Consider the following 56,866-nt stretch of genomic DNA (forward strand, 5'->3'; position numbering starts at 1 on the left):
CCACCTCCCCTTGCAGGGGAGGAAAAATTCCTCAGTGGACGAACCGCGCCACGACGTCGCGATAGCTCCGCGACACCTTCACCTGCGCCCCCGACTCGAGCAGCAGGAAGCATTCGCCATTGGTGTGCGGCTTGACCTGCTTGACCAGGTCCAGGTTGACGATGGTCGAGCGATGCACCCGCTGGAAACGCCGCGGATCGAGCCGCTTCTCCAGGTCCTTCATCGTCTCGCGCAGGACCAGCGAATTGTCGCCGGTGTTGATGACCATGTAATCGCCCGCCGCCTCGATCATCTCGATCGTGTCGACATCGACGCGGAAGATCTGGCCGCGATCCTTGATGTTGATGAGCTTCTCGAACCGGCTCGACGCCACTTCGCCGCCCTCGTTCAGGTCCGCGACGGCCTCCGGAGCATGCTCGGCCAGCACTTCCTTCAGCTTTTCGACCTCGCCCGCGCCGCGCTTCTCGTTCAGCCGCTGGCGCACCCGGTCGAGCGTATCGGCCAGCCGCGCTTCTTCGACCGGCTTCATCAGATAATCGACCGCCTGCGCCTCGAACGCGCGCAGGGCATGGTCAGAATAGGCGGTGACGAAGACGAACAGCGGCGGCTCGACCTCCATCAGCCCCTGGATCACCGAAAAACCGTCGAAACCGGGCATCTGGATGTCGAGGAAAACCAGGTCGGGCTTGTGCGTCTTGATCGCGCGGATCGCTTCGCGCCCGTTCGAGCAGCGCTCGATGATCTCGACGTCGTCGTGCGCCTGGAGCCTGATCTCCAGTCCCTGGATCGCCAGGGGCTCGTCGTCGACGAGGATGGTACGGATGGTCATGCGGCCTCTCTATTCACATTCTCAAGCTGGAACGGGATCTCGATCTCGACCGAGTACCCACCAGCTGGCGCGGAGCGGGATTCGAAGCGGTGGTCTGGGCCATAAGCCTGGGCCAGCCGTTCGCGGATATTGGACAGTCCGACGCCGGTCGAAACGCTTGAGGAATGACGGGTCTCGTGCAAGCCGGGGCCGGTATCCGATACGGCGATCCGCACCCGTTGCCCGACCAGTCGCACATCGACGCGGATTTCCGCGCCCTCTTCCTGCGGCGTGACGGCGTATTTGATGGCATTCTCGACCAGCGGCTGGAGCAGCAGCGAAGGTAGACGAGCGCGTTCGGCGCGCGGGTCGATCTCGAAACTCGGGCGCAGGCGGTCCTCGAAGCGCATCTTCTCAATTTCGAGATAGAGTTTCAGGGTTTCAACCTCTTGCGCCACGGTCACATGCGCCGTGGGCTCGTTCGCCAGCGTGTAGCGCAGAAAGGCTGACAGCCGGCTTAACATCGCGTTGGCCCGCTCGGTCTGCTTGAGCAGCACCAGCGTCGAGATGGAATTGAGCGTGTTGAACAGGAAATGCGGGTTGAGCTGATAGCGCAGCATCGCCAACTGCGCCGAGGAGGCCTGCAATTCCAGCGCGCGCATTTCGTCGATCTGGCTCTCGACGATCAGATAATAGTTGATCGCGAAATAGAGGGCCGACCAGCCGGCCAGCACGACGAAGGTGATGAACAAATTGCCGATCAGCAGGGTGACGGTGACGCCCGGCTGGGTCGTGGTGATGAACGAGAAGGAAAAGGCGTTGAGCGCGGCATAGAGAAAGGTCGCCGCCGCCAGCGTCGCCAGGGTCAGGAACACCCCCATGATGCGCGGGATGCGTCGGTAATAGCCGTACAGCGTCGAGAGCAGCAGGGTGATGCAATAGCCCAGGATCGCCTCGATGATCACGGGTATGATCTTCTCCAGCGAGAAGCCGTTGGAGATGCCGACCACCGAGCGCAGCACCAGATAGCCCGACCAGCCGGCCGCCTGCAGCGTCCAGAAGGCGCGCGCCTTGTTCTCGAAAAACGGCCGCACCGACAAGGGGTCGGAAGCGGGGGGCGAAGCGGTGGAGGACGCGACGGGCGAATGCATGGCCATGGCCGGGCGACATCTACACGGCCCATGCGCGAAGGGCAAAGATTGGGGCGAAGGCAAAAAAAGGCCGCCCTTCCCGAAGGAGGGGCGGCCCCGAATGTCCGTCGCCGGACGCGTCAGCTTAGAAGCTGAAGCGCGCGCCGATGCGGATCTGGTACAGCGATTCCTGCGACGAGATCGTGTCGGTCGGCGTCGAGTTCGGCGCCAGGTAGCGATACTGAGCGCAACCCTGCGACGTGTTGGTGGCCACGGCCGAACCCGCCGCAGTGCCGGTCGCGACCGGCGCGGTCAGGCACTGCGCACGGACGGCTGCGATCGTATAGGGGAAGCTGTACTGACGCAGCTGACCCCACTTCTTGTTCAGCAGGTTCGCGAAGTTCTCGACATCCAGGAACACCTGGATGCGCGACGCACCCAGACCCGTCGGGATTTCCTGCGCCAAGTGCAGGTCGATCTTGGTGAACCACTTCGAATTGAACGCGTTGCGCGGCGCGATCTGGCCACGATATTTGTTCAGGCCGGTCGCGTTGATCAGCGCGTTGAGCGTGTCGCGGGTCTGCACCGTATCATAGGACACGCGCGCGTCGTCGATGCCGGTCGGGACGTACAGCAGATAGCGGCTGGTGCCACCGGTGGTCCCGAAGATCGGGCTGCGCTGGTTCGACGCGTCCTGCATCGTCCAGCTATACGGCCGGCCGATACGGGTTTCACCGAACAGGGCGAAGGTGGTCTTGTAGTCGCCGAAGAACGCGCGTTCGAAGGTCAGGTTGTACTTGATGTTGTACTTCACCTGCTCGTTCGAGATGCCATAGGCGGCACCGTTCGGATCGAGGAACGCGCCGTTGCTGTAGTTGGAGTTGGCGGTCGACGAGGTGGCCGGAGCCTGGTCCTTGATGTCCTGATAGGTGAAGCTGGCGCCCAGGTTCAGGCCCAGGTCGAACGTCTTGTCGATCCGCGCCACCGCGATGTAGCTGCGGCCGCGCGTCGTGTTCGTCAGGATGATGTCCGAATTGGTGTCGGCAAACGAGGTCAGCGACGCATAGCGGACACGGCCATCGGGCGTACGAAGCGCAGTGGGCACGACGCGCGCGTCGGTGAAGAACACCTGATTGCGCACCTTCGAGTAGAAGAAGTCCGCACCGAAGTTGAAGCCCGGCAGCGCGTCCGGCGCATAGTCGAACGACAGGGTCGAACGCCACTGCGACGGCAGCTTGAACTTGGGATCGAGCGCGTTGGTCGGCGAAGTCGACGCGATGGTGCCCGCGTTCAGATAGTTGTTCACGACGCCCGGGATCTGGGTCCCGTTGACATTGGTCAGGGCCGCCGCGCCGACGCCGGCAGGCAGGTTGGTGCCGGTGTAGCTGCCGTCGTTGTTCTGGCGGATGTCGATCGCGTTCGACAGGAAGCCGGTGTTCGAGAAGCTGTTCGAGACATAGACGTCCGGCGAGCCGCCCGAGAAGATGCCGACGCCGCCACGGATCGACAGGTCCTTGGTCGGACGCAGATCGAAGCCGATACGCGGCTGGGCGATGCCACGGCCGCTGATATAGGCGGTGTTGGCATAGCCGAGGCGATTGAAGAACGCCTGGTTGAACGCAGGCCGGCTGTGACCGCCATAGACGTCATAGCGGATGCCATAGTCCAGGCTGAACCAGTCGGTGATCCGCCAATTGTCCTGAATACCGAAGGCATAGGACTGGTAGCGGAAGCGTGCCGCCGCATTGATCGGATCGAGGCTCGGCACCGCGTTCGCATAGCGCAGGCGCTGCGCATTGCCCGCCTGGAAGTCGGCGATCGAGTCGAAATAATAATCGCCCGCCGTACGCTGCAGGAACAGGTTCTCGATCTTCGTATCCTGGAAGTCGACGAAGATGCGCAGGTCATGATTGTCGCGGTTCAGACGGCCCTGGAGCAAACCGCCATAGGTGCGGCTGGTCAGTGCGTTCGACTGGCGCGAAATGTCCGGACCGAAATAGACCGAGGCATAACCCGGCGCGCAGGTCGTCGCCGCATTGGCACCCGCCGAGCCCGGATTGGAGCGGTCCGAGGTCGGGGCCGCGCAAACCTGGAACTGGGCGAAACCACGACCCAGGATCGGGTCCTGACCGCGCTTATAATCCTTGTAGAAGGCGCGGAATTCGGTCGAAAACTCATCCGACCAGTCGCTGTTCAGCTGGAACACGCCGGTATGCAGGCGGTTGCTGCTGACATAGCCGTTGGACTCCAGGCCCAGGCTGGGGGCGGTGACCGAGGCGTTCTGACCGAGACGGATCGAGTCCTTGGTGTACAGATACGTCAACGACGCACGCTGCGTATCCGACAAGTTGGCGTCGAGGCGTGCGGCCAGACGATCGTCGCTATCCTGCGAATTGTTCAGGATGCCGCCGGCATTGTAATTGTAGCGCGATTGCGCGATCGACGTGATCTGGTTGACCGTGGCATTGGTCAGCAGGCCGCCGGAATCACCGACGTTCGGGATGACGGTGCCGGCATTGTTCTCGACCGTGCCTTCCACGATCGGAGTGCCCGCGCGGATCCGCTCGCCCGCGACCATGAAGAACAGCTTGTCCTTGATGATCGGACCGGCCAGTTCGGCGCCGAAATTCTGGAACTTGAACGGGGGCAGGGTGACGCGACCCGTGGGGACGCCCGGTCCTGCGGCGGTTTCCTTGCCCCACAGCTTGTCGGACGAATAGGAATAGAAGCCGGTGCCGTGGAAGCTGTTGGTACCCGACTTCAGAATGGCGTTGATCGCGCCGCCCTGGAAATTGCCTTCGCGCACGTCATAGGGCGCGACCTTGGTCTGGAACTGGCCGATGGCGTCGAGCGGAATGGGGCTGCGACGGGTGGGCAGGCCGTCGGGGTTCAGGCCGAAATTGTCGGTGATCGGCACGCCGTCGACCGAGAAGCGGTTGAAGCGCGCATTCTGGCCCGCGAACGAGACGGCACGACCCGAACCGGAAGCATAGTCGAGGCGGGCGAACGGATCGCGGCGCATCAGGTCGCGGATGTCGCGGTTGACGCTGGCTACCTTCGCGATATCCGCTGCGGTCAGAACGGTCACAGGGCCCAGGCTCTTCGAACCGGCGCCAGCGATCGACGAAGCGGTAACGACGATCTCTCCGCCGCTGCCCTGACCATCTGCGGTCAGCTCGACCGGCAGTTCATAAGGAAGGCTCGTCACGGTGAAGATATCCGTGACGCGGGTTTCCTGATAGCCGGGAGCCGAGACGGTGACGGTGAAAGGACCGCCCACGCGCAGACCGGTGGACGAGAAGGAGCCGTCAGGGCCCGAAACCGCCGAGGTCGTGGTACCCGAGGGAACGTTGACGATCGTGATCGTCGCGCCCGCAACAGGCGCGCCGTTGGCGGTGACGGTACCGCGGATTGAAGACGTCGTTTCCTGAGCGGACGCCGCCGCAGGAATCGCGAGCGCGACGACGGCCGCACCCAGGAAGAGAGAATTGCGCATATATGGTCCCCTTTTCGCGCAGGCGCGCGGTCCGACCGTTATTCGGTTCGGTTGAGCGGGCCCCTGCGGTACGAACATTGCCGTTATGTGACAAAATTCATCGGCGCGACAGGGGGTGTTCACTCCGTTTGCGGGCGTTGCAGATTGGCAACGGTGCGCGCGGCCGACCACGCTCTTATCCCGCTCTAATCTCGATTAATTTGATCGTCCGGGGGAAGGCGATTCACTCGCCCTAGCTCGCGGCGACCAGCGCGTTCCAGGCGGCTTCGTCGATGACAGGGATGCCCAGATCCTGCGCCTTCTTCAGCTTCGATCCGGCGCCCGGCCCGGCGATGACCAGGTCGGTCTTGGCGGAGACCGACCCCGATACGCGCGCACCCAGCGCCTCGGCCTGCGCCTTGGCTTCGTCGCGCGACAGGGTTTCGAGCGTGCCGGTGAAGACCAGCGTCTTGCCGCTCACGTCCGATTCGCGGGTCTGGTGGACGACGTCCGCCGGCGTCACCTCGGACAGGAGATCGTCGACGACGTCGCGGTTATGCTCCTCGGCGAAGAAGTCGAGCAGGGCATCGGCGACCTCGGGGCCGATCTGGGGCGTGTCGATCGCAGCGACGATCGCACGCTGGCGGCGGAGTTCGAACTTGCGCTCGGGTTCGCCCAGCGCGGGGACCGTCTCGGCACGGACCTGAAGCGCGGCGTCGATCATCGCGCGGAAGCCCGCCATCGAGACGAATCGGCGAGCGAGGTCGCGCGCGGTGATCTCGCCGACATGGCGGATGCCGAGTGCGAACAGGAAGCGGTCGAGCGAAATGTCGCGCCGTGCGTCGATGGCCGCCAGCAGCTTGTCGACGACCAGTTCCGACATGCGTTCGCGTTGGATCAGCGCCTCGCGATGCTGAGCCAAGCGGAAGATGTCGGCGGGCGAGGCGATCAGACCATCACGGAAGAATTCTTCGACACGAACAAGGCCCAGGCCGGTGATGTCGAAGGCATGGCGCGAGACGAAGTGGATCAGCCGCTCGACCCGCTGGGCCGGGCAGATCAGGCCGCCGGTGCAGCGGATGACGACCTCGCCCTCGCCGCGCGTCGCGAGGCTGCCGCATTCGGGGCAATGGTCGGGGAAGACGAAGGGTTCGCGGGCCACATGGCGGGTCAGATTCTCTACGATCTGCGGGATCACGTCGCCGGCGCGTTGCAGGACGACTCGGTCGCCAGGACGGACGCCGAGCCGTTCGATCTCATCGGCATTGTGGAGCGTGGCGTTGGTCACGACCACGCCGCCGACCGTCACCGCCTCCAGCCGCGCGACCGGAGTCAGCGCGCCGGTGCGGCCGACCTGGATGTCGATCCGCTCCAGCGTCGTCTGCGCGCGTTCGGCCGGGAATTTGTGGGCGATCGCCCAACGCGGCGTGCGCCCGACAATGCCCAGTCGCGCCTGCCAGTCGAGCCGGTCGACCTTGTAGACGACGCCGTCGATATCGAAGGGCAGGTCGGCCCGCTGCGCCTCGATGGTGCGATAGACGGCCAGCGCGGCGGCGGCGTCGGGCACGCGGGCGAAGGCTTCGGCGATGGGGAAGCCCCAGCGGCGCCATGTCTCGACCATGTCGAACTGGGTTTCGGCTGGTACCTCGCTTGCCTCGCCCCAGCCATGCGCCAGGAAGCGCAAGGGGCGGCCGGCGGTGATCGCCGGATTCTTCTGGCGCAGCGATCCGGCGGCGGCGTTGCGTGGATTGGCGAACTGCCGCGCTTCCTTGCCCGTCTCGGCCGCCTCCTGTGCGAGGCGGGCGTTGAGCGCGGTGAAGTCGACCTTGCTCATATAGACTTCGCCGCGCACCTCGAACACGGTCGGGGCGGGCGCGGGCAGGGACTGGGGTATGTCGGCTATGGTGCGGACATTCTCGGTCACGTCCTCACCGATCGTCCCGTCGCCCCGCGTCAGCGCCTGGACCAGTCGCCCGTCGACATAGCGCAGCGAGCAGGACAGGCCATCGATCTTAGGCTCGGCGGTCAGGGTGACAGGCTCGTCGTCGGGCAGCTTCAGGTAACGGCGGACGCGGCCGATAAACTCCTCGACCTCCTCATCGCTAAACGCGTTGTCCAGGCTGGTCATCGGCCGGGCATGGGCGACCTTGGCCAGATGCGCGGCGGGGGCGGCGCCGACCTGTCGGTTGGGCGAATCGCTGCGGATCAGATGAGGAAAGGCCGCCTCGATCGCCATGTTGCGGCGGATCAGCGCGTCATAATCGGCGTCCGAAATCTCGGGCGCATCCTCGGTGTGGTAGAGGCGGTTATGATGCGCGATCTCGCGGGCGAGCGCCTCCAGATCGGCGGCGGCTTCGAGATCGGTTTGCGGCAGGGCAGGGAGGGCAGTCACGCCGCCCGTGCTAGTCCACCCCTTGGCAAAGGATCAAGCGGCAGGCGGCGCAAAGGCGGTCGGATCAACCGATATGCGAGGGGGGCACCGCGCGGCTGGCGGCAACCGCCGGCGAATCCTGTCCATGGGCGATCAGCCAGCCGCAGGCCTGCTCGATATGGATGCCGACCATCGCCAGGTTCATCTTGTCGGCCAGCAACAGGCAAGACTGAAGTCCCGTCATCAGGACGGTCATATCGTTTGTATCGTCAATCGCAGCAGGTTTGAGCGGAGACACGGGCATTCGACGCATCCAGCATGGAAGTCAGGACGATCTGACCCGCACAGCATATCATTTTCGTCTCAGCTATAAAACAGCATTCGGACCTGCAACTCAGGCGGTCTCGATCAGGCGATCGGCCTGGGCGCGCGCCTCGTCGGTGATGGTCGCGCCCGAGAGCATCCGGGCGATCTCCTCCCGCCGCTCGTCCGCGCCCAGCGCGCGGACGCCGGTGCGGGTGACCGTGCCGTCATGGCTTTTCGCGATCAGCAAATGCGCGGCGCCGCGCGCGGCGACCTGCGGACTATGGGTCACCACCAGCAATTGCGTCCGCTGTGCCAAGCGATGCAGCCGGTCGCCGATCGCCGAGGCCACCGCGCCGCCGACACCGCGATCGATCTCGTCGAAGATCATCGTCGTCGCGCCACCCTCTTCGGCGAGCGCGACCTTCAGCGCCAGGATGAAGCGCGACAATTCGCCGCCACTGGCGATCTTCATGAGCGGAGCGAAGGGCGCACCGGGGTTGGTCGAGATTTCGAACTCGATCCGGTCCTTGCCCGCCGCCGACCAGCCCGAGGGCTCGGCCGGCACGACCATGGTGCGGAAGCGCGCGGCATCGAGCTTGAGCGGCGCGAGTTCGCTCTTCACCGCGCGGTCGAGCCGTTCGGCGGCCTCGGTACGCGCGCGGGAGACGGCGGCGGCGGCCTTGTCATAGGCGGTGCGCGCGGTGGAGACGGCGGCTTCCAACCGGCCAATGCCTTCCTCGCCCGCGTCGAGGCGTTCGAGGCGACCGCGAAGCTGCTCGGTCAGATCGGCCAGTTCGTCCGGCTGCACGCGGTGCTTGCGCGCCATGCCGCGCAATTCGAACAGCCGCGCCTCATCCTCCTCCAGTGCGCGCGGATCATAGGCGAGCTCGCGATGCGCCTCGACCAGCCGGTCTTCGGCCAGCGACGCTTCGATCACCGCGCGATCGATCGCGGCGAGCGCCTCGGCCAATATGGGGTGATCCTCGGATATGCGCTCCAGCACGCGTGCGGCCTGGCGCAGGCCGGCCAGCGCACCGTCCGAGCCTTGCAGATGCTCCTCGATCGCGCCCAGTTCGCCGGCGATCTTCTCCGATCGCTGCATCGTCCGGCGGCGATCGGCCAGCGCCTCTTCCTCGCCGGGTTCGGGGGCCAGCTTGGTCAGCTCGGCAACCGCATGCTCCAACCATTCGCGGTCTCGCGCTGCAGCCTCGATCTCCTCGTGGGCGCTGGTCAGCGCAGCCTCAGCCTCGCGCAGCCGGGCCCAGGCGGCGGCGACCGCCGATGTGTCGATCCGACCGAAACTGTCGAGCATCGCGCGGTGGCCGCGCGGGTTTAGCAGGCCGCGATCGTCATGCTGGCCATGGATCTCGACCAGAAAAGGCGCGATCTCACGGAGCAGTGCGGCGGAGGCCGGCTGGCTGTTGACGAAGCCCCGGCTGCCGCCATCGGCCTTGACCTGGCGTCGCACGATCAGCGGCTCGCCCGGCTCCACCGCGATACCCGCCTCGTCCAGAATGGCGGCCAAGCGGCTATCGGGGGCGGGGGGCTCGAAACTGGCGGTGACGATCGCTTGACCCGCGCCATGACGGACCAGTCCGCTGTCGCCGCGCCCGCCCAGCGCCAGCCCCAGCGCGTCGAGCAGGATCGATTTGCCCGCCCCGGTCTCGCCCGTCAGGACACCCAGGCCCCGGCCGAAATCAAGATCCAGCGCCTCGATCAGCACGACATCGCGAATGGACAATGCGGTCAGCATGGCGGGCGATATAAAGCCAAATGCCGCGCGATGTTATCCCCCCGATGCGAAAATGATCCCGATTTGTTCGGGGTGTCCGTCATGGCGAGCGTATCGACGCCATCCAGAGCATCCGACGCGGGACCCTGGATGGCTTCGCTATGCTCGCCCCATGACAAAAAAGGGGATCAGCCGGTGGGCGAGCTGTTGTTGCCGGTCGGCGTCGGGCGGCCGGGGGCGGCGGCGCTGGGGGTGACGGTACCGCCGCTGCCCGGCAGGCCGATATTGACCGAACCCGGCGTGCCGGTCGGCACCACGGGCTGGCCTGGCTGGATCGCGGGGATCGGCTGCACCGGATATTCGCGCATCAGCTTATAGGCGCGGTTATACCAGTCGCTGCCCGGATAATTGGCGCCCAGCACGGCGGCGGCGCGCTCGGCCTCGGGGCGCACGCCCAGCGCCAGATAGGTCTCGGTCAGCCGCATCAGCGCCTCGGGCGTGTGGCTGGTCGTCTGGTACTTGTCGACCACGGTGCGGAACCGCATCGACGCCGCCAGCCACTGGTGGCGATCCTCGTAGAAGCGGCCGATCTCCATTTCCTTGCCGGCCAGGTGATCGTTGACCAGGTCGACCTTCAACCGCGCATCGGCGGCATAGCGGGTGTTGGGATAGCGGCGCATCAGCTCGCCCAGCGCGTCGAGCGCCTGGCGGGTGATCTTCTGGTCGCGGGTGACGTCCTGAATCTGCTCATAATAGCCGAGCGCGATCAGATAATAGGCATAGGGCGCGTCGCGATTGCCCGGATGGACCGCCAGGAAGCGCTGCGCCGACTGGATCGACTGGGTATAGTCGCGACCCAGATAATAGCTGAACGCGCTCATCAACTGCGCACGGCGGGCCCAGATCGAATAGGGGTGCTGACGCTCCACCTCGTCGAAGAGCAGCGCGGCCTCCTTGTAACGGTGCTGGTCCAGCCGCTGCTTGGCGGCCGTATACAGCGTGCCGACGTCGCGTGCGACATAGGGCAGGTCGGTGCGGGTACGGTTGCGGGCGCAACCCGCGATCGGAAGGGCCAGAGCGGCGATCAGCGCCAGCGACAGCGCACGGGAACGGGGGTTACGCATCGCGCATGTCCTTAGCGCAGCCGAAGGGCGGGGAACAGTCCCCGCGCGCATGCCATGTGCCAAGGCTTCCGACAGAGCGCTTGAACGCCGTGGGGCCACGCGGCATGGACAGGCGAACGGGCGGAACGGCCCATCGCCCGGACGGTTGAACCGTCACCTGATCGGAAGGATTGTCGACCCATGCCCGCCACGCTGCTCCACACCCACCGCGTCGAAAAGCCCTGGGGCCGTCACACGCTATATCCGGGGTTCGAGGATGCCGCGCCGGACGGCGCGCCGATCGGCGAGGTGTGGTTCCAGGAGCCGGGCGACACCTCGCCCGACTTGCTGATCAAATATCTGTTCACCAGCGAGAAGCTGTCGGTGCAGGTCCATCCCGATGACGAACAGGCCCAGGCCCGCGGCCTGCCGCGCGGCAAGGACGAATGCTGGACGATCCTGACCGCCGAGCCCGATTCGACCATCGCGCTGGGCCCCAAGGCGCCGATGACGAAGGAACAGCTCCGCGCCGATGCGCGTGACGGCTCGATCGAGGCCGATCTCGACTGGGTGCCGGTTAAGGAAGGCGATTTCTATTATGCGCCTTCGGGCACGATCCATGCCATCGGCGCGGGTCTGACCGTGATTGAGGTGCAGCAGAATAGCGAGACGACCTACCGCCTCTATGATTATGGCAGCGACCGCGAGCTGCATCTGGAAGACGGCGTCGATGTCGCGCATCTGACCCCTTATCAGCCGATCGTCTCGCCCGGCCCGGCGAGCGAGGGGCGCGACATCCTGGTCGAGGGGCCGAAATTCGTGCTCGAGCGCTGGGCGGCGGGCGATCATGCGGTGGACCTGCCCGAGGGGCGGACGGCGTGGCTGATCCCCATCACGGGAAGCGGTTCGGTCGCGGGTGTCGATTTCAAGGCCGGGCAGTGCCTGACGGTCACCGGTGCCGAGACGATCCACCTGTCGTCGGACGGCGATGCCCTGTTCGCCTATGCCGGAACGCAGCGGCTTTAAGGCCTTCAAATTCCTCCCCTGCAAGGGGGCAGTTCGAGGGCCTGACGGAGGGTATCCCGCCCTGTGAGGGAATACTTCATCGCCACCGGCGATACCCCTCCATCATGCTACGCATGGTCCCCTCCCCTATGGAGGAGGGGAATTTGATGCCGGTTCGTCTTAGAAATACCCCGGCACTTCGCGCTGTGCCGGGGAGGGCGCCATCGGCTGGACCAGCTTGCGCGGGCCGTCATCGGCCGACTGGGCGGTGGCGGAGGCGCTGATCGGCGTGCAGCTCTTGCCCTGGAGGAAGTCCAGCGCGGCGCGGGTCGAGGCTTCCTGCGGGTCGCCCATCCGCCGGGTCAGGTCGTCGCCCGCGCGGCAGCTTGCCGGGACCACGCTGGCCAGGCCGTTATAATAATCGCCCTGGCGATTGGAGTTCTGAATTGCGATCGCGATCACGCGCAGGCGGTCGTCGCATTCGGCCTTGTCCAGCCCGATCTGGCCCACCGGCTTGCCATAGGTATTGGCACCGATCAGCCCCGAGCGCGCGCCCATATAGGGCAGGGTCCGGTTGAGCACGAGTTCGCTGGCCGAGGCGGTACCGCCGGTGCCGATAAAGGCGATGCGCGTCGGCACGATCGATTCGGGCTGCGGCGCGAAGAAGGTGGTCGAATTGTTGGACGCCTTGCTAGCGCGGAAGGCGGTATAGCCCATCACGTCCGATGTCTGGCGATCGCCGCCCAGCAGATTGTTGAACAGATCCGCGATGCTCAGGCGGCCGCCGCCATTATAGCGGAAATCGACGATGACCTGATTGATACCCTGCTGTTTGAAGGTGGAGAAGGCGGCGCGCAGCTGCGGATCGGCGGCGTCGATGAAGGTGCGCAGGTTGATATAGCCATAGCGCTGGCCATGCTCGACGATCACCTGTGTGCCGTAATTGGGCGAGACGGGCTGCAGATTGAACTGCGCCTTGGTCAGCGTGACGGTGCGGACATTGCCCGAGGTGTCGGCGACGCGCAGCGTGCGCGAGGTGCCGACCGTATCCGGACCAAAAGCATTGGAGATGCCGTTATTGGGGTCGGCGCGGACGATATCCGAGATGGACCGGATATCGCTGGTCGAGGTGCCGATGCCCTGGATCTCGGTGCCCCGGTCGATCCCGGCGGCCAGCGCCGCGCCGCCTTCGAACGCTTCGGCGATCATCAGCTTGGTCTGGCTGGCATCCGCGGTCAGGCGGAAGCCGAAACCGGCATCGGCGCCGGTGGAATTGAACGCTTCCTCTTCCTTGATCGAGGTGATGTAGGTGAAATAGCGATCCTTGCGCTGCGCCCGCGCGGTCGCGGTCAGATAGTCGATATAGTCGCTGACCGTCGAATAGCCGGAGGGATCGCGATTGGCGGGCAGCGTCTCGGGGAAGAGATACCATTCGTCCAACTGCGCCGCGACCCAGTTCTGCCGGCTGCGCAGCGAACAACCATTGGTCGATCCGCTGATCGTCCCGGTGCCGTTGCCGTTGCTGGTCGACGCGACCTGACCGCTATCGCCACCACCGCATCCCGCCAGTGTCGCCGCCAACGCCAGCGTCGTACCCAGACGTCCGAATCGCGCCATTCCATCCCCCTGCCTCAAGTTCAGGGCTGGATAGCCCATCGTCATGACTGTGTCAGCGGCGATGTTTCGCCAGGATGAACGATCAACAACTTGCGTTCCGCCGCCATCATCTTTGTTAAGGAAGAGTAGGTGATGGTAAGATAATATTGAGAGTGGAGGGGCAAAAGCGGTGCAAATGGACCGCGCGTTGCGGGCCCAAGGCAGGTATAAGATGTCATGCTGCACGTCCTGACCCTGTCCAGCCTGTTCCCCGATGCGACGCGGCCCAATTTCGGCGTGTTCGTCGAACGGCAGACGGCGGCGCTGATGGCCCGGCCGGGGGTGGCGGTGCGCGTGGTCGCCCCGATCGGCCTGCCGGTCTGGCCGCTGGCGCGGGCCAGTCGGTTTCGGGCGCAGGCGGCGCTTCCTCTGCGCGAGACATGGCACGGGCTGGACGTGTCGCGGCCGCGCTTCGTGACCGTGCCGGGGACGGGCGGGCGATTCCATGTCGCCACGCTCGTCCGCGCGCTTGGCCCGGTGCTCGACGCGCTATGGGCCGAACAGCGATTCGACGTGATCGATGCTTCCTTCTTCTTTCCCGATGGACCGGCGGCGGTGGCGATGGGGCGGCGATATGGCGTGCCGGTGTCGATCAAGGCACGCGGGGCCGATATCCATCATTGGGGCCATGCCCCCGCGACGCGCGCGCAGGTGGCACAGGCGGCACGGAATGCGGACGGGCTGCTCGCGGTCAGCGACGCGATGGCCGACGATGTCGCCACGCTGGGCGTGCCGCGCCAGCATATCCGCGTCCATCACACCGGCGTCGATCAGGCCCGGTTTCAGCCGATCGACCGTGGCGAGGCCAAGCGGACACTGGGTGTCACCGGCCCGCTGGTCCTGTCGCTGGGCGCGCTGATCCCGCGTAAGGGGCATGGCGTCGTCATCGATGCGGTGGCGCGGCTGCCCGGCGTGACGCTGATGATCGTGGGCGAGGGGGGCGACCGCGAGGCGCTGGCGGCGCGGGCGCGGCGGCTGGGCATCGCCGATCGCGTTCGGCTGGTCGGCGGCATCCCGCATGACGAACTGCCGGCGCTGCTCGGCGCGGCGGATGTCATGGCGCTGGCGTCGGTTTCGGAAGGACTGGCCAATGCCTGGGTCGAGGCGCTCGCGTGCGGTACGCCGATCGTCATCACCCCGGCGGGTGGTGCCCGCGATGTGGTGACCAGCCGCGCGGCTGGGCGAATCGCCACTGCGGATGCCGGGGCCTTCGCCACCGCGATCGGCGAGGTGCTGGCTCAGGCGCCCGATCCCTGGACGGTGCGGGCGGCGGTGCGGGATTTCACCTGGCCGGCCAATGCGGCGGCGCTCCACTCGCATCTGGCGGAACTGGTCGGACGCCGGAGCGAGGCCGTCGACCGATAGGTCTTCGCGCCGTCAGGCGTCGAGCGGGTAGAGCGCGGCGACGATCTTGCGTCCCTCGCTGCGCAGCACGCCCCAGGCGCGCGCGGCGGCGCGGCTGTCCATCGCCTCGACGCCGAGGCCCGCCGCGTCCATCGCCGCACGGAAGGCGGCCGGCGGCCGGCGCAATTCCGCGCCGGTGCCGAGCAGCAGGAATTCGGGCGCTTCGTCGATCAGCGCCTGTACCGATCGCACATCCAGCGCGTCGAAGGCCGGGGGCCTCCACGGCTCATGCCAGTCGGGCGAGAGCAGCAGCGCGGGATAGGCGATCTCCCCGACCCGGTAACCATTGGCGGCAAAGCCACGGACGATCGGGCCGGGGGCGGTGGGATCGCGGGTGATGCGGATCGAGTCGCTCATGCCCGATCCATCATCCTTCACGCGGTGTGATTCGCTCGGCCTCGGCGATGGTGCGCTTGTCGGTCGTGCCCGGCTTCTCCCGGTTCGGCTCGGCGCGCAGGCCCAGAGAGATCAGCAGCGAGGACGAGACGTAGATCGACGAATAGGTGCCGACCACGATGCCCAGGATCATCGCCGCCGTGAAGCCGCGCAGCACATGGCCGCCGAGCAGCAGCAGGGCGGTCAGCGCCAGCAGGATGGTGACCGAGGTCATCACCGTGCGCGGCAGCGTCTCGTTGACCGACAGGTTGATGATCTCGCGCATGTCCATCTTGCGATAGCGGCGCATATTCTCGCGGATACGGTCGTCGATGACGATCTTGTCGTTGATCGAATAGCCGATGATGGTCAGGAACGCCGCGATGATCGTCAGGTCGAGTTCGAACTGGGTGATCGCGAAGAAGCCGAGCGTCACCAAAAGATCGTGGACGATCGCGACGATGGTCGACACGCCGAACTGCCATTCGAAACGGAAGATGGCGAACAGGCCGATGCCCAGGATCGCCAGGACGACCGCGAGCACGCCGTGCTTGATCAACTCGCCCGACACCTTGCCCGACACCGTGTCGTAACGGCTGAAGGTCGCGCCGGGGAATTGCTGGCCCAGCGCGGCCTCGACCTTGCGGACCACGGCGTTGGTCGCGCCTTCGTCCTTGGACTCGGGCACGGGCAGGCGGATGCTGATGGTGCGGCCATCGCCGACCGTCTGGATATTGGCTTCGCCCACGCCCAGGCCATCGACGACCGAACGGACCCGATCGGCCGAGGGCGGGGTGGGGAATTTCTCTTCGATCATCAGGCCGCCGACAAAGTCGACGCCCAGATTGAGGCCCCGTGCGAAGGTGACGCCGACCGCCAGCAGGGTGAGCGCGAGCGTCAGCCCGAACGCCCAGCCGCGCAGGCGGACAAAGTCGATATTCGTATTGTCGGGGACGAGTTTCAGGAGGCGCATGATCTGTTCTCCTGCCTCAAATATTGATGGTCTTGGGCTTTTCGCGGCGCAACCACAGCGCCACGAGCATCCGCGTGAAGGTAACGGCGGTGAACACGCTGGTCGCGATGCCGATCAGCAGCACGACCGCGAAACCCTTCACCGGCCCCGAGCCGAGCACGAGCATGATGACACCCGAGATGGCGTGGGTCACATTCGCCTCGAAGATCGTCCGGCTGGCTTCCTTGTAACCCAGCTCGACCGACTGGACGACGCTTCGTCCGCGCCGTCGTTCTTCGCGAATGCGCTCGTTGATCAGCACGTTCGCGTCGACCGCCGTGCCGATGGTCAGCACGAAGCCCGCGATACCCGGCAGGGTCAGCGTCGCGTTGAGCATCGCCATCACGGCCAGGATGACCAGCACGTTGATGACGACCGCGATGTTCGCATAGATGCCGAAGCGACCATAGGTGAGGGTCATGAACACGATCACCGCGACCGCCGCGATCGCGGAGGCGAGGATGCCCGCGTGGATCGAGTCGGCGCCCAGGTCCGGGCCGACGGTGCGCTCTTCGACGACCTTCAGATCGATCGGCAGCTTGCCCGAACGCAGCGAGATCGCCAGCTGATTGGCGGTATCGACGGTGAAGTTGCCGCTGATCGAGGCGCGTCCGCCCAGGATCGGTTCGTTGATATTGGGGGCGGAAAGCACTTGGCCATCGAGGATGATGGCAAAGGGCTTGCCGGTATTTTCCTGAGTGATCCGCGCAAACTTGCGGCCGCCCTGCGCGTCGAAGGTGATCGCCACCTGCGGCGCATTGGTCTGCTGGTCGAAGGTCTGCTGCGCGTCGATCAGCTGGTCGCCCGAGATGATGACCGGCCGCTTGACCGCAATCACCGGCGCGCCCAGCGGATTGCCGGGATAGGGCAGGACCTGGCTGCCGGCCGGGGCATTGCCCTTGGCCACGTCGACCGGGTTCGCGGTCGTGTCGACCAGCTTGAATTCCAGCTTGGCGGTCTTGCCGATCAGATCCTTGAGCTGCTGCGGATCCTGAAGGCCCGGCACCTGCACCACGATGCGGTTGCTGCCCTGTTGCAGGATCGTCGGTTCCTTGGTGCCCAGCGCGTCGATGCGCCGCCGGACGACCTCGGTCGCGGTCTTCATCGCGGTGTCGATCGCCTGGTTCAGGCCCGCCTGGGTCGGCTTCAACACGAAGCGCGAGGTGTCGACGACCTGGATATCCCATTCGCGCTGGCCGGTCATGCCCGCCCCGCCGCCGGTGATCGACAGCAGCCGCTCACGCGCCGCATCGACCTGGGTCGGATCGCGCAGCATGAAGCTGAGCTGGCCATTGCGCACCGAGATGTCCCCGATGTCGATACGTGGATTGCCGCGCCGCATTTCGGCCGCGACCTGGTCGCGCATCGTCTCCAGCCGCGAATTGGCAAGATCGGCAGTGTCCGCCTCCAGCAGCAGATAGCTACCGCCCGCCAGATCGAGCCCGAGATTCACGCGCGGGTGCGGGATGGCCCCCCATTTGTTCGTGACGCTTTCGGGCAGAAAGCTGGGGATCGCCAACAGGCACAGGGCCGCCAGCAGCGCGATGATGGAAGCGACCTTCCAGCGGGGGAAATCCAGCATCGAAGGCTCAGTCGTTCGCGGGCTTGGCGTTGGGGCCGACCACGTCGGTCAACGTCGCCTTGACCACGCGGACGCGGACATTGGGTGCGATCTCGACCTCGACCAGCTGGTCCTCGACGCGGGTCACCTTGCCGACGATGCCGCCTGCCGTGGTGACCTGATCGCCCTTCTTGACCCCCTCGATCGACGCCTGCAGCGTCTTCATCCGGCGCTGTTGCGGGCGGATCATCAGGAAATAGAAGACCACGAATACGAGGAGGAGCGGCGCAAGGCTGAGGAACGAGGCGGCGCCGCTCGATGCGGCGGCCCCGCTGGCGGCGGCCGCCGCGGCGACTGGGGCGGTGAAGGGAATGAACATTCGGACCCGTCTATGCTGAATGGGCACGGGCACCCGCCGACCGCGAACGATCGACCAGCCCCCATGTCGGATAGCCTGCCCGCTACCATCGCAGGCGGACAGGCGCAATGGAGAGCCGGATGTGGGGTGGGGCCCCGTGCAACATCAAGGCTTGCATCCGCCGCGAAACCCGCCTAGAGGCCGCCGCTCGGTCGGGGCGTAGCGCAGCCTGGTAGCGCATCACACTGGGGGTGTGGGGGTCGCAGGTTCGAATCCTGTCGCCCCGACCAATCTTCTTCGAAACATCGGCGGATGATGACGAAGCGGGCGAAAGCCCGCTTTTTCGTTTTGGTGTGTTCCTTCCGTTTGCTCGGCGCGGAGTGGGGACCGGGCGGCCTGGCGTGATGGCGGACCAAGTGGCCGAAGCTGAATGGCGGCTATGGGTGGAAAGCGGACGTTTCCCGCTTACTATCCGGCGAGCTTATGGCGGGCTGCTGCGCGGAGGATTGTGCGGCCCAGTAGCGCGAATAGAAGACCAACGCCCGCGAAGAAAGCGAGCAATAGGCCAATTTTCATATCAGACGAAGGCTCGCCGGTATTCCTGTCGTAGATAGGGACATCGAAGCCATAGTGCGCAACGCCCACAACTAATGAGAAAATAACGAATATGGACCGATCAGGATCATTGCCTGCGGAATGCGACGTGCGGTATAGAGACGGCTCATCGAGGTACCATGTCGCCATAGGCGAACGTCCGCAACTGGGCGGAAACCGCCGGTTCTAACGCACCGTCATTCCTGCTGTCGCCATCTGCGACAAGAGGTTGGCCCGCACCGCATCCGATACCGGCGGGAGGGGCCGCGCCGCCTTGCCGTGGCGTAGGCGTTCGCGGTCCTTCTCGTCCGGCTCCACCCGGCGCACCCGCACCGCCGCTTTCCCGACCGCGCGCAGGCCCAGTTGCTCGGCGGCGCCGCGCGACAGGTCGATGATCCGCGACGATCCCGCGAATGGTCCGCGATCGTTGATCCGCACGATGATCCGTCGTCCCGTATCCAGCGCCGTAACCTCGACATAGCTGGGCAAAGGCAAGGTGGTGTGCGCCGCCGTCGCCCAGCCGGGGCGGAAGCGCTCGCCATTGGCGGTGCGCTTGCCCGATTCGTTGCCATACCAGCTGGCATAGCCCAGCATGTCATAGGTCGTGTCCTCGGCGGGGACATAGGTGACGCCGCGCACCGTATAGGGTTTGCCGATCCGCACCGGATAGTCGCTGACCGGCCGGTAGTTCCCGCCCGAACAGGCGGCGAGCAGGGCCGCCGCCGCCGGGGTGCATCGGCGCATCGCTTTCCAAACCATGGCCCCCGATTAGGCCGCAAGGCGCCGACGATAAAGCGGTTTGCGCCTCGCTTGGCCGCATAGTATCCGTGAGCGGGGCGGCTTTCAGCCGTCCGACCAATCGCGCCGGTGCCCTTTGGGGCTTGAAACGGGAATGTGGTGCAAAACCACGGCTGTCCCTGCAACTGTAAGCGGTGAGCGAGCGATGCTTGTCTCCATCGAGAGACCGCCACTGGAGACGATCCGGGAAGGCCGCATCCTTTCGCTTCGACCCGCGAGCCAGGAGACCTGCCGGTGCGAGTCGCTCTTGCCGCGATCCAGGGGATGGTCATCGGCGGGATATATTGTATCATGCGAGCGACGCCCATCGGGCCGATCGAATCGGTATCTGCCCCGGCGTGCGTCCGTCCGGGTAAGGTGCCGACTGCACGAGCAGAGATCCGGCCCTTGTCGCAACGGCGCCGGGGGAGGGCCCATCCGCCCATGTCCGATCTTTTTCAACGCAGCGGCAAGCCGCTGAAACACCGCGTCGCGCTGCTGATGGGCGCGCTGATCGTCGTCAATCTGGTCGTCTGGGGCTGGGCGCTGAGCGTGTTCGCGGGCAACAGCCTGATGCTCGGCACCGCGCTCCTCGCTTATAGCCTGGGCCTTCGCCATGCGGTCGATGCCGACCACATCGCCGCCATCGACAATGTCACCCGCAAGCTGATGCAGGACGGCCAGCGTCCGATCGCAGTCGGGCTGTGGTTCGCGATCGGCCATTCGGCGATCGTCCTGATCGCGGCGACGACGGTCGCGCTCGCCGCCAGCACGCTGTCCGATTTCGAGGCGTTCGGGCAGAGTGGTGGCACCATCGCCACCATCGTCTCGGCGAGCTTCCTGTTCGCCATCGCGATCATGAACCTCATCATCCTGCGCGATGTCTGGACCCGTTTCCGCCGCGTCGCGCGGGGCGAGCCGATGGCGGAGGCCGATGCCGATATGCTGTTTTCGGGGCAGGGGCCCTTGTCGCGGCTGTTCCGTCCGCTCTTCCGGCTGATCCGGCGGAGCTGGCATATGGCGCCCTTGGGCTTCCTGTTCGGGCTGGGCTTCGACACCGCGACCGAGGTGGCGATCCTGGGGCTGTCGGGCGCGCATGCGGCCGACGGGATTTCGCTTGGCACCATCCTCGTCTTCCCGGTGCTGTTCGCGGTCGGCATGGCGTTGATCGACACCGCCGACGGGCTGGTGATGCTGGGCGCCTATGAGTGGGCGTTCGTCCATCCCTTGCGCAAACTCTATTACAACATGACGATCACCTTGGTGTCGGCGCTGGTCGCGCTGGTGATCGGCGGGATTCAGGCGACCGCGCTGCTCGCCGAGCGGTTCGGTTGGACCGCGGGGCCGTTTCGCTATGCGGGCGCGCTGTCGGAGCATTTCAACGTGCTGGGCTTTGCGATCGTCGGACTGTTCGTCGTCTGCTGGGGCGCGAGCTTCCTCCTCTATCGCTGGCGTGGGTTCGCGGCGATGGAGGCGCGAATTGCCAAGCCCGGCGCGGCGGGATAAATGCCGCCCATCGGGACTGAAAAGTCTCGAAGATCGCGCCGGTGCCCCTTGGGGCTTTGAAACGGGAATGGGGTGCAAATCCCCGGCTGTCCCTGCAACTGTAAGCGGTGAGCGAGCGATGCTGGTGCTGTTGGAGGCACGGCCACTGGAGTGATCCGGGAAGGCGCATCCTTTCGCTTCGACCCGCGAGCCAGGAGACCTGCCGGCGTCATGGTCGCTCTTGCCTGGACCCAGGGGGTGGTCGGGGCACGGTTCTCCGTCGGGGAGCGACGAAGCCATGCGGCCGGGGCCGCATCGGTCGCCGGGCTAAGAGGTGGACGCAATCGACCGCGCCCGTCCGCTTTCCCATACCGGCGATTGGCTCCCGTGCCGCTCTCGCTCGTCCGGCGCGTCGGAGAAACATCATGCGTGACCTGTCCAAGGTCCCCGTCACCATCGTCACCGGCTTTCTGGGCGCGGGCAAGACGACGCTCATCAGCCATCTGATCCGCAATGCGGGCGGCCGTCGCCTGGCGGTGGTGGTCAACGAGTTCGGTACGCTGGGGGTCGATGGCGACATCCTCCAGTCCTGCGCCATACCGGATTGCCCGGCGGAGAATATCGTCGAGCTGGCCAATGGCTGCATCTGCTGCACCGTCGCCGACGACTTCATTCCGACGGTCGAAAAGCTGCTCGCGATGGAGCCGCGCCCCGACCACATCCTGATCGAAACCTCGGGGCTGGCGCTGCCCAAGCCGCTGCTCAAGGCATTTGATTGGCCCGCGATCCGTTCGCGGATCACCGTCGACGGTGTCGTCGCGCTGGCCGATGCAGAGGCCGTTGCGGCGGGCCGTTTCGCCCCCGATCTCGACGCGGTCGAGGCGCAGCGCGCCGCCGATCCCAGTCTCGACCATGAAACCCCGCTGTCGGAAGTGTTCGAGGACCAGCTCGCCTGCGCCGACCTCGTCCTGCTGACCAAGGCCGATCTCGCCGGGCCGGAGGGTGTCGCCAAGGCGCGCGAGATCATCGCCGCCGAAGCCCCGCGCCCGCTGCCGATGGTCGAGGCGGTGGACGGCATCGTCTCCGCCGAGATCGTGCTGGGTCTGGAAGCCGCCGCCGAGGACGACATCGCCGCGCGCCCCTCGCACCATGACGGCGCGGACGATCACGAGCATGACGATTTCGACAGCATCTCGGTGATGCTGGGCGAGGTGGAAAGCCCGGAGGCGATCGCCGCGCGGATCGTCACGCTCGCCGAGCAGCAGGATATCCTGCGCGTGAAGGGCTATGCCGCCGTGGCGGGCAAGCCGATGCGGCTGCTGGTCCAGGCGGTCGGCCGCCGGGTGCGCACCCATTACGACCGGCCTTGGGGCGCGGGCGAACCGCGCGGCACCCGGCTGGTCGTCATCGCCGAGCATGACCGGATCGACCCGCCCGCGATCGAGGCCGTGCTGAAGGGCTGAGCGCCGTGCATCTCGTCTTCCGCGAGAGCCATGGGCTGGAGGAACAGGCGGTTCCGCAGGATCTGGGGCAGCGCCCCGGTGACGTGGTGGTGTTGTCCTTTTCCGACAGCGATCTGAGCGCCTTTGCGGCGGGTTGGCGGGCGGGCGGTTTCGACTGGTCGCTGCGGCTCGCCAATCTGGCGGCTTTGGTCCATCCGCTGTCGGTCGACACCTATGTCGAGCAGACGCTGGTTCACGCGAAGGCGATCCTGATCCGGCTGATCGGCGGCGCGCCCTATTGGGACTATGGCCTGCGCGAGGTCGAGCGGCTGGCGCGCGAACGCGGCATCGCGCTCGCCGTGCTGGCGGCGGACGGGCGGGAGGATCGCAGGCTGGCGGTGGCATCGACCGTGGACGAGGCGATGCTGCGGCGGCTGACCGCGCTGTGCGATGCGGGTGGGGCACAGGCCGCCGCTTCGGCCTTGGCCGCATTGATGGCCGTGCCGCGCGATCACGCCGGGCCCGTCGCGGTGGCGCCGGTCGGCGGCTGGAACCCCGAAGGCGTCGTCTGTCCGGCAGCGGTGTCGCTGGAGGCGAAGCGACCGCGCGTGCTGATCGTCTTCTACCGCGCCTATCTGGTCGCCGCCGACCTCGAACCGATCGCCGCGCTTCATGCCGCTCTGACCGCACGCGGCTTCGACCCGGTGGCGCTGTTCGTCCCCTCGCTGAAAGCCGAGGGCGCGGGGCCATGGATCGCGCGCTGGGTCGGGGCGCTGGCCCCGGTCGCGATCGTCAACGCCACCGCCTTCTCCGCGCGAGGAGAGGACGACACCACGCCGCTCGACGGCGCGGGCGTGCCGGTGTTCCAGGTCGCACTGGCCACGAGCGACCGCCAGGGGTGGGACGAGGCCGCGCGCGGCCTGTCCCCCGCCGACCTCGCCATGCATGTCGTCCTGCCCGAGATCGACGGACGGTTGTTCGCGGGCGTGGTCAGCTTCAAGCAACCGGGCGAGCGCGACCCCGATTTCGATCTGGCGCTGCGCCTCCACCGCGCCGAGCCAGGCCGAATCGAAGCGGTGGCCGACCGTGTGAAGGGCTGGGCGAAACTCGCGGCGACCCCGGCGGCGGAGCGGCGGCTGGCGATCCTGCTGTCGACCTATCCGGGCAAGGACTGGCAGGCGGCCCATGCCGTCGGGCTGGACGGGTTCGCGTCGGCGGAAGCGATTCTCGAGGATTTGCGCGACGCCGGTTACGATGTGGCGACGCGGGCGGATTTGCCCGTGGCGCTGTCGGAGAATCGGATCACCTGGCCGGTTGCGGCCTATCACGAAGCCTTGGCCACGCTCCCCCAAGCCTTGCGGGCCGATCTTGCGGCAAGCTGGGACAGGGTCGAGGATGATCCGCTGGTCGAGGATGGGCATTTCCACTTCCTCGCGCTGCAACTCGGCAAGGCCCTTGTCGCGCTCCAGCCCGAACGCGGCCGACCGAGCGCGCGCGCCGAGGATTATCACGATCTCTCGCGCTGCCCCCGCCACTCCTATGTCGCCTTCTATCTCTGGCTGCGCGCGCAAGGGATCGACGCGTTGGTCCATGTCGGCGCGCATGGCACGCTGGAATGGCTGCCCGGCAAAGCGGTGGCGCTGTCCGACGCCTGCTGGCCCGAGGCGCTGACCCGCGACTGGCCGGTTCTCTATCCCTTCATCGTCAACGATCCCGGCGAGGCGGCACAGGCGAAGCGGCGCTTGGGCGCGGTCACGATCGGCCATATCCCCCCGGCACTGGTGCAGGCCGAGACGGGCGCAGGGCTGGGGCGGCTGGAGGCGTTGCTCGACGAATATGCCAATGCCGATGGGCTCGACCCGGCACGTCGCGACAGGCTTCGTACCAGCATCGCCGAGGAGGCGGAGAGCGTCGGTCTCGGCGAGACGCTGGGGCTGACGGGGGCAGACGACCCGCTCGCTCGGATCGACGCGTTCGTCTGCGATGTGAAGGACAGCCAGTTCGGCGAAGGGCTCCACGTCTTCGGTCGGGGTGAGCAGGGGGCGGCGGAACGCACCGGGTTGCTGGCGGGGTTGGACGGCAGGCGCGTGGCGGCGGGGCCGTCCGGCTCGCCTTACCGGGGCCGTGCCGATGTGCTGCCGACCGGACGTAACCTCTATGCCATCGACCCCCGCGCGGTGCCGAGCCGCGCCGCGCAGACGCAAGGGATCAAGCTCGCCGAGGAACTGATCCGGCGGCATATGCAGGAGGAGGGCGATCACCTCCGCACGCTGATCGTCGATCTCTGGGGTTCGGCGACGATGCGCACCGCGGGCGAGGAGTTCGCCATGGCGCTGCACCTGATCGGGGTCGAGCCGGTCTGGGATCATCGTTCCGAACGGGTGACGGGGTTCGAGGTGATGCCGCTGATGCGCTTCGACCGGCCGCGCGTCGATGTGACGCTGCGCGTGTCGGGGCTGTTCCGCGATGCCTTTCCGCATCTGGTCGCGCTGTTCGGACAGGCGGTGCGCGCACTGGCGGGGCGGGACGAAGAGCCGGAATGGAACCCCTATGTCGGGCAGGCCGCGCCCCGCGTCTATGGCCCCGCGCCGGGCCGCTACGGCATCGGGCTCGACCCCGAGGCGGGGTATGACGAGGCCGCGCGGATCGAGGCGGGGCGGAGCTGGCTCGCCGCGTCCGCGACCGCGCTCGATGATGGTGACCGGCGCGATACGGATGGGATCGCCGCGCGGGTGGCCGGAGCGCAGGCCTTCGTTCACCTCCACGACCTGCCCGAAAGCGATTTGCTGCTTGCTGCCGATTATGCCGCGCACCAGGCGGGGTTCGCGGCGGCGCGCGCGGCGCTGGGCGAGGGGGCGGCGTCGCTTTATCATCTCGACACGCGCGATCCGGCCCATCCCAAGGCGCGCACGCTGGCCGAGGAGATCGCCCGTACCGTCCATGCCCGCGCCGCCAACCCACGCTGGGTCGATGGGATGATGGCGCATGGCTTCCGGGGCGCGGCCGAGATTGCCGCGACGCTCGACCATCTGGGCAGCTTCGCGCATCTGGCGGACGTGGTGCCCGCCGCGTTGATCGACCTCTATTGGGACGCGACCTTGGCGCGCGAGGACGTGCGTGACTTCATGGCGCAAGCGAACCCGAAGGCGTTGGCGGCGATGGAGGCGCGCTTTGCCGCGCTTCATACGGCGGGGCTGTGGCGGACGCGGCGCAATTCGGTCCTTGCTATGCTGGACGGCGCGGCATGAGCGGCTTCGTGGTCAAGGGCTGGTGCCCCGATGCGTGGCGACCGATGATGGCGGGGGACGGCCTGCTGGTCCGTGTCCGTCCGCCGCTGGCCCGCCTGACGGCGCGCCAGGTCGAGGGGCTGTGCGAGGCGGCGACTCGATATGGCAACGGCCAGATCGACTTGACCAGCAGAGCCAATCTGCAACTGCGCGGGGCCACCGACACGAGCTGGCCCGCGCTGCTCGCCGAATTGCAGGCGCTGGGGCTGGTCGATCCCGATCCGGTGCGCGAGGGGCGGGGGGCGATCCTCATCAACCCCGATTGGCAGGAAGGCGATGAGTCCCATTCCATCGCGACCGAATTGCGCGAGCGCTTGGCGGAACTGCCCGACCTGCCCGGCAAGGTTGGGTTCGCGATCGATGCAGGCGATGCTCAGATGCTGGACCGGGCGTCTGCCGACTTCCGCGTCGAGCGCGCCGCGACGGGGGGCTTGTTGCTCCGCGCCGATGGGCGAGCGACCGGCGTCGCGGTGACGCGGAACGACGCGACCGAGGCGCTGATCCGGCTGGCGCATTGGTTCGTCGCCAGCGGCGGCGCGAAGGCGGGTCGGATGGCGCGCCTCCGCGTCCCGCTCCCGGCATGGGCATCGGGTGATGTCCCGCCCGCCTCCGCCGCCCCGCCGCTGCGACCGGGCGCGCATCCGATGGGGGCGGTCTATGGCCTGCCCTTCGGCCGGATCGCGGCGGGCGCGCTCGGTGCATTTGCGACAGAGTATCGTGCCCCGATCCGCCTGACCCCATGGCGCATGTTGCTGGCCGAAGGCGTCGTCCCACGGCCTGCCTCGGATATGCTGCTGGAGGACGCCTCGATCCTGCATGTCGACGCCTGTGTCGGTGCGCCCGCCTGTCCGCAGGCCAGCGTCGAGACCCGCGATCTGGCCGCCCGGCTCGCCCCGCTGGTCGAGGGCTGCCTGCACATATCGGGTTGCGCAAAGGGCTGCGCGCGGGCACGGGCGGCGGATTGGGTGCTGACCGGGCGCGACGGGGCTTTCGATCTGGCCAGACACGCCCGCGCCGGGGCCGCGCCCCTTCACACCGCATTGTCGCCCGAGCGGGCGGTCGCGCTTCTCGGAGCTTCTTGATGCCGTACGTTTACGAAACCGATGGCGCGGCGATCTATCGCCAGTCCTTCGCCATCATCCGTGCGGAGGCGGACCTGGGCCGCTTCGACAAGGAGGAGGAGCCGGTCGCGGTGCGCATGATCCATGCCGCAGGGCTGGTCGAACTGGCGCCATCGATCCATTTCTCAGCCGGTTTTGCCGTAGCAGGACGGCGGGCGCTGGCGAACGGCGCAGCGATCCTGTGCGATGCGCATATGGTCAGCGAAGGGGTCACGCGCGCCCGGCTTCCGACCGACAATCCGGTGATTTGTACCTTGCGCGATCCCTCTGTGCCCGACCTTGCCAAGCAGATGGGCACGACCCGCTCGGCGGCGGCACTGGAACTGTGGCGGCCGCATCTGGCGGGCGCGCTGGTCGCGATCGGCAATGCGCCGACCGCGCTCTTCCACCTGCTGACCATGCTGGAAGACCCCGACTGCCCGCGTCCGGCGGCGATCATCGGTTGCCCCGTCGGTTTCGTCGGCGCCATGGAGTCGAAGGACGCGCTGTGGGAGGTGATGCCGGTCCCTTGCGCCATCGTGAAGGGCAGGCCGGGCGGCAGCGCGATCACCGTGGCGGCGATCAACGCTTTGGCGAGCCGCGCCGAATGAGCATCGGCACCATCCACGGCGTCGGCCTCGGCCCCGGCGCGGCGGACCTGATGAGCGTCCGCGCCGACCGGCTGGTGCGGGCCGCGCGCCACGTCGCCTATTTTCGCAAGGCCGGGCGGCGGGGCCACGCCCGCACCATCGTCGACGGGATGCTCCGCGACGATGTGGTCGAGTTCCCCATGGACTATCCGGTCACGACGGAGATCGACTTCACCGACCCGCGCTATAACGAATGCCTGTCGGCCTTCTATGCGACATGCACCGCACATATCCTGTCGCTGGTGCAGGGCGGCGAGGATGTGGTGGTGCTGTGCGAGGGCGATCCGTTCTTCTACGGCTCGTTCATGCATCTGCACAGCCGGTTGAAGGATCACGCCCCCGTCGCGGTCGTGCCCGGCATCACCGGCATGTCGGGGGCCTGGACCGCGAGCGGCGCGCCGATCACCTGGGGCGACGATGTGCTGACCGTGGCGATGGCGACCTTGCCCGAAGACGAACTGACCCGCCGCATCGCCGAGACCGATGCGCTGGTCGTCATGAAGATCGGCCGCCACCTCCCCAAACTGCGCCGTGCCATCGCAGCGGCGGGGCGCGAGGGGCAGGCCTGGCTGATCGAACATGCCGCACAGGCCGCCGAGCGGGTCCGCCCGCTGGCCGAGGTCGAGGACGCGCCCGCCCCCTATTTCTCGATCGCGCTGATCCATGGACAGGGGCGGCGACCATGAGCGGCTGGCTGATCGTCGCGGGGCTGGGGCCGGGGGCGGAGGACATGGTCACGCCCGAGGTGTCGGCGGCGCTGGCGGACGCGACCGATGTGGTCGGTTACATCCCCTATGTCGCGCGCGTCCCCGAGCGGCCGGGCCTGACCCGCCATGCCAGCGACAACCGGGTCGAGCGTGACCGGGCGCTCCATGCGCTGGAGATGGCCGAGGCGGGGGGGCGCGTGGTCGTCGTGTCCTCGGGCGATCCGGGGGTGTTCGCGATGGCGGCGGCGATCTTCGAGCGGGTGGAGGAAGACCCTGCCCGCTGGTACGATCTGGACATTCGCGTCCTGCCCGGCATCACCGCGATGCTGGCGGCGAGCGCACGGGCGGGCGCACCCTTGGGCCATGATTTCTGCGCGATCAACCTGTCGGACAACCTCAAGCCCCAGGCGTTGATCGAGCGTCGGCTGCGACTGGCGGCGGAGGCGGATTTCGCGATCGCGCTCTACAATCCCCGGTCCAAGGCGCGACCCGACGCGCTGGACGCGGCCTTCGCCTTGCTCCGCGAGACGTGCGGCGACGACCGCTCGGTGCTGTTCGCGCGCGCCGTTTCCACGCCGGAGGAGCATCTGCGCATCGTGCCTTTGCCGGAGGCCAGGGGCGAGATGGCGGATATGCGCACGGTCGTCATCATCGGCTCCAGCCGCACCCGGATCGTGCCGCATGGCGGGAGGCCGATCCTCTACACCCCTCGGACGACGCCGTGATCCAGCCACTCCAGCACCTGCGCGACGCTGCCCACCTGCGGCCGGTCGGGGATGAAGGGGCGGTCGATCATCACGACCGGCAGCGTCAGTTCGCGGGCCGCATCCAGCTTCGCCCGCGCGCCCGATCCGCCCGCATTCTTCGCGACGACCATCTGAATCCCGTGGTCACGGAGCACCGCCAGTTCGCCTTCGCGCGTAAAAGGTCCACGATCCACGACCAGGTGATGATGGGGCAAAGCGGGCGGCGTGGCGGCGTCGACGAAACGCAGCAGATAGAAATGCTGCGGCGCGCTTGCGAAATCGCCGATCGTCTGACGGCCGAGCGCGAGGAAGGCGCGGACGGGTTCCTCACCCAGCGCCGAGATCGCCTGCACCGTATCGGCCACGCGAATCCAGCGGTCACCGGGACCCGCCGCCCATTCGGGCCGGGTCAGCGCGAGCAGCGGTATCCCCGCTTGTGCCGCCGCCCCGATGGCGTTGGCGCTGATCCGCGCAGCGAAGGGATGGGTCGCATCGACCAGATGGGTCACGCCTTCTCGCCTCAGATAATCGGCGAGGCCCTCGACACCCCCGAAACCGCCGGTCCGCGTCGGGATCGCCTGCGCGCGCGGGGCTTCGGTACGGCCCGCATAGCTCAGCACCGCCCGTTCGCCGCGTGCGGCCAGCGCGGTGGCCAGCGCGGTGGCCTCGGTCGTGCCGCCGAGCAGAAGGATATGGCGCATGGCTGACTCCCAGGCGTGGCTGACGATCGTCGGGATCGGCGAGGACGGCTGGGATGGCCTGAGCACCCCCGCGCGTGCCGCGATCGAGGCCGCCGATAGCGTGATGGGCGCGCCGCGTCACCTGTCGCTGCTCCCCAAGACGGGCCGAGCCGAGCGACTCGTCTGGCCGGTGCCCTTTGCCGACGGGGTGCCGATGATGATCGAACGGCGGGGGGAGCGGGTGGTGATGCTCGCCTCGGGCGATCCCTTCTGGTTTGGGGCGGGGTCGGTGGTGACCCGTCATCTGGCGCCGGGGGAGTGGGTGGCCTATCCTGCGCCCTCTACCCTGTCGCTGGCGGCGGCGCGGCTGGGCTGGCCGGTCGAGACGATCCACAGCGTCGGGCTTCATGCGCGACCGCTGGAGACGTTGCGCCCGCATCTGGCACCCGGCCGCCGGATACTGGCGTTGATGCGCGACGGCGCTTCTGTGACGGGTCTGGCCGCATGGTTGTCCGAGCGGGGTTTCGGCGACAGTGCGCTGACCGTGCTGGAGGCTTTGGGCGGACCGCGCGAGCGTGTGCGACACGGCACGGCGGCGGCGCTCGACTGGACCGATATCGCGCATCCCGTCGCGGTGGCGATCGAGCCTGCCGGGGAGGGTCGTGTCCTGCCGAGCGTGAGCGGGCTGGACGATGACTGGTTCGCGCATGATGGACAGATCACCAAGCGCCCCGTCCGCGCATTGGCGCTGTCGGCACTGGCCCCGCGACCAGGCGAACTGCTCTGGGACATCGGCACCGGATCGGGCTCGGTCGCGATCGAATGGCTGCTCAGTGATCCAACGACCCACGCCATCGGTTTTGAGCGTGACTCCGACCGTCTGGCGCGCGCCGCCGACAATGCCGCGCGGCTGGGCGTGGCGCGGCTGGAACTGGTCGAGGGCGATGCGGTGGCCGAACTCGCCGACCGACCGCTCCCCGATGCGGTGTTCGTCGGGGGAGGATTGTCGCGCGCCCTGGTCGAGGCACTGCGGACGCTTCCTCATTGTCGCCTGGTGGCGCATGCCGTGACGCTGGAGACCGAGGCGTTGCTGGCGGAATGCCATGCCCGATATGGGGGCGAGTTGCTGCGCATCGAACTCGCACGGGCCCGCCCCCTCGGCACCAAACGGGGGTGGAAGTCCAGCTATCCCATCGTGCAATGGCGGGTCGCATGGTGATCGCGGGTTTCGGATGCCGGGCGGGTGCGACGCGGGAATCGTTCCGCAGCGCGCTGGCGGCGGCGGGCGTCCGCCCCGACCGTCTGGCCGTGCCGGAGGATCGCGCGGCGGTCATCGCCGGCTTTGCCGAAGGAGAGGGATTATCCGTCCTGCCCATCGCGGCCGACCGCCTCTCGCGCATGGATACGCCGACCCGCTCCGACCTTAGTCTCATCCATCGCGGCGTCGGCAGCGTCGCCGAAGCCGTCGCGCTTGCCGCCGCCGGCCCGGGCGCACGGATCATCGTGCCCCGCGTGATTTCCTCCGACCGCATGGCGACCTGCGCCATTGCCCAAGGACAATAAGATGACCGTTCATTTCATCGGAGCCGGCCCCGGCGCGCCCGATCTGCTGACCCTGCGCGGGCGCGATCTGATCGCCGCATGCCCGGTGTGCCTTTATGCTGGGTCGCTGGTGCCCGAGGCGGTGCTCGACCATTGCCCGCCCGGCGCGCGGATCGTGAACACCGCGCCGATGACGCTGGATGAGATCATCGCCGAGATCGCCGACGCCCATGCCAAGGGGCAGGACGTGGCGCGGCTTCATTCGGGCGACCTGTCGGTCTGGTCGGCGATGGGCGAGCAGGTGCGGCGCTTGCGCGGCCTCGGCATCCCCGTCTCGGTGACGCCGGGCGTGCCGTCCTTTGCAGCCGCAGCGGCGGTACTGGAAAGCGAGCTGACCCTGCCCGGCATCGCCCAGTCGGTGGTGCTGACCCGCACGCCCGGCCGCGCCAGCGCCATGCCCGAGGGGGAGTCGCTGACCGCCTTCGCCGCGACGGGGGCGACGCTGGCCATCCATCTGTCGATCCACAATCTGGCCAAGGTCGTCGTCGACCTGACCCCGCATTATGGCGCGGACTGTCCGGTCGCGATCGTCTGGCGCGCGAGCTGGCCCGAGCAGCGGATCGTCCGCGCGACCCTGTCCACCATCGAGGCGGCAGCTGCCGACGGGCCCGAGCGGACCGCGCTGATCCTGGTTGGCCGTGTCCTCGACCAGAGCGATTTCGCTGAAAGTCGCTTGTACGCCGAGGGCTATGACCGCCGCTATCGTCCCGGGAACACGATCGAATGACGCCAGGATTGATGATCGCCGCGCCCGCTTCGGGCACCGGCAAGACGACGGTGATGCTGGGGCTGCTCCGTGCCTTTCGCGATGCGGGCGTGGGCGTACAGCCGTTCAAGAGCGGCCCCGACTATATCGACCCCGCCTTTCACCGCGCGGCGTGCGGGCGCGCGTCGTTCAACCTCGACGGCTGGGCGATGCCCGCCGCGCTGCTCGATACGTTGGGGCGGCGCGGGGCGGACGCGGAGCTCGTGCTGGCGGAAGGCTCGATGGGGTTGTTCGACGGTGTCGCCCGGCCCGGCGCGACCGGCATGGGCAGCAGCGCGGAGACGGCCAAGCGCATGGGCTGGCCGGTGATCCTCGTCATCGACGTATCGGGACAGGCGCAGTCGGCGGCGGCGACCGCGCTGGGCTTTGCGCGCTACGACCCTGATTTGCGGGTGGCGGGCGTCATCCTCAACCGGGTGGCGAGCCCGCGTCACGAGCGGCTGGCCAAGCTCGGCTTCGAGGAGATCGGCCTGCCGGTGTTCGGCGCGCTGCCCCGGCGCGGCGACCTCGTTTTGCCCGAACGGCATCTGGGGCTGGTGCAGGCGGTGGAGCATCCCGAACTTGATCGGTTGATCGGTGACTATGCGGCCTTCCTGGCGGCGCATGTCGATCTGGAGGCGATCCGCGCGGCCGCCTATTCCAAGCCCCTAGCCATTGGCGATGCGATCCTGCCGCCACCCCCGGCACAGCGGATCGCGCTGGCGCAGGATGCGGCCTTCTCCTTCGTCTATCCGCATATGCTGGAGGGCTGGCGCGCTGCGGGGGCGGAGATATTGCCCTTTTCCCCGCTCGCCGACGAAGCGCCGGATGCGTCAACCGATCTGGTCTGGCTGCCCGGCGGCTATCCCGAACTTCATGCCGGACGGCTGGCGGCGGCGGAAACGTTCCGCACAGGGCTGGCCGACCATGCCCGGACCAAGCCGGTTCATGGCGAATGCGGTGGCTATATGGCGCTGGGCGAGGCGTTGGTCGATGCCGAGGGAGCCAGTCACCGCATGGCCGGATTGCTCGGCCTCGTGACCAGCTATGCCAAGCGCAAGATGCATCTGGGCTATCGCCGCGCGACGCTGCTCGGCGAGGTGGCGGGGATGCCCGAAGGTGCGGTGCTGGGCGGGCATGAGTTCCATTATTCGACCGTGCTCGAACAGCCCGATGCCCCGCTCGCGCATGTCGTCGATGCGCAAGGCGAGGCCGTGCCCGAAACCGGGTCGCGACGCGGGCAGGTGACCGGCACCTTCTTCCATCTGGTGGCGCGCTGGTGGTGAGCGGGTTCGTTTCTCTTGTCGGTGCAGGGCCGGGCGATCCCGAGCTTTTGACGCTGAAGGCGGTGCGCTGCCTTGCCGAAGCCGATGTCGTATTGTTCGACGACCTCGCCGCCGGGCCGATGCTGTCGCACGCACGATCTGACGCAGAGTTGGTCGCGGTCGGCAAGCGGGCCGGGCGCGCCTCGCCCAAACAGGCGGAGATCGACCGGCTGCTGGTCGATCATGCACTTAGCGGCAAGCGCGTCGTCCGGTTGAAGTCGGGCGACCCCGGCATCTTCGGGCGGCTGGAGGAAGAGATCGTTGCGCTAAAGGCGGCAGGCATTCCCTTCGAGATCGTCCCCGGCGTCAGCGCGGCGAGCGCGGCGGCGGCGGCGGCGGGCTTGCCCTTAACCCGACGGGCCGAGGCGCGCCGGGTGCAGTTCGTGACAGGGCATGACGTGACGGGGGCGCTACCCGCCGATCGCAACATGGCCGCCCTGGCCGATGCGGGCGCGACGACGGTGGTGTTCATGCCCAAGCGGACCTTTCCGGCGCTGGCCGAAGCCTTGGTCGCGCATGGTCTGTCGCCCGAAACGCCCGCGCTGATGGCCGAGCATGTCGGGTGTCCCGACCAGCGGCTGACCCGCTCGACCGTGGCGGGTCTTGCAGCGCAACTGGCGGAGGGGGTGTCGGACAAGGCGGCGCTGATCCTCTACGGCCCGTTGATGGAGGATCTGTGATCCAACTCGATCTGATCGGCATCGGCACGGGCAATCCCGATCACCTGACCCGCGCCGCCGAGGCCGCGATGCGCTTGGCCGACCTGATCCTGCTGCCGCGCAAGGCGGACAAGGCCGAGTTGATCGACCTGCGCCGCGACATTTGCGCGCAGGTGTTGGCGGGCGCCGCAACGCAGGTGGTGGAGTTCGACCTGCCGGTTCGCGCGAGCGAAGGTGCATATCTCGATACCGTCGAGCATTGGCATGACGCGATTGCCGAATGCTGGGCGGCGGAGATCGCGCGTGTTCTGCCGGATGGCGGGCGTGTAGCGTTGCTGGTCTGGGGCGATCCCTCGCTTTACGACAGCACCATCCGCATCGCCCGGCGGCTGATCGCGGTGGAGCGCATTTCGGTGGTGCCGGGGATCACCAGCCTTCAGGCGCTGTGCGCGGCGCATGCGATTCCCTTCAATGCGGTCGGCGCGCCGGTGGTGGTCACGACCGGGCGACGACTGCGCGAGGGTGGCTGGCCGGACGGCGTGGACAGCGTCGCGGTGATGCTGGACGGTGGATGTGCGTTCACGACGCTGGACCAGCCCGATGCGGCCATCTGGTGGGGCGCCTATCTCGGTATGGCGCAGCAGGCGATCGAGGCCGGGCGATTGGCGGATGTCGCCGAGCGGATCGTCGCGCGCCGCGCCGAACTGCGCCGCACGCATGGCTGGATCATGGATGTGTATCTGCTCCGGCGTGGTAGCGATCTGGTGGGGGAAGGGTTTTGACGATGCCCCCCATGATCTTCCTCCCCTGCAAGGGGAGGTGGCAGGCCGGAGGCCTGACGGAGGGGTGTAACCCTCTCGAAAGCGGGACACCCCTCCGACGCGCTACGCGCGCCACCTCCCCTACAAGGGGAGGAATGGGGTTAGAATTCGATGCCCTTCTGCGCCTTTACGCCCTGTTCGCGGAAGGGGTGCTTCACCTGCGTCATGTCGGTGACGAGGTCGGCTGCCTCGATCAATGCCTCGGGCGCGTTCCGCCCCGTGATGACGACATGGGTCATCGCGTCTTTGGTGCCGAGCACCTCCAATACCTCGTCGGCCGGCAGATAGTCGTAACGCAGGACGATGTTCAGCTCGTCCGCGACGATCAAATCGTAGGAGGGATCGGCGATCATCCGCTTGACCTCGTCCCACGCGGTGCGCGCGGTGGCGATGTCGCGGCTGCGGTCCTGCGTATTCCAGGTAAAGCCTTCGCCCATGGCGTGGAAATCGACCTCGGGGAAACGCGCCAGCACCGCGGCCTCGCCGGTGGTCATCGCGCCCTTCACGAACTGGACCATGCCGACGCGCATCCCGTGCCCGACCGCGCGGATCACCATGCCCAGCGCGGCGGTCGTCTTGCCCTTGCCCTTGCCAGTATGGACGATGATCAGGCCCTTTTCGGCATCGCGCGCGGCGACCTTGCTATCCTGCGCGACCTTCTTCTTAGCCATGCGCTCGGTATGTTCGGCGTCGGTTCGCATCATTTCTCTCCTGAAAGCCGCAAGGGGAGGCCCGCCACCACCAGATCGGTCGCATCGCACGTCTGCGCCAGTCGCTGGTTCAGCGTGCCCTGCGCATCGCGAAAGCGGCGGGCGAGCGCGTTGTCGGGGACGATGCCGAAGCCGACCTCGTTGCTGACCAACACGACCGGACCGGGCGCGTCCGTTATCGCAGCGGCCAGCGCATTGCCCGCCGTTGCAAGATCTTCTTCGGCAAGCAGCATATTGGTCAGCCACAGCGTCAGGCAGTCGACCAGCACCACCCGGTCGGCGCGGCTATGTTCGGCAATCGCCTCGGGCAGGGCCAGCGGCGCCTCCACCGTGGTCCAGCGCGCATCCCGATCCGCGACATGGCGCGCGATCCGCTCGCGCATCTCGTCGTCCCAGGCTTGCGCGGTCGCGATGAAGCAGCCTTGCGGCGTCATCGCCTCGGCCAGCGACTGCGCGTGGCGGCTCTTGCCCGACCGGGCGCCGCCGAGCACGAGGATGGTGCGGGGCTTGCTCATGCCAGCCCGCATCGCGGGAGCCGGCCGATGACGCAAGCGGAAATGGCCGCGCTGACCCATCATGGCGGCCGGATCGATGCCGCCAAGGCGCTGTTTCCGGAGGTGGCCGGGCCGTGGTTGGACCTGTCGACCGGGATCAATCCGGTGGCATGGTGCCCGTCAGAGGGGCTGGACGTCGATGCCGGACCTCTGCCCGACCGCAGTACGCTTGCCCGGTTGGAAACGCTGGCGGCGGTCCATTTCGGCGTCGAGGCCGAGCGGGTGGCGGCGGTGCCGGGCAGCGAGATGGCACTGCGCCTTCTCCCCCTGCTCGGTTTGGGCCAGCCGATCGTCGCGGTGCAGCCTAGCTACGGCACGCATGGCGCGGTGGCGTCGGCGCGGATCGATCATTCCGCGCTCGACCCTTGGCAAGGGCAGGGAGGGAGCCTGTTGCTCGCCAATCCCAACAACCCCGATGGCCGCTATCATGCCCGCGAGACGCTGGAGCGACTGGCCGAGGTGCAAGCGGCGGCGGGCGGTTGGCTGATCCTCGACGAAGCCTTTGCCGATGCCATGCCTGATCCCGGTTTCGAGGGGGGCGAGCGGGTCGTCCGATTGCGGTCCTTCGGCAAGTTCTTCGGGCTGGCGGGGGTGCGGCTGGGGTTCGTGATCGCCGCGCCGGCCATTCTGTCGCGCCTTCGCGATCTGCTGGGCGACTGGCCGGTATCGACTCATGCGATCGCCTGGGGGAGTGCCGCCTATGCCGATCGCCAATGGATCGCGACGACGCGTATCGCACTGGTCGAACGGGCCGCGGCACTGGATGCGGTGCTCGCGCGCCATGGCCTGATCGCGCAAGGCGCTTGCTCGCTGTTCCGCATGGTCGAGACGCCCGAGGCGCCGGTGATCTTCGCCCGGCTGGCGGCGGTGGGTATCCTGGTCCGTCCCTTCGCCGACGCGCCCGAGCGGTTGCGCTTCGGCGTTCCGGCCGAGGCGACGGAGCTGAGCCGGTTGGACGAGGCGCTCCGTCATGATTGATCCCGTCGTACCTTTGGCCTTGGCGCTGGATGCCGTGATCGGCTGGCCGGACCGGCTCTATGGCTGGGTCGGGCATCCTGTCGGCGCCTTTGCCCGGTTCCTGAATCTGGCCGAGCGGTGGGGCAATCGGCCGCGCTATCCCGAGCCGTTGCGCCGGGTGCTGGGCATCGTCACCATTCTCCTACTGATCGCGTTGACCGGGGCGGCAACATGGTGGCTCGATCGGGAATCGCATCTGGTGTTCGGCCGCTGGGGCTGGATCGCGAGCGGAGTTCTGGCCTGGCCGGCCTTGGCGCAGCGCAGCCTTTACGTTCATGTCCGGCCCGTGGCGAATGCGCTGATGCGGGGTGATCTGCCCGCCGCCCGCACGCTGGTGGCGCGCGTGGTGGGACGCGATACGGAGCGGCTCGATCAGGCCGGCGTCTCGCGGGCTGCGATCGAGACGCTGGCCGAGAGCTTCTGCGACGGCATCGTCGCCCCGCTCTTCTGGCTGCTGCTGTTCGGGCTGCCGGGGATATGGGTCTATAAGGCGATCAACACCGCCGACAGCATGATCGGGCATAAGGAGCCGCGCTGGCACGCCTTTGGCTGGGCGGCGGCGCGGATCGATGACGGGGCGAACTGGATACCCGCGCGGATCGCAGGGGTGCTGGTGTGCGTGGCGGGGGCGAGTGGCTGGCGGGTGATGCGGCGTGATGCGCGGGTCCATGCCTCGCCCAATGCGGGCTGGCCCGAAGCGGCGATAGCGGGCGCGCTGGGCGTCGCGCTGGCGGGGCCGGTCGCCTATGACGGCGTGACCCATATGAAGCCGTGGATCGGGCGTGAGGGGCGCGCGGCAGCCCCGAAGGACATCCTCACCGCGCTGCAAATCTATGCGCGCGCCTGCCTGCTGCTCTGGGTCATTGCGGGGGGTGTCGCATGGCTGGCGTGATGATTCAGGGCACCGGCTCCGACGTCGGCAAGTCGGTGCTGGTCGCGGGGCTGTGTCGGGCCTTTGCCAATCGCGGGCTGCGCGTCCGCCCCTTCAAGCCGCAGAATATGAGCAACAACGCCGCCGCCACCCCTGATGGCGGCGAGATCGGGCGGGCGCAGGCAACCCAGGCGATGGCGGCGCGGGTCGAACCCCATGTCGATATGAACCCGGTGTTGCTGAAGCCCCAGGGCGATCGTACCTCGCAACTGATTGTGCGCGGGCAGGTGCGGGGGATGCTGCCGGCGGCGAAGTGGCGCGAAGGGCGGATCGGGCTGCTGCCCGAAGTGGTCGAATGCTATCGCCGATTGGAGGCGGAGTGCGACCTCGTGATCGTCGAGGGCGCAGGGTCGCCCGCCGAGGTGAATCTGCGCAGCGGCGACATCGCCAATATGGGCTTCGCGCGCGCGGCCGGCGTGCCGGTGGTGCTGGCGGGGGATATCGATCGCGGCGGCGTGATCGCCTCGCTCGTCGGCACCAAGGCGGTGATCGACCCCGAGGATGCGGCGATGATCCGGGGCTTTCTGGTCAACAAGTTTCGCGGCGATCCCGCGCTGTTCGCCGATGGCATGGCGATCATCGCGGCGCATACCGGCTGGCACTCGCTGGGGCTGATCCCGTGGCTGAGCGAGGCGCACCGCCTGCCGAGCGAGGATGCGGTGGCGCTGGAGCGTCCCGCCGCCGGGGCGGGTGGGCGGCTGGTCATTGCCTGCCCGATCACGCCGCGCATCGCCAATTTCGACGATCTCGATCCGCTAAGGCTCGAACCCCAGATCGACCTGGTCATGGTCCGCCCCGGCCAGCCAATCCCCGAGGCGGCGATGATCATATTGGCGGGATCCAAGGCGACGATCGCCGACCTCGCGTTCCTGCGCGCGCAGGGCTGGGAGATCGATATCGCCGCGCATCATCGGCGGGGCAAGCCGGTGCTGGGGCTGTGCGGCGGGTACCAGATGCTCGGTCGGAGCGTGGCGGATCCGGACGGGATCGAGGGCCCGGCGGGCAGCGTCCTAGGGCTGGGTCTCCTCGATGTCGAGACGGTGCTGACCGGGGAGAAGATGGTGCGGCCGGTGACGGGTGAGGCGCTGGGCGCGGGCTTTGCCGGCTATGAAATCCATCTCGGCCGGACCGAGGGGCCCGACACCGCACGCCCGGTCGGACATCTCGCCGATGGCCGGGCGGAGGGGGCGATGAGCGCCGATGGGCTTGTCGCGGGCAGCTATATCCATGGCCTGTTGGGGCAGGCGGGGCAGCGAGCGGCATGGCTGGCGCGGATCGGTGTCGAAGGAAAGGGCCCCGATCATCATGTCGATGTCGACGCCGCACTCGACGCCATAGCCGCCGTGCTGGAGGCGCATGTCGATTGCGACGCGCTGCTGCGAATCGCTCAGGGCGCGAGATAGAGGAGGGTGGCGACGAGCAACCCGGTTTCGGTCAGCTCGATTCCCGCGCCATGCACGTCGCCCGTCATACCGCCCAGCTTGCGGCGGAACCACAAAGCCAGGCTGACGATCAGCAGCGGGGCGATGGCAAGCGGCAAGTAGAGCAGGCCCAGCACGAGCACGGTGATGATCCAGCCGATCATGTCGAACGGCCGCACCGCGCGCGACACCATCGCGCCCAGCCCGCCGGGCCGCAGCGGCGGCAGGACTCGAGCCCAGACCAGCGGTCCGATCCGCGCCGCCGCCGGGATCAGAGCGACGATCGGCCAGGCCCCGGCGGGCAGGCCGTGGAGCAGCACCAGTTTGGCGAGAAGCTGCATCACCAACGCCACGACGCCGAAACTGCCGATATGCGGGTCGGCCATCACCGACAACAGCCGCGACCTGTCGCCATGCGCCGCGCCCAGCCCGTCGCTCAGGTCCGCCAGGCCGTCGAGATGCAACGCTCCCGTGGTCCAGACCCAGGCGCCAAGCGCCGCCAACGCCCCAACCCAGGGATCGACCAGCGCGGCCAGCCAGCCGGCGCCCGCCACGACCGCGCCGATCGCCAGCCCCGCGACCGGATAAAGGCGGATCGCCCGGGCGAAGTCGGCTTCATCGGCGGCGACCCGGGGCATCGGCAGCCGGGTCAGAAAGGAAAGGGCGACGATCAGCGCCTTCACGTGGCCAGCCCGACGACTTGCGCGGTCCGTGGCTCGCCCTCCCACACGTCGAGCGTCAGCAGCGCGGCATAGGGCAAGGCGAAGGCCCAGAGCGAACGCCGGTCGAACCCACACAGGCCATGCAAAGCCGCCCGCATCGCGCCGCCATGGGTGACGATCAGCGTGGGCTCGGGTGCCAAGTCTGCCATCGCCGCCGTGACGCGCGCGACAAGCTGCGACCAGCGCTCCCCACCGGGCGGCCGGGCGCGATCCGGATCGTCCCAAAAGGCCGATAGCGCGGCCGGGTCGATCGCGTCGGCCGCTTGCCCGTCCCAGTCGCCGAAATCCAGCTCGCGCCAGCGCGGGTCGATCGCGGTCGGTCCCATCGCCTCGGCACAGGTGCGCGCGCGCGACAGGTCGGAGGCGATGCGGTGGGTGACGCTCAGGTCCTTCGCTCGGGCGACGCAGGCCGCGATGCCGTCCGCCGTCACCGGGCTGTCGGTCCGCCCTAGCATCCGACCGCTCAGCACGGGCGCGCCATGGCGCAGCAGGTACAGGCGGAAGCGCGCGGTCACGCGCTGGCGACACCCGCTTCGGCAAAGGTCGCCATGCCGTCATGCGCTGCGATCGCCGCGCGGATGACCTGCACCGCGACCGCCGCGCCGCTGCCCTCGCCCAGCCGCATGTCGAGCGACAGGATCGGCTTCAGCCCCAGGCGGCCCAGCAGCCGGACATGCCCCGGCTCTGCCGAGCAATGGCCCGCCAGGCAGTGGGCGGTGATCCCCGGATTGACGAGCGCGAGCGGTGCCACGGCGGCGGTGCCGATAAAGCCGTCGAGCACGACCGGAACGCCCTTCATCCGCGCGGCGAGCACCGCGCCGGCCATCGCGGCGATCTCCCGCCCGCCCAGCCGACGCAGCACCTCGAACGCGCTGTTCAAATGCCGGTGGTGGAGGGCCAGGCCGTCGGTCACTGCCGTGGCCTTGCGCGCCAGGCCCTCCTGTTCGACGCCGGTACCGGGGCCGACCCAGTCGGCGGCGTTCCCGCCGAAACTGGCGGCGGCGAGTGCGGCGGCGGGGGTGGTGTTGCCGATCCCCATCTCACCGAGCACCAGCAGGTCGGCATCGCCGACCGCCGCCGCACCCGTCGAGAGCGCCGCCAGACAGTCCTCGACGCTCATCGCCGGGCCGGTGGTGAAATCCGCGGTCGGCCGATCGAGATCGAGCGGTACGACCGTCAGTTCCAGCCCTGCGGCCGCCGCCAACTGGTTGATCGCGGCACCGCCGGCGGCGAAATTGGCGACCATCTGCGCGGTCACGTCCGCAGGAAAGGCGCTGACCCCTCGTGCGACGACTCCGTGATTGCCGGCGAAGATGACCGCGCGACCCCGCTCGATCCGGGGACGCGCCCGGCCCTGCCAGCCGGCCAGAAAGACCGCGATCTCCTCCAGCCGGCCGAGCGATCCCGGCGGCTTGGTCAATTGCCCCTGCCGCGCGAGAGCGGCGTCGCGGGCCTGCGCATCGGGCGTGGTCAGCGCCGCCAGCGCGGTCTCAAAGGCGGCGATGGTCGGAAAAGCGCTCATTCGACGACGAAGCCTTCGGGCGGCGTGCGAGTCAAGAAATGGCCTTTCACCCCTTGCGGCCATTGCTTGTAGGGCACCTGGCCCCAGTCGCTGGCGGCATAGGCCCGGGCATAGTCCAGGATCGCGCGGGCGGCATCGTCATCGGGCGCGAACTTGCCCATCACGTAACCGACTTTGCCCGGGCAGCGCAGATGGACGGTGCAGAAGGACTGGCAGGCAAAGAGACAGGGCATCTCCTCCACCGCGACATCGGCATAGGCAGGGTCGGACGCCTGGACGCGGCGCAAAGCCTCGACCAACAGCGCGCCGCCACGCTTGCCCTCTTCGTTCTCGCGGACCTCGTCCGACAGGCGACAGGTGTTGCAGGCGACCACGGCGGGGCCGGGGGCGGCGGGTTTCAGCACGGGTAAGGCTCAGTCATCGGGACATATCTCCACGGGCGACGCCCCCGGCGGACCGGGCGCGCCAGGGCGCTGTCGTCGCGCGAGGGATATCCCCGTCCGTCCGGCACACCCTGACCGGTCGAAAGACGACCCGCGACGGGCAGGTCTCCTGGCTCGCGGGTCGGGGCCGGTCCGCCGCCTTCTCGGGTTTTGACCCCAATGGCGTGATGGCGGATGGCTCGCCGCTTACAGTTGCAGGGGCAGCCGGGGCGTTCCACCCCATTCCCTTTTCATCCCCCGTGAGAGGGAACCTGTCGCGGGAGGGAGCGATAGGCGCGGGCGGGGCGGGTGGCAACACTGCTATTCCTCCCCGCGCAGCGCCTTCAGGAAAAAGGCATATTGCCGCCGCATCGCATAAGGCACCGGCCCGGTCGTGCGTCCCGCCGTATGCTCGCCGCCGGGGATGACCAACAGGTCGAAATCCTTGTCCGCTTTGATGAGCGCATCGACCACCTGCGTCGTGCTGGCGGGATCGACATTCGAATCCTGTTCGCCGACGACCAGCATCAGCTTGCCCTGCAACTGCCCCGCATGGACCACGCCGGAGGCGTCGAGATAGCTCTTATCGACCGGATAGCCGAGCCACTGTTCGTTCCAGTCGATCTTGTCCATCCGGTTGTCGAAACACCCGGCATAGGCGACCCCGGCCTTATAGAATTCGGAGTGGAAGAGCAGCGCGTTCAGCGTGCTCTGCCCGCCCGCCGAGCCGCCATAGATGCCGACTCGGGTGATATCGACCGCAGGGTCCTTGGCGTTCAGCGCCTTCATCCAGGCGATCCGATCGGGAAAGCCGCTGTCCGCCAGGTTCTTCCAGGCGACGTCGTGAAAGGCCTTGGAGCGGTTGGCGGTACCCATGCCGTCGATCATCACCACGATGAAGCCCAGATCGGCAATCTGCTGCATCCCCATGACCTTGTCGCCACCGGAGAAGGCACCGAACGGCCAGAAGGTCTTGGGCACGAAACTGTCGTGCGGCCCGGCATAGATGTTCTCGATCACCGGATAGCGCTTGGCGGGGTCGTAATCGCGCGGGCGGACGACCAGGCCGTAGATATCGGTCTTCCCGTCGCGACCCTTGGCGGTGAAGCGTTCGGGCGGGCGGAAGCCGGCGGCGGTCAGCGCAGTGATGTCGCCCTTTTCCAGCGTCTGGATCAGGCGCCCGTCACGCGCATCGTGCAGTTCCATCGTTTCGGGCAGGTCGGTACGCGAATAGACATCGACATAGGTCGTCATGTCGGGGGCGAAGCGCACCTCATGCGTCGCATTCTCCTTCGTCAGCCGGGTCAGATTGCGGCCGTCGAAATCGACCCGGAACCACTGCTTGTAATAGGGGTCTTCACCTGGCACGAAGCCGCTGGCCGAGAACCAGATTTGCCGCTTGTCATCATCGATCTTGGCAATGTCGCGGACGATCCAGTTACCCTTGGTGATCTGGCGAATCACGCGTCCGGTCGCGCCATCGATCAGATAGAGATGCCGCCAGCCGTCGCGTTCCGAGGTCCAGAGGATTTCGCGGCCCAGCCCCTTCACGTCATGCGACCAGATCCGGTCGCGGAAGACGAAGGTCTTCGCGGTTTCCGTCACGGCGGCATGGGCCTGGCCGGTGTCTGCATCGACCGCGATGATCCTTGCCTGGCCGAAACCGCGCTTCAGATCGTTGAAGGCGAAGCTTTTGCTGTCGGTACGCCATTCCGGGGCGGACAGGGTATAGGCGCTCGCGAACAGGCTGGGGTCGATCTCGGTCCGCTGGCCGTCGGCGGTGCGGAAGAGGACGGGCGCCTCCTGGTCCACCGCATCGCCGGGCTTGGGATAGAGTTGCTGGACGACCTCCGGCTGGACCTTGCCCGGCGGGGCGGCGAGAACGCGGGTGACCATGCGGGCATAGCCGGGGCGGACCCGCTGAAGCGCGATATGCCGGCCGTCCGGGCTCCAGGCGATGGTTTCGGTGTCATAGAAATTGGCGGGGCTGCCGTCCTGGCTACGCCACAATTCCTTGCCGCCATTCGCCTCGCGCACGACGAGGTTATCGTCGAGGACCAGCGCCTCCAGCCGGCCATCGGGCGAGCGGCGGGGATGATTGTCCGCGGGCACGCGCAGGTCGCGGACCACGCCGAAACCGCGTGGGCGGCTGGGGTTCTTGGGCGGCATGATCGCGCAGACGGGCTGGACGAGCGTGCAGCGATAGACGGTGTCGTCATAGCCGATCGAGAAGCGGATCGCCGAACGGTCGGCCGTATAGCTGAAATGCTCGAAGGGCAGGCGCAGCGGGGCGATCGGTGTGCCCATGATCTTGGTGAGCGCGGGCGCCAGCGCAGTGGCGTCGAACGCGGGGGCCTTGGCATGGGTGGTGGCATCCACATTGACAAAGGCGAAGCCGCCCCCGACGGTCTTGCGATAATGAAAATGCCGCCCATCCTCATCCCATTCGGCGGGCGATGCGATGTCACGGGTCAGCCATTGCCACTGGTCGCGCAAGGCCAGCGACTGGGCGAGGCGGTCGGGCACGCCTTGCGCCGCAACGGGGGCAGCGGAGAGGAACAGCGAAAGAGTCAGCAGGGTCTTCAACGGGACGCTCCGATGGTGAAGCTATAGGTGAGCGGCTGGAGCGCGATGCGGTACGGCATGTGCGCCCGGCCATCGAGGTTCCAGCCGGTATCGCCGCCGACCCCGGCCTGGGCGGCATCGATCAGCAGCGTGCCGTCGCCATGCGGGCGGATGTCCGAGCTATGGGCTTGCGCGGGCGGCTTCATCGCGAGATCGGCATAGGGGAAGGGCAGCGCGTTGACCGAGAGCGGCTGCGCGCCCGTCACGCGCAGCCCGACGCCGGTGCCGGTCAGCTCCAGCCAGCGCACATCGGTCTTGTTCCCCGATTCCTGCGGCCGGGCATAGTCGTGATACTGGTCGGCGAGCTTGCCCTGCCAGCGGGCGATCAGCGCACCGGTTTGGCGATCGGCATAGCTTTCCCACGGGCCGCGTCCGAACCAACTCAATTGTGTGAACTGCTGTCCCGGTGTCGCGAAGGCGAGGCCGACACGCAAGGGATCGGGCAGGGTCGCGCGCAGCGGCGTGAACCGGACCGTCGCGGTCGCCGCCCCATCGGGTGCCATGGTCCAGCGGGTCTCCATCTTGACCGAGCCGACGCCCATGTCGTGATCGACGACGACCGCGTTGCCGTCGCGGTGCATATTGTCCAGGCGGCGATGCTCGGAGAAATATTGCCACATCGCATGGCTTTTGGGCACGCCCGCGCCGATATCGTTGTCGGTCGGCGCACGGGTGAAGTTCGGGGTGCCGCCGGTCAGCAGCGTCTTGCCGTCGCGGGCATAGCGGCGGACGAGCCCGGTCGCCCGGTCGATCTCCAGCACCGCATTGCCGGCTTTCAGCGTCATCGCGTCGGCGCTTTCCTCGGGCGCGACCGATCCGTTGGGGGCGGCGGCGAAGACCGGAGCGGAGAGCGCGAACTGGTCCCAGCCGACGACATGCCCCGCCGGCAGCGGCGGGATCGCGCCCGCCCTGATCCGCGCGCGCAGGATCAGCGAGCGTTCGGCCATCGGGTCCTTGGCTGGTGGCAGGGTGAAGACGATCGGCGCGCTCGCTCCGGCCGCCAAGGACGGCGTGGCGATGCTGCCGTGCGCGGTCTCGACGCCGTTTTCCAGCACCGTCCAGTCCAGCGTGAAGCGCGACAGGTCGATATGGTCGTGGCGGTTGACCACCTGCCAGCCGCCGCCCTCATGGGTGAAGGCGATCGGCGACTGGACATGCGCCATCTCGTAATATTCGGGATCGGGGGTGCGATCCGACTGGATCACGCCGTCACCGACCGGACTGTCGTCGCCGTGCAGTCCCGCATCCTTGGGGTCCGGATCATAGTCGAGGCCCTGTCCCCAATAGGGGCGGCCATCCTTGTCCTTCAGGATCATCGTCTGGTCGACCCAGTCCCAGACAAAGCCGCCCTGGAGCTTGGGATATTTGCGGAAGGTGTCCCAATAGCCCTGGAAGTCGCCCAGGCTGTTGCCCATCGCATGGGCATATTCGCACAGGATCAGCGGCTGGGTGAATTCGGGGCGCTGGGCATAGTCGGCCAGCTTTTCGACATCGTCATACATGGGCGCGAAGATGTCGACGTAAGAGTTGGTCGGGTGCCGCCAGCCGCTCATGCTATAGCCGAGGAAGTTGATCAGCCGCGTCTTGTCATGCGCGCGAACCCATTTCGCCGCCGCCTCGAAATTGGGGCCGACGCCGCTCTCATTGCCCAGCGACCAGAAGATGATCGAGGGATGGTTGCGGTCGCGCTCGACCATGCGCTGCACCCGGTCGAGATGCGCGGCGGCCCATTCGGGCTTGTGGCCCAGGTTCAGCGTCGGGTCGTTCTTCTCCTGGGTGAGGCTTAAATAGCCATGGCTCTCGATATTGGCCTCGTCCATCACGTACAGGCCGTACTCGTCGGCCAGATCATACCAGCGCGGGTCGTTGGGATAGTGCGAGGTGCGGACCGCGTTGATATTGGCGGCCTTCATCAGCTCGATATCCTTGCGCATCGTCGCCTCGGATACGATGCGGAAACTATGCGGGTCATGCTCATGTCGGTTGACGCCGCGGATCATGATCCGCTTGCCGTTCACCCGGACCTCGCCGCCCGCTACTTCGACGGTGCGGAAGCCGATGCGGCGGCTGGTCGCTTCGATCAGCGTGCCGTGATCGTCGAGCAATTCGACCAGCAGCGTGTAGAGGTTCGGGTCCTCGGCGCTCCACGTCTTCACGGCCGGTACCTCGGCGGTGATCGTCGCGGTGGTACCGGTAGGTGTCGTGGTCCGGGTCAAAACGGTGCGCTTGCCGTCGAGCAGGGTGGCCCGGACGCTCGTGGCCTTCGCCGCACCGGCCAGATCGACCTGCGCCGACAGCTTCCCGTCGCGATAGTCATGGGTCAGCCCGGCATCGATCTTCAGGTCACGGATATGCGTCTGCGGCGCGGCATAGAGGGTGATCGACCGTTCGATCCCGTTGACCCGCCAGAAATCCTGGTCCTCCAGATAGCTGCCGTCCGAATGGCGATAGAGTTCGATCGCGATCGTGTTCTTGCCCGGCCTAACGGCGCGGCTGATGTCGAATTCGGCGGGGAGCTTGGAGTCCTCGGAATAGCCGATCCGCTCGCCATTGACCCATAGATAATAGGCCGCCCCCGCCGCGCCGATGGTCAGCAGCAGGCGGCGGCCGGCGAAATGGGCGGGCACCACGAAATCGCGACGATAGGAGGCGACCTCGTTCAACCTGTGCTCAATGAACGGCTGGTTGCGCGGGAAGGGATAGCCGCTGCCAACGAAGATCGGGCGGCTCAGCCCCTTGGCCTGGAGGATGCCGGGCACTGCCACGTCGCGCCATTTCGACACGTCACGCGCGGGGTCTTCGAAGCCGACCGGCCGAGCCTCGGGATTGGGCGACATCTGCACCTTCCACATCCCGTCGAGCGAGAGGTGATAGCGCGACTTCGCCACATCGCCTGACAGCGCACCCGCGCGTGTCTCGAACCCGGCAAAGCTGGTGTGCATCGGCTCCGCGCCGATCCGGTCGATCAGGGGGTTTTCCCATTCGGGGCGCGGGGTGGAGGGGGACGGAGCCGGCGTCTGCGCCGATGCCATCCCTGCGATCAGGGCCGACAGGCTGGCCCAAAGGGCCCATCGCATGGTTCGCATATCTCGTCTCTCCCGGCAGAACGCCGAAAGGCTAGATTATACGGAATACAATTTAAAGAGCGCGCTGTCGAATTCACGCTTGCCAATAATGATACAATGTATCATTTGGCGGCGGGGCACAGCATAGGAACGACATATCATGACCGAACAGAGCCCTGGCGATGGCGAGGCGGTGGCGCACCTGTCGGATGGGACGCATCATCGCGGCGTCTTCGGACTGGATGGGCTGGCGATTTCCGCCTCCACCCTGTGCCTGATCCACTGTCTGTTCCTGCCGATCGCCATCGCCTTTCTGCCATCGCTCGCCGACTGGGCCGATTGGGGGGAGACGATTCACATCGTCATGCTGGCGATCGCCGTTCCGCTCAGCGGAGGGACACTGCTTGGTGGCTGGCGGCGGCACCGCGCCATGGCGCCCCTGCTGATCGGGATGGCCGGCCTGGGGCTGCTGGTCCTGGGGCTGGTCTTCGAGGGGACGGCATGGGGCACCACGCTGACGGTCGCGGGCGGCATGACATTGGCCATCGCGCATGTCGGTAACCTGCGTGCCACGCGGCTCCAGTATCTGACCTCGCTTTGACGCTGGACCATGAACCGGAGAGTTTCGCAAATGTCTAAATTCGTCGCTTCCTGCATGGCCGTGGCTTTCGTCGTGGTGACCTGTACCGCCGCGCTGGCCGGGGTTCGCGAAGGGGATGAGCCGTCGCATTATCTGCCTGCCACGGGTCTCGATCTGCTGGCGGTGCTGCCGCCGGCGCCCAGGCCCGACGATGCGCGCGGTCGTGCCGATCGCCAGATTTTCCGCGAGACGCGCAAGCTGGCCGGTACGCCCCGCTGGGTGCTGGCGACCAACGACGTGAAGCTGGACGATGCCGATATGGCACGCGACTTTTCATGTGCGCTGGGCGTTTCGCTGACCCCGCAAAATGCGCCGACGACGATCCGGCTGATCGACGCCGCCGGATCGGACACGGCCCGCCAGACCGGCATCGCCAAGAATTATTACAAGCGCCAGCGCCCCTATCTGATCGATCGCGGCCCCGTCTGCCAGCCGGCGAGCGAACTCAAGGCCAGCTATGACTATCCGTCGGGTCATACCACGGCGGGCTGGACCTGGGCGATGTTGTTGGCCGAACTGGCGCCTGACCGCGCGACGCCGATCCTGGCGCGGGGGCGGGCCTTTGGCGAAAGCCGGATCGTGTGCGGCGTCCATAATGCGAGCGCCGTAGAGGCGGGGCGGCTGTCCGCCACGGTGACGCTGACCGCCTTGTCACAAAACCCCGCCTTCCAGCGCGACCTAGCCACCGCGCGCGCCGAGATCGATGCGCTGCGTCGCGACCCCGAAGCCCCGCGTCCCGATGCGGCGGAATGCCGGCGCGAGGCGGCCTTGGTGGCGCAGCCCATCTTCTGATCCCGGCGCGGTCCGAAACCCGTTTCATGACGGAACTGTCATCCGCCGCACCTGTTGGGGTGGGGCGGGTGGCACTTCGGCAAGGAACGGGTTCATGGTCAAGATTTCGGCATCGCGTCGCGATATATTGGGTGGCGCGGCGGCGGCTGTCGCCGCGCCTGCCGTGGCGGCGCAATCCTCGGGTCCCTCGGCGACGCCGGTCAACACAATGCAGGACCCGACCGGCCGCTATCCCAAGCCGCCTTTCCCGCGCCAGCCTCAGCCTTGGCCCGGGCTTGCCAGCAAGATGCAACCGCTGCCCGATCATGGCGAGAAGAGCTATCGCGGCTCCGGCCGGCTGATGGGGCGCAAGGCGCTGATCACCGGCGGCGATTCGGGCATCGGCCGTGCCGCCGCCATCGCCTATGCGCGTGAGGGCGCCGATGTCGCAATCAACTATCTGCCTGCCGAAGAGTCGGACGCGCGCGAGGTCGTCGCGCTGATCCGGGCCGAGGGGCGCAAGGCCGTGGCCATCCCCGGCGACATTCGCGATCCCGCCTTTTGCCGCAAATTGGTGGCGAATGCGGTGCGCGAACTGGGCGGTCTCGACATTCTGGTCAACAATGCCGGGCGCCAGCAATCGGTCGACAACCTTGCCGAGCTGGACGATGCCGCCTTCGACTGGACGATGAAGACCAATATCTATGCGCCCTTCTGGATCACCAAGGCGGCGCTGCCGCATCTGAAGCCGGGATCGGCGATCATCATCACCGCTTCGGTCCAGGCGTTTCAGCCCTCGGGCAATTTGTTCGACTATGCGCAGACCAAGGCGGCCAATGTCGCCTTCGCCAAGTCGCTGGCCAAGCAGCTCGGCCCCAAGGGCATTCGCGTCAATGCGGTCGCGCCGGGGCCGTTCTGGACGCCGCTGCAGCCCTCGGGTGGGCAGCCGGTCGATGCCGTCGCCAGCTTCGGCGAGAACACGCCGCTGGGGCGGCCCGGCCAGCCGGCCGAACTGGCCGCCACCTATGTCACGCTGGCCGCGCCCGAGCAGAGTTATGCCACCGGCCAGGTCTTTGGCGCATCGGGCGGAACCGGGGTCGGCTGACCCATTTGCGCACGCTCTTCCCGCCCGTTTTTGCGCGATGCCCTTGACCCGCACGCGCCATTTCGCGCAGTCGCGCAAACCCTATCATGGACGGGCGGGAGAGTGGAATGGTCGAGGCACAGGATCGGATCGTCGCGGGCGTGGAACTGGGCGGGACGAAGTCGATCGTGCTGATCGGGCGCGGGCGCGACATTCTGGTGTCGGAGCGGCTGCCCACCACGACCCCCGCCGTGACTTTGGCGGCGCTTCGCCAGCGTCTGGCCGAATGGCACGAGCAGTATAAGCCCGAAGCGCTGGGCATCGGCAGCTTCGGCCCGATCGCGCTCGACAAGACCGGCATGGACTATGGCCATATGCTGGCGACTCCCAAGTCCGGCTGGGCCGGCGCGGACGTGGTCGGCGCGCTGGCCGAGGGTTTTGGCGAGCGCGTGGCGATCCATACCGATGTGACCGGCGCTGCGCTGGCCGAGGGGCAATGGGGGGCGGCGCGCGGGCTGTCCGATCATGTCTATGTGACGATCGGCACCGGCGTCGGCATGGGCATCATCGTCAATGGCCAGCCGGTCTCGGGCCGGATGCATCCCGAGGCGGGTCATGTCCGCGTCCGCCGGGTGGCCGGGGATGACTTCGCCGGCGCCTGCCCCTTTCACGGCGATTGCCTGGAGGGGCTGGTGGCCGGTCCCGCCATCGCCGCGCGCACGGGCAAGCCGGCGCAGGAGTTGGCGGCGGATAACCCCGCCTGGACCTTCGTCGCCGATGCGCTGGCGGAGAGCTTTGCCGGCCTGTTCCTGACGCTGGCGTGCGGACGGATCGTCATCGGCGGCGGCGTCGGTGTCGGCCAGCCGCATCTGCTCGACATGGTGCGCCACGCGACGGTCGAGAAGCTGTCGGGCTATCTGCCCTTCGTGGATGCGGCGCAGGTCGCCAACCGCATCGTCCATGCCCAGCTGGGCGACCAGGCGGGCCCGCTCGGCACGCTGGCCCTGGCGCGTAGCGTATTGGACTGATCCCCTTTTCCTCCCCCGGTCAGTGGGAGGAAGAGTGATCGATCGCCCCCAACAAAAGCCTGTCCTACAGCGAACCTATATGGTTCGTATCGCCCATCACAGGGAGGGCAAAATGGGGCAGGGGGACGAAGTGAACGTGGACGCGCTGATCGCGCAGGTGATCGCGCGCGAGGGGGATTATAGCGATCATCCCGCCGACCGGCGCGGAGCGACGAGGTTCGGCATCACCGAGGCGGTGGCGCGCGCCGATGGCTATGCCGGGGCGATGCGCCGATTGCCGCTGGCACGGGCGGAGGCGATCTATCGCCGGCTCTATTGGTCCGCGCCGGGATGGGATCGCGTCGCCGCGCACGCGCCCCGGCTGGCGGAGGAACTGTTCGACACAGGCGTGAATATGGGGCCGGGGGTGGCGGCGAGCTTCTTGCAGCGCGCGCTCAACGCGCTCAATCGCGGTGGTGGTGATTATCCCGATCTGGCGGTCGATGGCCGGATCGGCCTGGCGACGCTCGCCGCGCTCGGCGCCTTCCTGCAGCATCGCGGGCGGGCGGGTGAGACCGTGCTGCTCAAAGCCGTCGAGGCGTTGCAGGGGGAACGCTATCTGACGCTGGCCGAACGGCGGCCCGCCAATGAGGCGTTCCTCTATGGCTGGCTGGCGGATCGCCTGTCATGAGCGCGGGGGAGGCGATGGCGCAGGGCGAGGCCGACCCGAACGACCGCTGGACCCGACGGGCGCGGCCGACCTTTCTCTATGTCATGTATCTGCTGCTGCTGTGGAGCATCCCGATGGGGCTGCTCGCGGGGGTGCGGCCGGCGATGGCGGCGGCAATGATCCGGGGGATGGCGCAATATCTGTCCGCCATCCCAGAGCCGCTCTACGCGCTCTTCGGCACCGGCTATCTGGGCTATACGGTCGCGCGGGAATGGGGGAAGCGCCCCCGTCCGCCTCAGTAGAAGCGGGCGAGGGTGAGGGTGCGTTCCTGGCCGTCGCACATGCGCAGGCGGATGACAGTGCCCGGCTTGCCGACGGTCCAGCGCGCCATCGGGCTGTCGACATAATCCTTCGGGATCGGCTGTCCATCGATCGCGCAGATCGTGTCACCTTCGTGCCAGCCCGCCTTGTCCGCTGGCCCGCCGCGCATGACGTGGAGCACGCGCAACCGGTCGCCGCCGACGCCCATCAACAGCCCGGCGGTGGATCGCAACGCGGGTTGGTTGGCGTCGGGGCCAGGGGCGAGCACCATGTGTCCCGCGCCGGGGTCGAGCAACACGCGGTAGCGTTGCAGAAAGCCCGATCCCAGCCGCCCGGCGACCCCGACCGATTCGCTGAAGCCCTTGGCTGGTTCGATCCGCACTTCGACCTCATGCGCGGTTAGCGTGCCGAGCTTCAAGGTCGGTGCGATCGCCAGTTCATTGACCGAGGGGCCGGCCAGTCCGAAGCCGATCGCGCTCGTCGTGGGCAGCGCGGTCAGCTTGGCCATGCGCCACCCCGCCTGGGTGACGGTTAGCGCCGACCCGTCACCGGTATCGACGATGATGGGCGACAGTCGCGCCGTGCCCAGTCCGACCACGCTCTCATAGACACGCCGCTCTGCGGAGATGGTCAGCGGCGCGGTCGCCCCCTGGAAGGGCATCCGGCCCGAGGGGAGCAGGCGGAAGCGCTTGGCATGATAATCGATATCGAGCGCATGGGCCGCGAGCAGGTCGCGGCCGACCAGCAGATCCACCGGCTTCGCATCGCCGGTCGCCAGGGCTGGGAGGGGCGCGACCGCGACGCCGCCGCCCTTTCGCGTCAGGCCGCCCAGCGACAGGGTGCGCGTCGGCATCCAGCCGATCGCGACCGCTCCACCGATCGCGCTGGCCTCGCCACCGGGGCGGATGCGCGCGCGGGCCGCGATCGGGGAGTCACGCGACAACAGGGTGAAGCTGACCCCGGTGTCGAGGATGGCGGAGGCGCTTTGCCCGTCGATCGTCATGGCGAAGCGGATCTGATTGCCCGGCGTCAACTGAAACGGAATCCAGCGCGCCTCGGTATCGGGGGCAAGTATTGCCACCCCCGGATCGCGTGCGGCGGCGGCGACCACATCCTCGGCACCGTCGGCGCTCGCGGCCGCCTCATGATGCGCACGGGGGGCGATCATCGCGGCGGTCAGCAACAGAGGGACGGGGAGCAGATAAAGCAAACGACGCATCACGCCCCAACGCCTAGCCCAGCCAGAGGCTGCGCGCGCGGGAAATCGCCAGGCAAGCCATCTACCGATCGCAGGGGATGATTGTAAAATCGGCCACTCGCGCCCTCCATGCTCCAGCCCGGCGGAGGCCGGGGTCCAGTTACGGAACGATTGGAGCGACATACCGGCTGTACCCCCGATGGTGTAGGGGGCGGCAAGCATCGCCTTTTAAGCGAGGAATTGGCTTGGGGTGAACCACCCGCACCCTGTCGGCGTTCGTCATGCGATGGGGAGACGGGAATGAGCCGACGCATCAGCCGATCGCTCGCATCGGGCGAGTTGCATTATGCGACACAGGTCTTCGGCGCCGCGCTCGATTTTGGCCGCGTGAAAATCCACAACCGACGCGCCTATTTCTTTCAACCGTCCAACACCGCGATCACGCCCAATGGCGAGGTCTATTTCCCGCCGGCCAGCTACAAGGACGATTTCTCCACGACGATCGGCGATGCGTCATGGTTGATCCACGAACTGACCCATGCCTGGCAATATCAACAGGGCATGTGGGTGAAGTTGCGGGCGGTGTTCAACCGCAACTATCATTATGGCGATCTGTCGCGATCGCGCCGGCCCTTCCTATCCTATGGCATCGAGGCGCAGGCTTCGATCGTCACCGACTATTTCCTGCTCGCCCATCATCGAAAGCCGCAGCACGGCAGCGGGGCGTTTCAGGATTATGTCGACGTCATCCCCTTCGCCATCGGGGAAACGGCATGAAGCGCATCCTTGTCGCGTTGCTCGAAAGCATGTTGACCGCCCTCTATTGGTGGATGGTCGCGACCTTCTCCTTCGGGCTGTTCGGGGGAAGCCGCAATCCGGCGGCCCCGCCGCCCGATCAAGGGGAAATCCTGCTTCAGACGGGGATGAGCGTCACCGTCGCGATCATCTTTTACGCCATGCTGTCGCTGCTCTGGCAAAAGGTCGTCCGCCCGCGCCTCCTGTGACGCTATAAGCGCTTTGCCTACAGGCATGCCTCCAGCAGGGCCTGGTCGAACCCGAACTGCTTGGCCTTGTCCAGCGTATAGGGGCGCAGGCCCGCCGAGCGATATTCGCCGATGATCTTGCCGTCCGATCCTTCATCCAGATAGTGGAAGCTGAACAGCTCCTGGGTGATGATCACCGGGCCTTCCATGCCGATCACTTCGGTGATGTTGGTCACGCGGCGGCTGCCGTCGCGCAGGCGCTTGACCTGGATGACCATGTCGACCGAGTCGGCGATCTGGCGGCTGATCGCTTCCTTGGGCACCTTGATGTCCGACATCATCACCATATTCTCCATACGCGCCAGCGCCTCGCGCGGAGAGTTGGAGTGGAGCGTGCACATCGACCCGTCATGGCCGGTGTTCATCGCCGCCAGCATGTCGAAACATTCGCTGCCGCGAATTTCGCCCAGGATGATCCGGTCGGGCCGCATACGTAGCGCGTTCTTGACGAGGTCGCGGATGCTGATCTCGCCCTGGCCCTCCAGGTTGGCGGGGCGGGTTTCGAGGGGGAGCCAGTGCGGCTGCTGCAGGCGAAGCTCGGCCGCGTCCTCGATAGTCAGCACGCGCTCACCCGGGTCGATCATCTTCGATAGGGCGTTGAGCATCGTCGTCTTGCCCGAGCCCGTGCCGCCGGAAATGACGATGTTGAACCGGCTGGCGCCCGCGATCTTGAGGAGCGTCGCCATGTCGTTGCTCATCGACCCGCCGCCCGCCATCATGTCGAGCGTGATCGGCTTGGCCGAGAATTTGCGGATCGAGATGGCGGTGCCGCGCAAGCTGAGCGGCGGCACGATGACGTTGACGCGACTGCCATCCTTCAGGCGCGCGTCGGCGAGCGGGGTCGTCTGGTCGACGCGGCGGCCGACCGAATTGACGATGCGCTGCGCGACCTGGAACAGATGCTCCTCGTCGCGGAAGCGGATATGCGCGAGTTCGAGCTTGCCCTTGCGCTCGACATAGGTCTGCTCGGGCCCATTGACCATGATGTCGGTGACATCGGCATCGGCCAGCAATTCCTCGAGCGGGCCGAGCCCCAGCAACTCGTCGACCAGCACCTTTTCCAGCGCGAATTGCTCGCGCCGGTTGAGCGTCAGCTTCAGCTCGGCCAGCACCTCGCCGATGATCGGGCGGAATTCCTCGGCCAGTTCGTCCTTGCCCAGCGTCGCCGCCGCTTCGGGATCGACGCGTTCGAGCAGGCGGGGGAGAACCTGTTCCTTGATCCGGTGGATCGATGCCTCGAACCCTTCGTTGCGCGCCGGGCTGGGGTCGACCGCCGCGGCCTGGCGTTCGGCCAGCCGCTGCATCGCATCGACCGTCTCGGCGGGCGCTGGGGTCGCCAGACTGCTCAGCGGCGGAAACTGGCCACCGCCTTGCGGAGCCTCGGTTTCGGGGCGCGGGGTGGGGCCGGGGCCGTGCATCGGCCGCGCCACGCCAAAGGCCGGTCGGCCCCCCGGTGCGCTTCCCAAACCCTGACGGCGACCGAACGCATTCATCCCGCAATTCCCCATGGCATAGCGCGTCGGCATAAATGGCAAGATTTACCATATGCCTAACCGAACGCGGTTGCCGTTGCCCAAAGTGGCGGGATATGGCGGCCGGCGATGCTCAGCCGCTTCGTCCTTGCGCTCGCCCTGACCGTCGTCGGGCTTTTGCCCGCCGCGGCGCGCGCCGACGATATCGCCGCGACGGCGCGCGGGGTCGTGCGGGTCGTCACCATCGCGATGGTCGACGATCAGGTGGCGGGTTTCGGCCATGGCTCGGGCTTTGCCGTGGCGCCCAACCGCATCGTCACCAACGCGCATGTCGTCGAACTCGCCGAGCGCTATCCCGACAATGTCGTGGTCGGCGTGGTCCCTTCAGAAGGCAGCAAATCCTATCAGGGGCGGGTCATCGCCTATGATTCGCGGCGCGACCTGGCGCTGATCGAGGTGAGCGAGGCCAAGCTGCCGCCGGTCGCGCTGTTCACCGGCCCGGTGACCGAGGGCGATCAGGTCATCGCGCTGGGCTATCCCGGCAATGTCGATCTGGCGACCGCCCAGTCGGCGGCGGATTATATCCGGCCGCTGTCGCCGGTGCGGTCGCAGGGCGTCGCCTCGGGGCGGCGGACGCTGACGGGGATCGAGGTGCTGCTCCACACCGCCAGCATCGCGCGCGGCAATTCGGGCGGGCCGCTGCTCGATCCCTGCGGGCGGGTGATCGGCGTGAACTCGGCGCTGACGCGCGCGGA

The 56,866-nt window shown here is 67.4% G+C and carries 51 protein-coding genes, 1 tRNA gene and 3 riboswitches (1 of these 55 cut by a window edge); of the genes, 28 read left to right on the forward strand and 24 right to left on the reverse strand.

What is annotated here, in order from left to right; all coding sequences use genetic code 11:
* Positions 1-31: 31 nt before the first annotated feature.
* The 7 genes from SP6_RS14440 to SP6_RS14465 all read right to left on the reverse strand — a co-directional run bounded on the left by SP6_RS14440 (position 32) and on the right by SP6_RS14465 (position 10,946).
* Complete coding sequence (locus SP6_RS14440; protein ID WP_007406732.1) at positions 32-829, reverse strand: LytR/AlgR family response regulator transcription factor; 798 nt, start codon at positions 827-829, stop codon at positions 32-34.
* The gene (locus SP6_RS14445) at positions 826-1,959 is read right to left on the reverse strand and encodes a sensor histidine kinase (protein WP_042469327.1); all 1,134 of its coding nucleotides are present in this window, start codon (positions 1,957-1,959) and stop codon (positions 826-828) included. Before SP6_RS14445 ends, SP6_RS14440 begins: the two co-directional genes overlap by 4 nt.
* A 124-nt stretch (positions 1,960-2,083) precedes the next feature.
* On the reverse strand, positions 2,084-5,434 hold the full coding sequence (locus SP6_RS14450; protein WP_007406733.1) for a TonB-dependent receptor: 3,351 nt from the start codon (positions 5,432-5,434) through the stop codon (positions 2,084-2,086).
* A gap of 232 nt (positions 5,435-5,666) precedes the next feature.
* Positions 5,667-7,805: an NAD-dependent DNA ligase LigA gene (gene ligA, locus SP6_RS14455; RefSeq protein WP_007406743.1), complete on the reverse strand. Its 2,139-nt coding sequence runs from the start codon at positions 7,803-7,805 to the stop codon at positions 5,667-5,669.
* A 64-nt stretch (positions 7,806-7,869) separates the two neighbouring features.
* Entirely contained in the window at positions 7,870-8,040 is a 171-nt protein-coding gene (locus tag SP6_RS21040) for a hypothetical protein (protein WP_007406747.1), read from the reverse strand.
* A 138-nt stretch (positions 8,041-8,178) separates the two neighbouring features.
* A complete protein-coding gene (recN, locus tag SP6_RS14460; protein ID WP_007406746.1) occupies positions 8,179-9,843 on the reverse strand; it encodes a DNA repair protein RecN in 1,665 nt (554 codons plus the stop codon).
* Positions 9,844-10,010: 167 nt separating this feature from the next.
* The gene (locus tag SP6_RS14465; protein ID WP_007406742.1) at positions 10,011-10,946 is read right to left on the reverse strand and encodes an outer membrane protein assembly factor BamD; all 936 of its coding nucleotides are present in this window, start codon (positions 10,944-10,946) and stop codon (positions 10,011-10,013) included.
* Positions 10,947-11,126: 180 nt separating this feature from the next.
* On the opposite strand from SP6_RS14465, the gene SP6_RS14470 reads away from it, so the two are divergent.
* On the forward strand, positions 11,127-11,951 hold the full coding sequence (locus SP6_RS14470; protein ID WP_007406753.1) for a pirin family protein: 825 nt from the start codon (positions 11,127-11,129) through the stop codon (positions 11,949-11,951).
* Between the two features lie 159 nt (positions 11,952-12,110).
* On the opposite strand, the gene SP6_RS14475 is transcribed toward SP6_RS14470, so the two are convergent.
* A complete protein-coding gene (locus tag SP6_RS14475) occupies positions 12,111-13,547 on the reverse strand; it encodes a S41 family peptidase (protein WP_007406749.1) in 1,437 nt (478 codons plus the stop codon).
* Between the two features lie 216 nt (positions 13,548-13,763).
* On the opposite strand from SP6_RS14475, the gene SP6_RS14480 reads away from it, so the two are divergent.
* Entirely contained in the window at positions 13,764-14,951 is a 1,188-nt protein-coding gene (locus SP6_RS14480; RefSeq protein WP_007406756.1) for a glycosyltransferase, read from the forward strand.
* Positions 14,952-14,963: 12 nt separating this feature from the next.
* Here the strand turns inward: SP6_RS14480 and SP6_RS14485 are convergent, their stop codons facing one another.
* The 4 genes from SP6_RS14485 to yajC are packed head-to-tail and all read right to left on the reverse strand — an operon-like array spanning position 14,964 to position 18,317.
* Positions 14,964-15,347 (reverse strand): MTH938/NDUFAF3 family protein, encoded by a 384-nt coding sequence (locus SP6_RS14485; protein WP_042469328.1) that lies wholly within the window; start codon positions 15,345-15,347, stop codon positions 14,964-14,966.
* 10 nt (positions 15,348-15,357) lie between these two features.
* The gene (gene secF / locus SP6_RS14490; protein WP_007406737.1) at positions 15,358-16,338 is read right to left on the reverse strand and encodes a protein translocase subunit SecF; all 981 of its coding nucleotides are present in this window, start codon (positions 16,336-16,338) and stop codon (positions 15,358-15,360) included.
* A 16-nt stretch (positions 16,339-16,354) separates the two neighbouring features.
* Positions 16,355-17,959: a protein translocase subunit SecD gene (gene secD, locus SP6_RS14495; RefSeq protein ID WP_007406750.1), complete on the reverse strand. Its 1,605-nt coding sequence runs from the start codon at positions 17,957-17,959 to the stop codon at positions 16,355-16,357.
* A 7-nt stretch (positions 17,960-17,966) separates the two neighbouring features.
* The gene (yajC, locus tag SP6_RS14500; RefSeq protein WP_007406752.1) at positions 17,967-18,317 is read right to left on the reverse strand and encodes a preprotein translocase subunit YajC; all 351 of its coding nucleotides are present in this window, start codon (positions 18,315-18,317) and stop codon (positions 17,967-17,969) included.
* 192 nt (positions 18,318-18,509) lie between these two features.
* Here yajC and SP6_RS14505 point away from each other — a divergent pair.
* Positions 18,510-18,586, forward strand: a tRNA-Pro gene (locus SP6_RS14505).
* Between the two features lie 490 nt (positions 18,587-19,076).
* Here SP6_RS14505 and SP6_RS14510 read toward each other — a convergent pair.
* Positions 19,077-19,634 (reverse strand): septal ring lytic transglycosylase RlpA family protein, encoded by a 558-nt coding sequence (locus SP6_RS14510; protein ID WP_037569898.1) that lies wholly within the window; start codon positions 19,632-19,634, stop codon positions 19,077-19,079.
* Between the two features lie 104 nt (positions 19,635-19,738).
* A riboswitch (cobalamin riboswitch) is annotated at positions 19,739-19,938 on the forward strand.
* A 173-nt stretch (positions 19,939-20,111) separates the two neighbouring features.
* Here SP6_RS14510 and SP6_RS14515 point away from each other — a divergent pair.
* The 7 genes from SP6_RS14515 (at position 20,112) to cobJ (ending at position 29,063) form a co-directional block, all read left to right on the forward strand.
* Positions 20,112-21,173 (forward strand): HoxN/HupN/NixA family nickel/cobalt transporter, encoded by a 1,062-nt coding sequence (locus SP6_RS14515; RefSeq protein ID WP_007406736.1) that lies wholly within the window; start codon positions 20,112-20,114, stop codon positions 21,171-21,173.
* A gap of 22 nt (positions 21,174-21,195) precedes the next feature.
* A riboswitch (cobalamin riboswitch) is annotated at positions 21,196-21,394 on the forward strand.
* Between the two features lie 183 nt (positions 21,395-21,577).
* On the forward strand, positions 21,578-22,615 hold the full coding sequence (cobW, locus tag SP6_RS14520; protein ID WP_007406739.1) for a cobalamin biosynthesis protein CobW: 1,038 nt from the start codon (positions 21,578-21,580) through the stop codon (positions 22,613-22,615).
* Between the two features lie 5 nt (positions 22,616-22,620).
* Positions 22,621-25,842 carry a cobaltochelatase subunit CobN gene (cobN, locus tag SP6_RS14525; protein ID WP_007406735.1) on the forward strand — a complete coding sequence of 1,074 codons (3,222 nt, stop codon included), beginning with the start codon at positions 22,621-22,623 and terminating at the stop codon, positions 25,840-25,842.
* Positions 25,839-26,963, forward strand: a complete 1,125-nt coding sequence (locus SP6_RS14530) for a ferredoxin-like domain-containing protein (RefSeq protein ID WP_037569892.1) — start codon at positions 25,839-25,841, stop codon at positions 26,961-26,963. The genes cobN and SP6_RS14530 overlap by 4 nt, the downstream gene beginning before the upstream one ends.
* Positions 26,963-27,592, forward strand: a complete 630-nt coding sequence (locus tag SP6_RS14535) for a precorrin-8X methylmutase (RefSeq protein ID WP_007406755.1) — start codon at positions 26,963-26,965, stop codon at positions 27,590-27,592. Before SP6_RS14530 ends, SP6_RS14535 begins: the two co-directional genes overlap by 1 nt.
* A complete protein-coding gene (locus tag SP6_RS14540) occupies positions 27,589-28,317 on the forward strand; it encodes a precorrin-2 C(20)-methyltransferase (protein ID WP_007406728.1) in 729 nt (242 codons plus the stop codon). Before SP6_RS14535 ends, SP6_RS14540 begins: the two co-directional genes overlap by 4 nt.
* Entirely contained in the window at positions 28,314-29,063 is a 750-nt protein-coding gene (cobJ, locus tag SP6_RS14545; protein WP_007406741.1) for a precorrin-3B C(17)-methyltransferase, read from the forward strand. Before SP6_RS14540 ends, cobJ begins: the two co-directional genes overlap by 4 nt.
* Here the strand turns inward: cobJ and SP6_RS14550 are convergent.
* Complete coding sequence (locus SP6_RS14550; protein WP_007406731.1) at positions 29,039-29,785, reverse strand: cobalt-precorrin-6A reductase; 747 nt, start codon at positions 29,783-29,785, stop codon at positions 29,039-29,041. The two genes, cobJ and SP6_RS14550, sit on opposite strands and share 25 nt — an antisense overlap.
* On the opposite strand from SP6_RS14550, the gene SP6_RS14555 reads away from it, so the two are divergent.
* The 6 genes from SP6_RS14555 to cobF are packed head-to-tail and all read left to right on the forward strand — an operon-like array spanning position 29,784 to position 34,877.
* Positions 29,784-30,983 (forward strand): bifunctional cobalt-precorrin-7 (C(5))-methyltransferase/cobalt-precorrin-6B (C(15))-methyltransferase, encoded by a 1,200-nt coding sequence (locus SP6_RS14555; RefSeq protein ID WP_007406748.1) that lies wholly within the window; start codon positions 29,784-29,786, stop codon positions 30,981-30,983. The two genes, SP6_RS14550 and SP6_RS14555, sit on opposite strands and share 2 nt — an antisense overlap.
* Positions 30,977-31,327: a cobalamin biosynthesis protein gene (locus SP6_RS14560; RefSeq protein WP_007406730.1), complete on the forward strand. Its 351-nt coding sequence runs from the start codon at positions 30,977-30,979 to the stop codon at positions 31,325-31,327. Before SP6_RS14555 ends, SP6_RS14560 begins: the two co-directional genes overlap by 7 nt.
* Position 31,328: 1 nt before the next feature.
* Positions 31,329-32,093, forward strand: coding sequence for a precorrin-4 C(11)-methyltransferase (cobM, locus tag SP6_RS14565; protein ID WP_007406745.1), 765 nt, complete (start codon positions 31,329-31,331; stop codon positions 32,091-32,093).
* Positions 32,090-33,397 carry a cobyrinic acid a,c-diamide synthase CobB gene (locus SP6_RS14570; RefSeq protein WP_007406729.1) on the forward strand — a complete coding sequence of 436 codons (1,308 nt, stop codon included), beginning with the start codon at positions 32,090-32,092 and terminating at the stop codon, positions 33,395-33,397. The genes cobM and SP6_RS14570 overlap by 4 nt, the downstream gene beginning before the upstream one ends.
* Positions 33,394-34,116 (forward strand): uroporphyrinogen-III C-methyltransferase, encoded by a 723-nt coding sequence (gene cobA / locus SP6_RS14575; RefSeq protein WP_007406727.1) that lies wholly within the window; start codon positions 33,394-33,396, stop codon positions 34,114-34,116. Before SP6_RS14570 ends, cobA begins: the two co-directional genes overlap by 4 nt.
* Positions 34,113-34,877, forward strand: coding sequence for a precorrin-6A synthase (deacetylating) (gene cobF, locus SP6_RS14580; protein WP_007406757.1), 765 nt, complete (start codon positions 34,113-34,115; stop codon positions 34,875-34,877). The genes cobA and cobF overlap by 4 nt, the downstream gene beginning before the upstream one ends.
* 140 nt (positions 34,878-35,017) lie before the next feature.
* On the opposite strand, the gene cobO is transcribed toward cobF, so the two are convergent.
* Complete coding sequence (gene cobO / locus SP6_RS14585) at positions 35,018-35,617, reverse strand: cob(I)yrinic acid a,c-diamide adenosyltransferase (RefSeq protein ID WP_007406914.1); 600 nt, start codon at positions 35,615-35,617, stop codon at positions 35,018-35,020.
* Positions 35,617-36,141, reverse strand: a complete 525-nt coding sequence (gene cobU / locus SP6_RS14590) for a bifunctional adenosylcobinamide kinase/adenosylcobinamide-phosphate guanylyltransferase (RefSeq protein ID WP_007406903.1) — start codon at positions 36,139-36,141, stop codon at positions 35,617-35,619. The genes cobO and cobU overlap by 1 nt, the downstream gene beginning before the upstream one ends.
* A gap of 27 nt (positions 36,142-36,168) precedes the next feature.
* Between cobU and SP6_RS14595 the strand changes: the two genes are divergently transcribed.
* The 3 genes from SP6_RS14595 to SP6_RS14605 are packed head-to-tail and all read left to right on the forward strand — an operon-like array spanning position 36,169 to position 39,531.
* Positions 36,169-37,158: an aminotransferase class I/II-fold pyridoxal phosphate-dependent enzyme gene (locus SP6_RS14595; RefSeq protein ID WP_082052530.1), complete on the forward strand. Its 990-nt coding sequence runs from the start codon at positions 36,169-36,171 to the stop codon at positions 37,156-37,158.
* Positions 37,151-38,089, forward strand: a complete 939-nt coding sequence (cbiB, locus tag SP6_RS14600; RefSeq protein WP_007406906.1) for an adenosylcobinamide-phosphate synthase CbiB — start codon at positions 37,151-37,153, stop codon at positions 38,087-38,089. Before SP6_RS14595 ends, cbiB begins: the two co-directional genes overlap by 8 nt.
* On the forward strand, positions 38,077-39,531 hold the full coding sequence (locus SP6_RS14605) for a cobyric acid synthase (RefSeq protein ID WP_037570027.1): 1,455 nt from the start codon (positions 38,077-38,079) through the stop codon (positions 39,529-39,531). Before cbiB ends, SP6_RS14605 begins: the two co-directional genes overlap by 13 nt.
* Here SP6_RS14605 and cobS read toward each other — a convergent pair.
* The 6 genes from cobS to SP6_RS14635 form a co-directional block, all read right to left on the reverse strand.
* On the reverse strand, positions 39,516-40,232 hold the full coding sequence (cobS, locus tag SP6_RS14610) for an adenosylcobinamide-GDP ribazoletransferase (protein ID WP_007406917.1): 717 nt from the start codon (positions 40,230-40,232) through the stop codon (positions 39,516-39,518). The genes SP6_RS14605 and cobS overlap by 16 nt on opposite strands.
* A complete protein-coding gene (locus SP6_RS14615) occupies positions 40,229-40,786 on the reverse strand; it encodes a histidine phosphatase family protein (protein ID WP_007406910.1) in 558 nt (185 codons plus the stop codon). Before SP6_RS14615 ends, cobS begins: the two co-directional genes overlap by 4 nt.
* Complete coding sequence (gene cobT, locus SP6_RS14620; protein ID WP_007406893.1) at positions 40,783-41,793, reverse strand: nicotinate-nucleotide--dimethylbenzimidazole phosphoribosyltransferase; 1,011 nt, start codon at positions 41,791-41,793, stop codon at positions 40,783-40,785. The genes SP6_RS14615 and cobT overlap by 4 nt, the downstream gene beginning before the upstream one ends.
* Positions 41,790-42,197, reverse strand: a complete 408-nt coding sequence (locus SP6_RS14625; RefSeq protein ID WP_007406899.1) for a DUF1636 domain-containing protein — start codon at positions 42,195-42,197, stop codon at positions 41,790-41,792. Before SP6_RS14625 ends, cobT begins: the two co-directional genes overlap by 4 nt.
* A gap of 121 nt (positions 42,198-42,318) precedes the next feature.
* Positions 42,319-42,506, reverse strand: a riboswitch (cobalamin riboswitch).
* A gap of 30 nt (positions 42,507-42,536) precedes the next feature.
* Entirely contained in the window at positions 42,537-44,801 is a 2,265-nt protein-coding gene (locus SP6_RS14630) for a DPP IV N-terminal domain-containing protein (RefSeq protein WP_007406901.1), read from the reverse strand.
* On the reverse strand, positions 44,798-47,917 hold the full coding sequence (locus SP6_RS14635; protein ID WP_037570049.1) for a glycoside hydrolase family 2 TIM barrel-domain containing protein: 3,120 nt from the start codon (positions 47,915-47,917) through the stop codon (positions 44,798-44,800). The genes SP6_RS14630 and SP6_RS14635 overlap by 4 nt, the downstream gene beginning before the upstream one ends.
* A gap of 148 nt (positions 47,918-48,065) precedes the next feature.
* On the opposite strand from SP6_RS14635, the gene SP6_RS14640 reads away from it, so the two are divergent.
* The 6 genes from SP6_RS14640 (at position 48,066) to SP6_RS14665 (ending at position 52,379) form a co-directional block, all read left to right on the forward strand.
* Positions 48,066-48,506: a MerC domain-containing protein gene (locus SP6_RS14640; protein WP_007406905.1), complete on the forward strand. Its 441-nt coding sequence runs from the start codon at positions 48,066-48,068 to the stop codon at positions 48,504-48,506.
* 30 nt (positions 48,507-48,536) lie between these two features.
* A complete protein-coding gene (locus SP6_RS14645) occupies positions 48,537-49,337 on the forward strand; it encodes an acid phosphatase (protein ID WP_042469326.1) in 801 nt (266 codons plus the stop codon).
* Between the two features lie 94 nt (positions 49,338-49,431).
* Positions 49,432-50,421, forward strand: a complete 990-nt coding sequence (locus SP6_RS14650; protein WP_037570023.1) for an SDR family oxidoreductase — start codon at positions 49,432-49,434, stop codon at positions 50,419-50,421.
* A 107-nt stretch (positions 50,422-50,528) separates the two neighbouring features.
* Positions 50,529-51,428, forward strand: a complete 900-nt coding sequence (locus SP6_RS14655) for an ROK family protein (RefSeq protein ID WP_007406892.1) — start codon at positions 50,529-50,531, stop codon at positions 51,426-51,428.
* A gap of 130 nt (positions 51,429-51,558) precedes the next feature.
* Positions 51,559-52,098 (forward strand): glycoside hydrolase family 108 protein, encoded by a 540-nt coding sequence (locus tag SP6_RS14660; RefSeq protein WP_037570043.1) that lies wholly within the window; start codon positions 51,559-51,561, stop codon positions 52,096-52,098.
* Positions 52,095-52,379, forward strand: a complete 285-nt coding sequence (locus SP6_RS14665) for a 3TM-type holin (RefSeq protein ID WP_007406912.1) — start codon at positions 52,095-52,097, stop codon at positions 52,377-52,379. Before SP6_RS14660 ends, SP6_RS14665 begins: the two co-directional genes overlap by 4 nt.
* Here SP6_RS14665 and SP6_RS14670 read toward each other — a convergent pair.
* Positions 52,373-53,617, reverse strand: a complete 1,245-nt coding sequence (locus SP6_RS14670) for an aspartyl protease family protein (RefSeq protein ID WP_227876582.1) — start codon at positions 53,615-53,617, stop codon at positions 52,373-52,375. The genes SP6_RS14665 and SP6_RS14670 overlap by 7 nt on opposite strands.
* A gap of 279 nt (positions 53,618-53,896) precedes the next feature.
* On the opposite strand from SP6_RS14670, the gene SP6_RS14675 reads away from it, so the two are divergent.
* Positions 53,897-54,373 (forward strand): DUF4157 domain-containing protein, encoded by a 477-nt coding sequence (locus tag SP6_RS14675; RefSeq protein WP_007406913.1) that lies wholly within the window; start codon positions 53,897-53,899, stop codon positions 54,371-54,373.
* The gene (locus SP6_RS14680) at positions 54,370-54,600 is read left to right on the forward strand and encodes a hypothetical protein (RefSeq protein ID WP_007406916.1); all 231 of its coding nucleotides are present in this window, start codon (positions 54,370-54,372) and stop codon (positions 54,598-54,600) included. Before SP6_RS14675 ends, SP6_RS14680 begins: the two co-directional genes overlap by 4 nt.
* A gap of 17 nt (positions 54,601-54,617) precedes the next feature.
* Here the strand turns inward: SP6_RS14680 and SP6_RS14685 are convergent, their stop codons facing one another.
* Positions 54,618-56,132, reverse strand: a complete 1,515-nt coding sequence (locus tag SP6_RS14685) for an ATPase, T2SS/T4P/T4SS family (RefSeq protein ID WP_007406896.1) — start codon at positions 56,130-56,132, stop codon at positions 54,618-54,620.
* A gap of 108 nt (positions 56,133-56,240) precedes the next feature.
* On the opposite strand from SP6_RS14685, the gene SP6_RS14690 reads away from it, so the two are divergent.
* Positions 56,241-56,866, forward strand: the beginning of a protein-coding gene (locus SP6_RS14690; protein WP_007406911.1) for a S1C family serine protease. Its footprint extends 889 nt past the window's final position; 626 of the gene's 1,515 nt are visible here — the first part of the coding sequence; the start codon lies at positions 56,241-56,243; its stop codon lies beyond the right edge, outside the window.

It is taken from the genome of Sphingomonas paucimobilis NBRC 13935 (genome assembly GCF_000739895.2).
Classification (GTDB): Bacteria; Pseudomonadota; Alphaproteobacteria; order Sphingomonadales; family Sphingomonadaceae; genus Sphingomonas; species Sphingomonas paucimobilis.

Coding starts and splice junctions, on each gene's coding strand:
- SP6_RS14440 (WP_007406732.1), bottom strand. CDS start 829: ATGACCATCCGTACCATCCTCGTCGACGACGAGCCCCTGGCGATCCAG.
- SP6_RS14445 (WP_042469327.1), bottom strand. CDS start 1,959: ATGCATTCGCCCGTCGCGTCCTCCACCGCTTCGCCCCCCGCTTCCGAC.
- SP6_RS14450 (WP_007406733.1), bottom strand. CDS start 5,434: ATGCGCAATTCTCTCTTCCTGGGTGCGGCCGTCGTCGCGCTCGCGATT.
- SP6_RS21040 (WP_007406747.1), bottom strand. CDS start 8,040: ATGACCGTCCTGATGACGGGACTTCAGTCTTGCCTGTTGCTGGCCGAC.
- recN (WP_007406746.1), bottom strand. CDS start 9,843: ATGCTGACCGCATTGTCCATTCGCGATGTCGTGCTGATCGAGGCGCTG.
- SP6_RS14465 (WP_007406742.1), bottom strand. CDS start 10,946: ATGCGTAACCCCCGTTCCCGTGCGCTGTCGCTGGCGCTGATCGCCGCT.
- SP6_RS14470 (WP_007406753.1), top strand. CDS start 11,127: ATGCCCGCCACGCTGCTCCACACCCACCGCGTCGAAAAGCCCTGGGGC.
- SP6_RS14475 (WP_007406749.1), bottom strand. CDS start 13,547: ATGGCGCGATTCGGACGTCTGGGTACGACGCTGGCGTTGGCGGCGACA.
- SP6_RS14480 (WP_007406756.1), top strand. CDS start 13,764: ATGCTGCACGTCCTGACCCTGTCCAGCCTGTTCCCCGATGCGACGCGG.
- SP6_RS14485 (WP_042469328.1), bottom strand. CDS start 15,347: ATGAGCGACTCGATCCGCATCACCCGCGATCCCACCGCCCCCGGCCCG.
- secF (WP_007406737.1), bottom strand. CDS start 16,338: ATGCGCCTCCTGAAACTCGTCCCCGACAATACGAATATCGACTTTGTC.
- secD (WP_007406750.1), bottom strand. CDS start 17,959: ATGCTGGATTTCCCCCGCTGGAAGGTCGCTTCCATCATCGCGCTGCTG.
- yajC (WP_007406752.1), bottom strand. CDS start 18,317: ATGTTCATTCCCTTCACCGCCCCAGTCGCCGCGGCGGCCGCCGCCAGC.
- SP6_RS14510 (WP_037569898.1), bottom strand. CDS start 19,634: ATGCGCCGATGCACCCCGGCGGCGGCGGCCCTGCTCGCCGCCTGTTCG.
- SP6_RS14515 (WP_007406736.1), top strand. CDS start 20,112: ATGTCCGATCTTTTTCAACGCAGCGGCAAGCCGCTGAAACACCGCGTC.
- cobW (WP_007406739.1), top strand. CDS start 21,578: ATGCGTGACCTGTCCAAGGTCCCCGTCACCATCGTCACCGGCTTTCTG.
- SP6_RS14530 (WP_037569892.1), top strand. CDS start 25,839: ATGAGCGGCTTCGTGGTCAAGGGCTGGTGCCCCGATGCGTGGCGACCG.
- SP6_RS14535 (WP_007406755.1), top strand. CDS start 26,963: ATGCCGTACGTTTACGAAACCGATGGCGCGGCGATCTATCGCCAGTCC.
- SP6_RS14540 (WP_007406728.1), top strand. CDS start 27,589: ATGAGCATCGGCACCATCCACGGCGTCGGCCTCGGCCCCGGCGCGGCG.
- cobJ (WP_007406741.1), top strand. CDS start 28,314: ATGAGCGGCTGGCTGATCGTCGCGGGGCTGGGGCCGGGGGCGGAGGAC.
- SP6_RS14555 (WP_007406748.1), top strand. CDS start 29,784: ATGGCTGACTCCCAGGCGTGGCTGACGATCGTCGGGATCGGCGAGGAC.
- SP6_RS14550 (WP_007406731.1), bottom strand. CDS start 29,785: ATGCGCCATATCCTTCTGCTCGGCGGCACGACCGAGGCCACCGCGCTG.
- SP6_RS14560 (WP_007406730.1), top strand. CDS start 30,977: ATGGTGATCGCGGGTTTCGGATGCCGGGCGGGTGCGACGCGGGAATCG.
- cobM (WP_007406745.1), top strand. CDS start 31,329: ATGACCGTTCATTTCATCGGAGCCGGCCCCGGCGCGCCCGATCTGCTG.
- SP6_RS14570 (WP_007406729.1), top strand. CDS start 32,090: ATGACGCCAGGATTGATGATCGCCGCGCCCGCTTCGGGCACCGGCAAG.
- cobO (WP_007406914.1), bottom strand. CDS start 35,617: ATGCGAACCGACGCCGAACATACCGAGCGCATGGCTAAGAAGAAGGTC.
- cobU (WP_007406903.1), bottom strand. CDS start 36,141: ATGAGCAAGCCCCGCACCATCCTCGTGCTCGGCGGCGCCCGGTCGGGC.
- SP6_RS14595 (WP_082052530.1), top strand. CDS start 36,169: ATGACGCAAGCGGAAATGGCCGCGCTGACCCATCATGGCGGCCGGATC.
- cbiB (WP_007406906.1), top strand. CDS start 37,151: ATGATTGATCCCGTCGTACCTTTGGCCTTGGCGCTGGATGCCGTGATC.
- SP6_RS14605 (WP_037570027.1), top strand. CDS start 38,077: ATGGCTGGCGTGATGATTCAGGGCACCGGCTCCGACGTCGGCAAGTCG.
- cobT (WP_007406893.1), bottom strand. CDS start 41,793: ATGAGCGCTTTTCCGACCATCGCCGCCTTTGAGACCGCGCTGGCGGCG.
- SP6_RS14635 (WP_037570049.1), bottom strand. CDS start 47,917: ATGCGATGGGCCCTTTGGGCCAGCCTGTCGGCCCTGATCGCAGGGATG.
- SP6_RS14640 (WP_007406905.1), top strand. CDS start 48,066: ATGACCGAACAGAGCCCTGGCGATGGCGAGGCGGTGGCGCACCTGTCG.
- SP6_RS14645 (WP_042469326.1), top strand. CDS start 48,537: ATGTCTAAATTCGTCGCTTCCTGCATGGCCGTGGCTTTCGTCGTGGTG.
- SP6_RS14650 (WP_037570023.1), top strand. CDS start 49,432: ATGGTCAAGATTTCGGCATCGCGTCGCGATATATTGGGTGGCGCGGCG.
- SP6_RS14655 (WP_007406892.1), top strand. CDS start 50,529: ATGGTCGAGGCACAGGATCGGATCGTCGCGGGCGTGGAACTGGGCGGG.
- SP6_RS14665 (WP_007406912.1), top strand. CDS start 52,095: ATGAGCGCGGGGGAGGCGATGGCGCAGGGCGAGGCCGACCCGAACGAC.
- SP6_RS14670 (WP_227876582.1), bottom strand. CDS start 53,617: ATGCGTCGTTTGCTTTATCTGCTCCCCGTCCCTCTGTTGCTGACCGCC.
- SP6_RS14675 (WP_007406913.1), top strand. CDS start 53,897: ATGAGCCGACGCATCAGCCGATCGCTCGCATCGGGCGAGTTGCATTAT.
- SP6_RS14680 (WP_007406916.1), top strand. CDS start 54,370: ATGAAGCGCATCCTTGTCGCGTTGCTCGAAAGCATGTTGACCGCCCTC.
- SP6_RS14685 (WP_007406896.1), bottom strand. CDS start 56,132: ATGAATGCGTTCGGTCGCCGTCAGGGTTTGGGAAGCGCACCGGGGGGC.